The sequence below is a fragment of the Arthrobacter sp. ok909 genome, assembly GCF_900104405.1.
GTDB classification, from domain to species: Bacteria; Actinomycetota; Actinomycetes; order Actinomycetales; family Micrococcaceae; genus Arthrobacter; species Arthrobacter humicola.
Window position 1 is genome coordinate 1 of sequence record NZ_FNJS01000038.1, and the last position, 42,717, is coordinate 42,717.

Annotated in this window: 33 protein-coding genes and 2 pseudogenes; 7 read left to right on the top strand and 28 right to left on the bottom strand. The window is 63.3% G+C overall.

Going from position 1 to position 42,717, the window contains the following annotated elements; all coding sequences use genetic code 11:
• From BLR03_RS20795 to BLR03_RS20835, 9 genes are all read right to left on the bottom strand, one after another.
• Nucleotides 1-424, bottom strand: a 424-nt coding sequence (locus tag BLR03_RS20795) for an aldo/keto reductase (RefSeq protein WP_139184625.1), incomplete at its 3' end; no start/stop codon positions are given.
• A 76-nt stretch (nt 425-500) separates the two neighbouring features.
• Entirely contained in the window at nt 501-2,006 is a 1,506-nt protein-coding gene (locus BLR03_RS20800) for a glycoside hydrolase family 32 protein (RefSeq protein ID WP_091256209.1), read from the bottom strand.
• Between the two features lie 99 nt (nt 2,007-2,105).
• Entirely contained in the window at nt 2,106-3,026 is a 921-nt protein-coding gene (locus BLR03_RS20805) for a carbohydrate kinase family protein (protein ID WP_091256210.1), read from the bottom strand.
• A gap of 111 nt (nt 3,027-3,137) precedes the next feature.
• A complete protein-coding gene (locus BLR03_RS20810) occupies nt 3,138-4,088 on the bottom strand; it encodes an ATP-binding cassette domain-containing protein (protein ID WP_175460645.1) in 951 nt (316 codons plus the stop codon).
• Entirely contained in the window at nt 4,085-5,122 is a 1,038-nt protein-coding gene (locus BLR03_RS20815) for an ABC transporter ATP-binding protein (RefSeq protein WP_091256211.1), read from the bottom strand. Before BLR03_RS20815 ends, BLR03_RS20810 begins: the two co-directional genes overlap by 4 nt.
• 3 nt (nt 5,123-5,125) lie before the next feature.
• Entirely contained in the window at nt 5,126-6,064 is a 939-nt protein-coding gene (locus BLR03_RS20820) for an ABC transporter permease (protein WP_091256212.1), read from the bottom strand.
• A 13-nt stretch (nt 6,065-6,077) separates the two neighbouring features.
• A complete protein-coding gene (locus BLR03_RS20825) occupies nt 6,078-7,055 on the bottom strand; it encodes an ABC transporter permease (protein ID WP_091256213.1) in 978 nt (325 codons plus the stop codon).
• 139 nt (nt 7,056-7,194) lie between these two features.
• Nucleotides 7,195-8,871: an ABC transporter substrate-binding protein gene (locus tag BLR03_RS20830; RefSeq protein ID WP_091256214.1), complete on the bottom strand. Its 1,677-nt coding sequence runs from the start codon at nt 8,869-8,871 to the stop codon at nt 7,195-7,197.
• A 52-nt stretch (nt 8,872-8,923) separates the two neighbouring features.
• Nucleotides 8,924-9,964: a LacI family DNA-binding transcriptional regulator gene (locus tag BLR03_RS20835; RefSeq protein WP_091256215.1), complete on the bottom strand. Its 1,041-nt coding sequence runs from the start codon at nt 9,962-9,964 to the stop codon at nt 8,924-8,926.
• Between the two features lie 369 nt (nt 9,965-10,333).
• On the opposite strand from BLR03_RS20835, the gene BLR03_RS20840 reads away from it, so the two are divergent.
• Nucleotides 10,334-12,961, top strand: a complete 2,628-nt coding sequence (locus tag BLR03_RS20840) for a glycoside hydrolase family 32 protein (protein WP_254788624.1) — start codon at nt 10,334-10,336, stop codon at nt 12,959-12,961.
• A gap of 268 nt (nt 12,962-13,229) precedes the next feature.
• Here BLR03_RS20840 and BLR03_RS24575 read toward each other — a convergent pair whose 3' ends face one another.
• From BLR03_RS24575 to BLR03_RS20865, 5 genes are all read right to left on the bottom strand, one after another.
• Nucleotides 13,230-13,370 (bottom strand): hypothetical protein, encoded by a 141-nt coding sequence (locus BLR03_RS24575; protein WP_175460646.1) that lies wholly within the window; start codon nt 13,368-13,370, stop codon nt 13,230-13,232.
• Nucleotides 13,371-13,857: 487 nt separating this feature from the next.
• Entirely contained in the window at nt 13,858-14,808 is a 951-nt protein-coding gene (locus BLR03_RS20850) for a proline dehydrogenase family protein (protein WP_091256217.1), read from the bottom strand.
• Nucleotides 14,809-15,416: 608 nt separating this feature from the next.
• Entirely contained in the window at nt 15,417-15,665 is a 249-nt protein-coding gene (locus tag BLR03_RS20855; RefSeq protein WP_091256218.1) for a hypothetical protein, read from the bottom strand.
• 447 nt (nt 15,666-16,112) lie between these two features.
• On the bottom strand, nt 16,113-17,909 hold the full coding sequence (locus BLR03_RS20860; protein WP_091256219.1) for a molybdopterin-dependent oxidoreductase: 1,797 nt from the start codon (nt 17,907-17,909) through the stop codon (nt 16,113-16,115).
• 814 nt (nt 17,910-18,723) lie between these two features.
• On the bottom strand, nt 18,724-19,446 hold the full coding sequence (locus BLR03_RS20865) for an FAD-dependent oxidoreductase (RefSeq protein ID WP_091256220.1): 723 nt from the start codon (nt 19,444-19,446) through the stop codon (nt 18,724-18,726).
• Nucleotides 19,447-20,176: 730 nt separating this feature from the next.
• On the opposite strand from BLR03_RS20865, the gene sdhC reads away from it, so the two are divergent.
• Together sdhC and BLR03_RS20875 are read left to right on the top strand one after the other, a co-directional pair.
• Nucleotides 20,177-20,557, top strand: a complete 381-nt coding sequence (sdhC, locus tag BLR03_RS20870) for a succinate dehydrogenase, cytochrome b556 subunit (RefSeq protein WP_254788625.1) — start codon at nt 20,177-20,179, stop codon at nt 20,555-20,557.
• 52 nt (nt 20,558-20,609) lie between these two features.
• Complete coding sequence (locus tag BLR03_RS20875; RefSeq protein WP_091256222.1) at nt 20,610-21,392, top strand: succinate dehydrogenase iron-sulfur subunit; 783 nt, start codon at nt 20,610-20,612, stop codon at nt 21,390-21,392.
• Between the two features lie 51 nt (nt 21,393-21,443).
• On the opposite strand, the gene BLR03_RS20880 is transcribed toward BLR03_RS20875, so the two are convergent.
• The 4 genes from BLR03_RS20880 to BLR03_RS24580 form a co-directional block, all read right to left on the bottom strand.
• Nucleotides 21,444-21,680, bottom strand: a complete 237-nt coding sequence (locus tag BLR03_RS20880) for a hypothetical protein (RefSeq protein WP_091256223.1) — start codon at nt 21,678-21,680, stop codon at nt 21,444-21,446.
• Between the two features lie 15 nt (nt 21,681-21,695).
• Complete coding sequence (locus BLR03_RS20885; protein ID WP_091256224.1) at nt 21,696-21,950, bottom strand: DUF3040 domain-containing protein; 255 nt, start codon at nt 21,948-21,950, stop codon at nt 21,696-21,698.
• Nucleotides 21,951-22,170: 220 nt separating this feature from the next.
• Nucleotides 22,171-23,655, bottom strand: coding sequence for a glucose-6-phosphate dehydrogenase (gene zwf / locus BLR03_RS20890; RefSeq protein ID WP_091256225.1), 1,485 nt, complete (start codon nt 23,653-23,655; stop codon nt 22,171-22,173).
• Nucleotides 23,652-24,026: a hypothetical protein gene (locus BLR03_RS24580; protein WP_091256226.1), complete on the bottom strand. Its 375-nt coding sequence runs from the start codon at nt 24,024-24,026 to the stop codon at nt 23,652-23,654. The genes zwf and BLR03_RS24580 overlap by 4 nt, the downstream gene beginning before the upstream one ends.
• A 40-nt stretch (nt 24,027-24,066) precedes the next feature.
• Here BLR03_RS24580 and BLR03_RS20900 point away from each other — a divergent pair, with 40 nt between their 5' ends.
• Complete coding sequence (locus tag BLR03_RS20900; protein WP_217639822.1) at nt 24,067-24,549, top strand: DUF488 domain-containing protein; 483 nt, start codon at nt 24,067-24,069, stop codon at nt 24,547-24,549.
• 153 nt (nt 24,550-24,702) lie between these two features.
• Here BLR03_RS20900 and BLR03_RS20905 read toward each other — a convergent pair whose 3' ends face one another.
• The 4 genes from BLR03_RS20905 to BLR03_RS20920 all read right to left on the bottom strand — a co-directional run bounded on the left by BLR03_RS20905 (nt 24,703) and on the right by BLR03_RS20920 (nt 28,766).
• Nucleotides 24,703-25,968, bottom strand: coding sequence for a dihydrolipoamide acetyltransferase family protein (locus BLR03_RS20905; RefSeq protein WP_175460647.1), 1,266 nt, complete (start codon nt 25,966-25,968; stop codon nt 24,703-24,705).
• A gap of 12 nt (nt 25,969-25,980) precedes the next feature.
• Complete coding sequence (locus BLR03_RS20910) at nt 25,981-27,081, bottom strand: alpha-ketoacid dehydrogenase subunit beta (protein ID WP_368086991.1); 1,101 nt, start codon at nt 27,079-27,081, stop codon at nt 25,981-25,983.
• Nucleotides 27,078-28,190, bottom strand: a complete 1,113-nt coding sequence (gene pdhA / locus BLR03_RS20915; RefSeq protein WP_091256227.1) for a pyruvate dehydrogenase (acetyl-transferring) E1 component subunit alpha — start codon at nt 28,188-28,190, stop codon at nt 27,078-27,080. The genes BLR03_RS20910 and pdhA overlap by 4 nt, the downstream gene beginning before the upstream one ends.
• Before the next feature lie 90 nt (nt 28,191-28,280).
• Entirely contained in the window at nt 28,281-28,766 is a 486-nt protein-coding gene (locus BLR03_RS20920) for a CBS domain-containing protein (protein ID WP_175460648.1), read from the bottom strand.
• A 551-nt stretch (nt 28,767-29,317) separates the two neighbouring features.
• On the opposite strand from BLR03_RS20920, the gene BLR03_RS20925 reads away from it, so the two are divergent.
• Nucleotides 29,318-29,773 (top strand): carboxymuconolactone decarboxylase family protein, encoded by a 456-nt coding sequence (locus BLR03_RS20925; protein WP_217639823.1) that lies wholly within the window; start codon nt 29,318-29,320, stop codon nt 29,771-29,773.
• Nucleotides 29,774-30,042: 269 nt separating this feature from the next.
• Here BLR03_RS20925 and BLR03_RS20930 read toward each other — a convergent pair whose 3' ends face one another.
• The 3 genes and pseudogenes from BLR03_RS20930 to BLR03_RS20940 form a co-directional block, all read right to left on the bottom strand.
• Nucleotides 30,043-32,832 carry an aconitate hydratase gene (locus BLR03_RS20930; RefSeq protein ID WP_091256228.1) on the bottom strand — a complete coding sequence of 930 codons (2,790 nt, stop codon included), beginning with the start codon at nt 32,830-32,832 and terminating at the stop codon, nt 30,043-30,045.
• A 190-nt stretch (nt 32,833-33,022) separates the two neighbouring features.
• The gene (locus tag BLR03_RS20935; protein ID WP_217639824.1) at nt 33,023-34,525 is read right to left on the bottom strand and encodes an MFS transporter; all 1,503 of its coding nucleotides are present in this window, start codon (nt 34,523-34,525) and stop codon (nt 33,023-33,025) included.
• A gap of 383 nt (nt 34,526-34,908) precedes the next feature.
• Nucleotides 34,909-35,223, bottom strand: a pseudogene (locus BLR03_RS20940) (recombinase family protein); the annotation flags it as partial.
• 477 nt (nt 35,224-35,700) lie between these two features.
• On the opposite strand from BLR03_RS20940, the gene BLR03_RS20950 reads away from it, so the two are divergent.
• Both BLR03_RS20950 and BLR03_RS20955 read left to right on the top strand, forming a co-directional pair.
• Nucleotides 35,701-36,930 carry a bifunctional glycosyltransferase family 2/GtrA family protein gene (locus BLR03_RS20950; protein ID WP_254788626.1) on the top strand — a complete coding sequence of 410 codons (1,230 nt, stop codon included), beginning with the start codon at nt 35,701-35,703 and terminating at the stop codon, nt 36,928-36,930.
• A 27-nt stretch (nt 36,931-36,957) separates the two neighbouring features.
• Nucleotides 36,958-39,138, top strand: a complete 2,181-nt coding sequence (locus BLR03_RS20955; RefSeq protein WP_091256231.1) for a glycosyltransferase family 39 protein — start codon at nt 36,958-36,960, stop codon at nt 39,136-39,138.
• 957 nt (nt 39,139-40,095) lie between these two features.
• On the opposite strand, the gene BLR03_RS20960 is transcribed toward BLR03_RS20955, so the two are convergent.
• The 3 genes and pseudogenes from BLR03_RS20960 to BLR03_RS20970 form a co-directional block, all read right to left on the bottom strand.
• The gene (locus tag BLR03_RS20960; RefSeq protein WP_368086992.1) at nt 40,096-41,586 is read right to left on the bottom strand and encodes a GntT/GntP/DsdX family permease; all 1,491 of its coding nucleotides are present in this window, start codon (nt 41,584-41,586) and stop codon (nt 40,096-40,098) included.
• A 20-nt stretch (nt 41,587-41,606) separates the two neighbouring features.
• On the bottom strand, nt 41,607-42,143 hold the full coding sequence (locus BLR03_RS20965) for a gluconokinase (RefSeq protein WP_091256232.1): 537 nt from the start codon (nt 42,141-42,143) through the stop codon (nt 41,607-41,609).
• A gap of 235 nt (nt 42,144-42,378) precedes the next feature.
• Nucleotides 42,379-42,717, bottom strand: a pseudogene (locus BLR03_RS20970) (AAA family ATPase); the annotation flags it as partial.

A 42,717-nucleotide genomic window follows, 5' to 3' on the forward strand; every position in this document is an offset into this window, starting at 1 on the left:
CCCGGACGACGTCGGCGAAGGCCTGCATGGTTTCTTCCAGCGGTGTCTCGTAGTCGTAGCGGTGGGCCTGGTAGAGGTCCACGTAGTCGGTCTGCAGCCGCTTCAGCGAGCCGTTGATGGATTCCGTGATGTGCTTGCGGGACAGCCCGCGGTCATTCCGGCCCTCGCCGGTGGGGAAGTAGACCTTGGTGAAGATCTCGACGCTTTCGCGCCGCACACCGGCTAGAGCTTCACCGAGCGTGTGTTCTGCGCGGGTGCCGGCGTAGGCGTCGGCGGTGTCGAAGGTGGTAATGCCCAGATCCAGGGCCTGCCGGACGCAGGCCCTGGCCTCGTCCTGGTCGATTTGCTCACCGTGGGTGACCCAGTTCCCGTAGGCGAGTTCGCTGATGTACATGCCGGAGGAACCAAGTTTGCGGTATTCCATGCTGATGGTGCCTTCCATATCAAGATATTTATGGCCGTATTCCGGTGTGCGGCTGCGCCATGTGTGGGACGCCGGCCTATACCAGTGGCGTGATCGTCAGGCTCTCGAGTGTTGCGGAGCCGCCGTGAGCGTAGATGGAGACTCGGGTGCTTGTTTTGTCCGGGAAGATCAGGTCCGTAAGCACCAGTTCGCCGTGTTGGGCGAAGACCTCTACGGAGCAGTTGTCCACGTAGATCTTCAGGCTGTATCGGCCGTCCCGTGCGTAAATTGGCGCGGTGTCGACGGAGGCGAATCCATCATGGAAGCCGGTGTCGCCCGAGGCGGTCCGGTCGAGGATGAGTCGGCCCTGGGCGGGATTGATGCCGATTCGGGTTCCTTCCGTGCCGCTCCCTCGAACGATGAGGCCGAATTCTTCGGCCGTCCCGGGCGTGAACTCGGCTTCGATGAACTGAACCGTACCCGTGACGGCTGGGATCGGGCGTGTTTCCTCTGCTAAATGGACGGGGCCGTCCTGAACTGCCGGCCCCTGATCGCGGCATACGACTTCCTCCACGACGTTCTGGACTAGTCTGATGCTGCCGCCAACTGTGGCCAGGGAGAGCTCCCGGGGGAGAGACATGGGGCTCCGCCAGGGTGAAGTCGGGATCTGATTGGCGTAGTCCCAGTTGTTCATCCAGCCGATCATGATCCGCCTGCCGTCGGGGGCGTCGCTGAAGGAGACGGCGGCGTAATAGTCCCGTCCCCAGTCCAGCCAGTTGTACTCCTGGAGGAGGTCGGGGTCCTGCTCCCCGCAGGTGACGGTGGAGTCGCAGGTGAACTGGACGCCGTCGAAATCTCCCGTGAAGTACTGCCCTGCTGAACCGCCATTCGGACCGCCGGGGTTCAGGTTCACCGTGAGGACCCATTTCAGCTCCAGTGGATTGCCGTCCACCGGCAAAGCAAACAGGTCCGGGCACTCCCAGATGCCGCCGGTGGCGTTGGCGGGGCCGAAATCGCTGAGGTATTCCCAGGCTTTCAGGTCCTCGGACTTGTAGAGGACTACTTTGTAGTCGTGGGCTTCGACGGCCGCCATCACCCAATAGGAGCCGGCGCCGCCGTCATAACGGAAGACTTTTGGGTCACGGAAGTTGGCTGAGTTGCGGCTGAGCACGGGATTGCCCGCGTATTTTTTCCAGGTGAAACCGCCATCCAGACTGTAGGCCAGCGACTGCGCCTGGACGCCGAACAAGGGCGACGCTTCCTTGTAGGCGCTAGTGTAAATGGCCACCAGCGGGGGCGCCGTCTCGGTGCCGAACCCGCTGCTGTTTTGGCTGTCGAATACGATGCTGCCGGAGAAGATGTCCTCCTGCTCGTCGCAGGCAATCGCAACAGGCTGTTCGGTCCAGTCGGTGAGGTTCGCCGACGTGGCGTGGCCCCAAGACATGTTTCCCCAGGTGTTTCCGAAGGGGTTGTTTTGGTAGTAGAGGTGGTAGAGGCCCTGGTGATGGATCAGGCCGTTGGGATCATTGAGCCAGGTGTCTCGGGCCGTGTAGTGCAGGGCGGGCCGGAAAGCTTCCGGGTGTGTGGTGGTCACGGCCGTCATGGGAGGTGCACTCGTTTCAGGTTCGGAATGGGGAAAGGGAAGAGCCAGAATCTGACGGTGATCGTCAGATTGGCCGCAGTGTTGGTGACGGAAAGGGGGTCAGCCGACCAGGGCCTGCATTTCCGCCAAGGACGGCAGGTCCGCCCCTGGACGGCCCACCGTAATGGCGGCTGCCATGGATGCCATGCGGGCGATTTGTTCGAGAACGTGCGGAGCCAGGCCCTCGCCTCCTCTGGTCAGAAGCCCCAGGATGAGGGCCGCCATGTAGGCATCCCCTGCACCGATGGTGTCCGCGACAACGGTTTCCACGGAGGGGACAGTGATTTCCGTCTCCGCGGTGAGCAGGAAGGATCCTTCTGATCCGCGGGTGACCACGACCAGATCCGTGCCGAGTCCGTGTATGTGGCGGGCAGCCTCCTCCGGCGATTTGCGCGGATACAGCCATGCCGCGTCCTCGTCGCTGAGTTTCACGACGTCGGTGAGGGGAACGAGGTCTTCGAAGATGGTTCTGGCTTCGTGTTGGCTGCCGAGCAGTTCGGGCCGGATGTTCGGGTCATAGGTGACGGTGCTGATTCCTGCGCAGTGCTGCAGGAGGGATTTCACGCCTGAGGCTCCCGGTGCGAGGAAGCTGGCGATTGACCCGGCGTGCAGGAGCGTGGGCAGGTACGTCGGGGCAACCGATGGGAGCTCCCAGACGAGGTCGAAAGAATAGCTTGCGGACCCGTCGTCGGCCAGCGTTGCTGTGGCGGTCGATGTAAAGGTGGCGGACTGGCAGCCCGGAAGGATATGGACGCCTGCACCGCTGAGATGGCTGCTGACGGCAGCTCCCCGGCTATCGGTACCGATTGATGTCAGGAACCCGGTTGAAACATCCAGACGGGCAAGTCCGTAGGCCACATTGGCGGGTGAGCCCCCCGGGTGCTCGGTGACGCCGTTCCCCGTGTGGACCACATCGATAAGTGCTTCGCCGACAACGACCACCTCAGGTAGGGCGGACAGTGTGGCAGGAGGGTTCGTCATGGGGTTCTTTCTGGGTTTTCAGCAGCCTGCAAGGAAGCTGCGCGGGTCTGATACCGCGGGGGAAGCGGCCTCTCGGACGGCGGATTGGGCCGTCAGCCGGGGTGGGGGCCGTCAGCGCGCGGATTCCGGTACTTTCAGCGCCCAATGGGACGCGCTGAGGGTGATCCGTTCTCCGGCGCCGCGGGGAGCGTTCCGCCCTGCGGCGTCCCTCTTCGGTGGGCGGACGTTCTGGGTCCTGCGGGCGTCGGGTACGGCGGAGAGCAGCAACTGTGTGTACGGATGATGGGGGGCGGCCATCAGCTCGATGCTCTCGCCACCCTCGACCAGGTCCCCGGCGCACATCACCATGGTTGTGTCCGCGATGTAGCGTGCGGACGCGAGGTCGTGGGTGATATAGAGCATGGACACGCCCCGTTCATCGCGGAGTTTGCGCATCAGATTGAGAATCCCGATGCGGACCGAGACGTCGAGCATCGAGGTGGGTTCGTCGGCCAGTATGATTTCCGGTTCCACGGCCAGGGCCCTGGCGATGGCGACGCGCTGCCGCTGTCCGCCGGACAGCTGATGCGGGTATCGGTCCAGCATCTGTTCGCCCAGACCGACCGTTGCCATTAGTTCACGCAGTTTGAGTTTGAGGGCCTGCGGGCTGTCGTTTTCTCCGTGAAGCTGGAGGGGTCGGGTCAGGAAGTGTTCGATGCGGTGTGCCGGGTTGAGGGATCCGAAGGGGTCCTGGAAGACCATTTGGACCTTGCTGCGGTATTTCATCGACGCCCGGCGGCGTTCTGTGGCAAAGATGTCTTGTCCGTCCAGGATGAGCTGGCCGCCTGTGGGCTGCTCAAGGCGGGCGAGGATCCGGGCGATGGTGCTCTTTCCGCTGCCGGATTCCCCGACGAGTGCCACAATCTCGCCGCGGTTGATGTCGAAGGAGACGTCGTTGACTGCACGTACGGTCGAACGGAACGGGAAACTTCCCAGCTGATAGTCCTTGCTCAGGTTGCGTACCTGAACCAGGGGCTCGGTCGCCGTTCCTGGGCGGGATGAGGTGCTGTGTGCGGGGCTCATCGGCGTGACCTTTCGCGGGGGACGACATATCCGGGTACGAGCAGACAGGCTGCCTCGTGGTTTTCGGCTCCTGGAAGAAGCGGCGGTTCGATGGTGCGGCACGCCTCGGTGGCAAGCGGGCACCGGGGGTGAAAGCGGCACCCGGTGGGGGGATGGGCCATGTTCGGCGGGGCGTCCGGGATCCCTATCAACTCCACTCTCGGTCCGGTCAGCGGAGGGAACGCTCCCATCAGGGCGTTCGTGTAGGGGTGAAACGGATTGTCCAGCAATGTCTTGGAGGGAGCGACCTCGACCAGCTTTCCTGCATACATCACAGCCATGCGGTGGGAGAGCTCGACCATGAGCGAGATGTCGTGGGTGATGAACAGAATGGAAAAGCCCAGCCGCTGCTGAAGTTCTTTAATCTGGTGCATGATTTCCTGCTGAACCACCACGTCCAGGGCAGTGGTGGGTTCGTCCATGATGAGAAGAGAGGGTTTAAGCGCCAGCGCTATCGCGATCACCGCCCGCTGACGCATTCCGCCGGAAAGCTGGTGCGGGTAGGACTTGAGCCGGTCGGGGCTGATGTCGACAAGTTTCAGCAGCTCCGCGGCGCGTTCACGGGCGGCCTGCTTGGACATCTTTTCGTGCGTGGTGAAGACATCGACGATCTGATCCCCGATGGTCATGACGGGGTTCAGGGAGTTCATCGCGCTTTGGAAGACCATGGCGACGTCGCGCCAGCGAGTACGTCGCAGTTCTTCCTCACCCAGGTCCAGGAGATTCCTTCCTGCGAGTTCGATGGAACCGCCCGTGATTTTTGCCGGGGTCTGCAGGAGCCGCATGATCGCGTTTGCGATGGTCGACTTGCCGCAGCCTGATTCACCGGCAAGGCCGAACACTTCTCCGGCGCCGATGTCGAAGCTAACACCATCCACGGCGGTGACGTTCCCGCTTTCCGCTGTGTATTGGACCTGCAGGTTCTTCACGCTCAGCACAGGGCCGACCGCGGCACGGCCGATGTTTCCCCGGTCCTGTTCAGTCAGGGTTTCCATCTGTCAGCCTTTCTTTTCCACGCGCAGGCGAGGGTTGGTGATTTCATCAACGGCGTAGTTGATCATGGCCAGGGCAAATGCCACGACGGCGATGGCGACACCGGAGGGCAGCAGCACCCACCAGTCGCCGGTCATGAGCGCACCGTCGTTGTTGGCCCAATAGAGGTTGGTTCCCCAGCTGACGGACCCGGTGTCGCCGAGCCCCAGGAACTCCAGGCCCGCTTGGGCGCCGATGCCGTAGATGACGCAGCCCAGCAGGGTGCTCATCACGATGGAGGCCATGTTGGGCAGAATCTCCCGGAACATGATGCGCCATGCTTTCTCGCCGGTCACGACGGCCGAAGCGACGAAGTCCTTGCTGCGCAGCGACAGAGCTTGGGAGCGGAGCACCCGTGCGCTGCCTGCCCAGCCCGTGATGACCAGGACGATGACGACGGTGACGGGCCCCGGCGGCAGAAATGCGGCGAGAACTACCAGAAGCGGAAGCCCGGGGATGAGCAGGAACACGTTGGTCAGCAGCGAGAGTAGCTCGTCGATGGCTTTGCCGAAGTACGCGGAGGCGATGCCGACGAGGCAGCCGATGAAGGTCGCCGCTAGACCTACGGTGAATCCGACCGCCAGTGAGCTTCGCGATCCCCACAGGGTGAGGGCGAGCACGTCCTGGCCTTTGGAGGTGGTTCCGAGCAGGTGGTCCCCGGATGGTGCCAGGGATGCTTCGGGGCCGAAATCGGAGGGGTTACCCGGGGCCAGGAGGGGGGCCAGCAGGGCCAGGAGGGCAAATATGACCAAGATGGCCAGTCCGAAAAGGGCCTTCTTGTTCGTGAGGATGCCGTGGACGAATCCTCCATGAACGAGGCGTCCGGGGGCCGGAGGTTCAGGTATTTGAACCGTGGGGTTGCCGGCCGTGGTGATCGTGGTGGGTGTTGAGTCTGTGAGTGACATGGGGGACCTGTTTCTAGCTGACCCGGACCCGGGGGTCCAGCCGTACGTAAATGATGTCGACCAGGAAGTTAGCTGCCAGTACGGCGGCGGTGATGGTGAGGAAGATGCCTTGGGTCAGGGGGTAGTCCAGTGCCTGGACGGAGGTCAGGAGCTGGTAGCCGATGCCCGGGTACGCGAACACGGTTTCGGTGAGGAGAGCGCCGCCGACGACGAACCCAAGGGACATCCCGAACGATGTCACGGAGGGCAGCATGGCGTTGCGGGCCGCGTACTGGAACATAATCCGTGCGGGACGGAGTCCCTTGGCCCGGGCCATCGTGATGTAGTCCTCCGCGGTGGTGGCGATCATCGTGTTGCGCATCCCCAGCATCCAGCCGCCGATGGAGACCAGGACGATGGTCAGGGCCGGGAGGATGAGGTGAGTGGCTACGTCGCCGATGTATTCGAGGGAGAACGAGGGGCTGAGGCCTGTGGAGAAGGCATGGCCCAGCGGCAGCCAGCCCAGGGTTATCCCGAACAGATATAGAGCGGCCATGGCCAGCCAAAAGTAGGGAAATGATCCGACGAAAATCAGCAGCGGAGGAAAGACGGAATCCAGGAACTTTCCGCGCCGCCATGCTGCGAGAATGCCGAGGAAATTGCCCAGAATGACGGCAATGACCAGGGAGGTGGCGCCGAGTAGAAGGGTCCATCCGATCTGTGATGCGATCACCTCCGAAACGGGGGTGGGGAACCGGGAGAGCGAGATGCCCATGTCCCCACGGAAGATGTTGCCGATGTAGGCGAGGTACTGCTCCCATAGCGGCCGGTCGTCCAGGCCGAAGAGTCGTCGGAGCGCATCCACCTGGTCCGGGCGCATCTGAGCCTGTACTTGGGAGAACATTCTGCTGACAGGGTCCCCGGGCATCAGCCTCGGGAGGAAGAAATTCAAGGTAATGCAGGCCCAGAAGGCGATGACGTAGAACCCCAGACGGCGGAGGAGGAATACCATGATTCCGCTTCTTTCTTGATGATTGTTGCGCCGCCCGGGGATCGGTCCGGGTCCGGCAGGTGGTAACGGTGCAGGTGCCGTGTGTGCAGCGGCTTTGGTGGCTGTCCGGGGCCGGTTGCCCCGAACAGCCACCAGATGGCTACTGCGCCGGCTTGAGCGAGGTCAGAACCAGCACTGTGGTGGCGGAGCGGACCGAAAGAGTTGCATACGGGTTATCGCTGCTGGGCCAGCCCGTGAATCGCTGGTCGGTGTAGGCGCCCCACGCCGGGCCGGAAAACAGCGGGATCACCGGGGCCACGTCGTTGAAGCGTGCCTCCAGGGATTTGACGAGGGTCTTCTGCGCTCCCGGCTCTGCCGTTGCCCCCAGCTTCTCAAGCGTTGCGGTCGCATCCGCGTCGCCAAAGCGGTGGTAGTTCTCATTGGCCTTTTCGCCGACCGGCACAACAACCTTCTGTGACATTACGCCGCGGTAGAACTCGTACGGCGTCGCGCCGGCGTTGCTCCAGACGATGCCACTGTCGAAGGATCCATCAGTGTAGCCGGAGACGACCTGGGACCAGTCCGGGGAGCTAACCTCGACCTTCACGCCAAGTTTTTCCATGTTCTTCGAGATGATCTGGCCGACGGAAAGCCAGTCCGAAGATGCCGATCCGACAGAGAACTTGAACTGGAAAGGTTTCCCGTCCTTGAGGGTGCGAATACCGTCGGTCCCCTTTTTGTAGCCGGCGTCATCGAGCATCTGGTTGGCTTTGTCCACATTCAGCTTGGTCCAGTCGCATTTGTCGACGATGCTCTGGTCGCGCCAGCTGCTGTAGGCGTCGCTGAGGCCGGTGCAGTCGGCCGGATGCGTGTAGCCCGACATGCCCAAGCTATCGACCTGGTCGCGGTCCACGGCCATGCTGAGTGCTTTGCGGACGACCGGATCGTTAAAGGGAGCCTTCGTGGTGTTCAGCTGCCAGTTGATCGTGCCACCGGTGGTGGGGTACCAGAAGTGGCGGTGTGCCGGATCCTTGTCAATATAGGTTTTCTGAACGTTGGGGATGAACTGGTCGCTCCAGTCAACGTCGCCGTTCTGCAGGGCGAGGTTGGCCCCGGAGTTGCCGGCGAAGGCCAGCATCCTGATGCCGGTGAGCTGCTGCTTTTCCGGCTGCCAGTAGTTGGGGTTCTTATCCAGTTCGAATGACTGTGTCTGGAAATGGGAGACCTGTGTGTAGGGGCCAGTGCCCACCGGGTTGTCGTTAGTGGCCTTTGCCGGGTCCGCAATCTTCGACCAGACATGCTTAGGGGCGATGACTTGCTGGCCGACTTCGTAAAGTCCGGGGGAGTAGGCCTTGTTGAAATCGAAGCGCACGGTGTGGGCGTCTATAGCTGAGACTTTGGCCAGATAGTCGAATCCTCCCTGGATCTTCTTCTGGAGATCAAAGGTGTACACGACGTCGTCGGCGGTCAGTGGCTGTCCGTCCGACCACTTAACACCGTCGCGGAGCGTGAAGGTCACGCCCTTGCCGTTTTCGTCTGCTTTCCACGAAGCGCCGAGCCAAGGGACCGGTTCCCCCTTGACAGGGTTGACGATCAGCAGGGGTTCAAAAACCGACTGCTGCGTCATCGGCAGCGCGTTCGGGGAGAACGGGTTGAAGTTGCTGGTGAACGTTGCGGTGTCCTCCCGGGGGATTGTCAGGAGCCCGTTAGAGGCGCTCCCACCCTTGGCTGTGCTTCCGGAGGTGTTTCCGGCGCCGCAGCCGGTGAGAGCCAGGGCGCCAATCGCCAGCGTGGCCGCAACAACGGTCAGTGACCTTTTGGGGTGGATTTTGGGCATGAGGAAGCTCGTTTCGTCAGTGAAAGGGAGAGGGGGTTAGCGGGTGGGGACGTCAGAACGCCGGGACCGGCAGGCGCACAGATGCACGCTCCACCAGAGGGCATTCGACAATGCGTTGGAGCGGTTCCAGATCGCGGTTCGCTGCCAGTTTGGCCAGCAGCGCGACGCCGGTTGCCCCCATTTGCTGGAACGGCAGTGCGACTGTCGTCAGGCTGGGCCGCAAATAGTTGGCGATGATCTCCTGGTTGTCGAAGCCAACCACGGAGATATCGTCCCCAATACGGAGCCTTCGTTCTTTGATGGCGTCGTAGGCGCCCATGGCCATGCGGTCAGTGGCGCAGAAGATCGCGGTAGGTGGCCGGGTGCCATCCAGGAGGGCAGCTGCTGCGCGGTAGCCCTGGTCTGCCTCGCCGTCCTCGTTGATGACCAAGCTCTCATCCAGGCCGATGCCTGCCTGTTCAAGGGCTCGGACATAGCCGGCCCGGCGGCCGATGGCGGCCGGAATGACGGGATCAAGGTTGATGAGCCCTATCCGGTCGTGTCCGGCCCCGATGAGCCTCATCGTGGCAACATAGCCACCCTGAGCCTCATCCGGAATGACGGAATGCAGTTTTGCTGCCTCGTCAAAGCAGTGAACCAGAACCGTCGGCACCTCCTCCGCAACAGCGGGCAACCGCACACCTCTATGCCAGCTTGTTGCATAGATCAGACCCTCGACACGGTGCTCGAGCATGGTCTCGATGGCCCGCCGGTCGGCGTCACTGCTGCCGTCGGTGCTGGCGATAAGAAGTGTCTTACCCTCCCGCGCGGCCTGTTCCTCGGCGCCCCGGACAATGTTGGCGGCATAAGGCGCGATCACGATTTCCGTGATCAGCCCGTAGAGCTTGGTCTGCTTGGACGCCAGCGCACGGGCTCCCGCGTTCGGGCGGTAGCCCAGTTCGATCACGGCCTGATGGACGCGGTCACGGGTTTCTTCTGGAATTCCGTTTCCCGTTCCACCACTGAGGACAAAGGAAACAGTCGTCCGAGAGACTCCGACATGGTTCGCGACATCCTGCATCGTCACCTTGGCCTGCCGCGCGTTCGTCTCCATTGACCGTCCGATGTCTACTAGTAAGAGGGATGAATTGGATGAGAGTCTAGCCGCATCTACTGTTGCGCGTTACTAACGCGCGTTAGTGATGTGACATAGAACATATACCGCACTGATTCAGGCTGTCAAGGCGGGTGCGAGTGACCCACCCCTCGCCCAGGTTTCGGTATTTTCCGGGAATACCTGGGCGCCCATCAACGGGATGCGGGGATTCCGGCCAAACCGTTGACTTGTCTGGCGGACAGACCGTAGGTTTTCCCCTTGACAACGTTGTCTAAGCTTCGGTCTGGCGAAATCAAAGCCTTGCAGAACCAGCCGAGCAACAACCGGCATTACCTGCCTGTCACTGTCGACATGAAAGGCGAACACGTGCGCCGCACACATTCCCTTCCCGGGCTTCCACCGGGACCTAGCTCGAAAAAACGTCTCAACGCCCTGGTCCTCGCGGCCGTGATGGCCGCCGGTAGCGCGCTCCCACTATCCGGCGCGGCTCTGGCCGCGGACTCCTCCGGAACGTCCGCGAGCTCCTCCGGAACGGCCGGCTCTTCCTCGCCTTACACCGAGGCCTACAGGCCACAGTTCCACTTCAGCCCGGAAAAGAACTGGATGAACGACCCGAACGGATTGGTCTACTACCAGGGCGAATACCATATGTTCTTCCAGTACAACCCCTCCGGGGACACCTGGGGCAATATGTCCTGGGGCCACGCGGTTAGCACGGACCTGGTGCACTGGACGCAGCTCCCGGTGGCGATTCCCCAGGACGATAAAAACATGATCTTCTCGGGCAGCGCTGTCATCGATAAAGACAACACGACTGGCTTTGGTCAGCCGGGTAACCCTGCCATGGTGGCAATTTATACCGCGGCCGACAAGGCCACCGGTAAGCAGTCCCAGGCACTCGCCTACAGCACGGACAAAGGCCGGACCTTTACCAAATATTCCGGGAACCCCGTGCTGGACATCGGGTCAAACAATTTCAGGGACCCGAAAGTCTTCTGGTACGAGGCCAAACATGAGTGGCTGATGTCAGCCGTTTTGTCCGACCAGCACAAGGTGACGTTTTATAGTTCTCCAGACCTGAAAACTTGGACGCATCTCAGTGATTTCGGACCTGCAGGCGCCACGGGGGGTGCCTGGGAGTGTCCTGACCTGTTCCCTCTGCCGGATCCCGCCAATCCCGGCAAGCAGAAGTGGGTACTGACGGTCAACCTCAACCCGGGCGGGATTGCCGGAGGTTCGGGCGTCCAATATTTCACGGGAAGCTTCGACGGCACCAAGTTCGTCTCTGATGACAAACCCTACGTCCCCCCGGCCGGGACATCTTTGGGAAGCTTCGATGACGGAACATTTCAAGGCTGGCAAGCCACCGGGGCCGCCTTCGGTACTGCCCCCGCCACAGGAAGCCTGCCGGGCCAGTCCCCGGGTACAGGCTGGGTAGGAACCGGCTTCGCCAACAGCTTCAACGGCGGTGACGGCCCCACTGGCACACTGAGCTCGCAGACCTTGGCCATCAACAAGGCCCACCTGAACTTCCTCGTCGGCGGCGGCAACCACCCCTACGTCGCCGACACTGTCCCGTTCGGCACCCTGCCGGCCGGGACCGTGTTCGACGACTTCTCCGGGGCCACCTACGGGGCCGGCTGGACCGCCACCGGCTCCTTTGCCAGCTCCGGGCCCTCGACCGAGAGCCTGCCCAACCAGCTCGGGCCTAAGGCGCTGGACACCTATGCGCCCGACGGCGAGGCCGGTACCGGCATCATCACCTCCCCGGCCTTCACGGTCAACAGCCCGTATATCGACATGCAGGTCGCGGGCGGCAACCACCCCTGGGGCCAGTCGAACCCGACCGCGGTCAACCTGATCGTCGGCGGAAAGATCGTCGAGACCACCACGGGCTCCAACAGCCCGGACCTGAAGTGGACGAATTGGGACATGAGCAAGTACCAGGGCCAGCAGGCCCAGATCCAGGTCGTGGACCAGAACGACGGATCCGCCGGGTGGGGTCACCTCATGGTCGGGGATATCGTCTTCGCCGGCGCCCCCGCCAAGCCATGGGACACACAGACCTCGGTCAACCTCGTCGTCGACGGCAAAGTTGTGCGCTCCGCCACGGGCGCAGACAGCGAGAACCTGGATTGGGCCTCGTGGGACCTTAGCGACCTGATCGGCAAGCAGGCACAGATCCAGGTCGTTGACCACAACTCCGGCGGCTGGGGACACATCCTGGCCGACGCTTTCACCCTCTCAGACACGGCGACACAATCTGCGATCCAACGCGCGCACTGGGTCGATTACGGCAAGGACAATTACGCCGGTGTCACCTTCAATGACGCCCCTGGCGGCAAGCGGATCATGATCGGGTGGATGAACAACTGGGACTACGGCGGAGCCATTCCCACTTCACCGTGGCGCAGTGCAATGACGGTTCCCCGGGAGCTGTCCCTCCAAACCGTTGACGGAGCACCTCGTCTGGCGCAGACACCAATCCACCAGCTCAATGACCTCACCGCAGGTCCGGCCGTCCACAAGCAGAATATGTCCGTCCCGGCCGGAAGCACCATCGTGCCGGCTACAGGGAAGGCAGTGGACATCACAGCGTCCTTCGCTGCCGGTACTGCAAGCTCCTACGGACTGAAAGTCCGCACCGGGTCCGGCCAAGAAACACTCGTCGGCTATGACAACAAAGCCGGACAAGTCTACATCGACCGGACAAAATCCGGCTCTGTGGGATTCAGCTCCAGCTTCCCCGGAGTGCAGACCGCGCCGCTGACAACAACCGGGGGAGCGGTCAAACTACACATTCTGGTTGACTGGTCCTCGGTCGAAGTCTTTGCCGATGATGGAAAGATCGTTCTTACAGACCAGATCTTCCCTGACCCATCCAGCCAGGGCATTGAAGCATTCTCTAATGGAGGAGCCGCCGTTCTAACCTCCTTGGACGTCACGCAGATGAATTCAATCTGGCCCGCGGCAGCCCCTAGCAAAAACGGGTAATAACCGCGTCAAGCCCTTGAAACTGCGGCGCCCGCACCTTCACTGTTGCGGGCGCCGTTCCCGTCCCGGATACTCGAGCCTGTTCTCTTGTATCCCTTGTCCCTGAACGCCGATCATGACCACCCGCCTTCAGCCGTATCACCGGGTTCTAATCTGCAAATTCTGCAACTGGATCTCTTCAACTTGTCATAATATCCGCTATCGGTCTGCGGAAAACGACTTACAGACTCTGGTAGTGACAGGCTTGCCAGCCTTCCGTGGGTCAGCGTTAGGGCTGATCAACGAACTCGACAGGTTCCACGAGGGCGCCGGAGTGCCGCTGGATGGTCTGGGCCGCCCCGTCAGCGATCCGGTGGAGGGACGCGGCGATGCTCGACGGGAGACCCGACAAGGCGCTCTTCTGTCGCATGACAATGGTGTAGATCTCAGACCAGGTTGTCCATGCGACGCAGAACGGAATTGGGGCCAGCAGACACTCATTCTCTTCAGCAGTCATTCCGGCACGGGCACACAGGGACTCCAGGCCCACGGCAACACCAGCGTCGACTTCGTGCCGGCCACTACCGGCGAGCCTGATGGGCGGGGGACCGGCCAGGATCAGCAGCAGCAAGGGAGCGTGGACGCCGCCGTGCGCCTGCAGGCACAGCAGCTCGCGAGGAAGCTGCTCGACATTGAACGCGGCGCCTTTCTATTTTCCCAGCTCAGAGCACCCGTTCCTGCTTAAACACACACCCTCAGCGACCCGCCATGAAACCCCCGGCTAGGTCAGGGCGGGGAGTATCTGCTGATGAAGGGGGCCATGCGAGCAGGCTATGGGCGGTGCAGTATCTATCAAAGACGACTGTTTCCGGGTGGCGCTGGCGTCTCGATACGGGATTGATCCTCGCGCTGTCGGCTCAGGCCGAACGCAGATCGGCGAGTGCGGTGATGAACCGCCCGGGCTGTTCTGCGATTCGGTTAAGCACGTAGAGCCACCATTCCTCGCCGAAGATGACGTACTCGCGCGTTCGATACCCCTCTCCGTGCAGCCGATCGAGTAGCGTCGTGCCAAGCCCGAGCAGCATCTCAAACTCGACGTCGGGTGATTTCAGCCGGTCGCCGTGTGAAGCAACGAGCGCCTCTACAAGTTCACTGTCATGGGTCGCAAACGAGGCTGGTTGTCCCGCGGCAAGCAGTCGCGCGGCGAGGTTGAGATAGGAGTCGGTGAGCTCGATGCTGCCTCGTCGATAGGCGACTCCCTCCGGTTCGAGGAACGCCCCTTTCACGAGCCGGACTGTTCCAGGGTGTGCGAGCACCCGGTCGAGGTCGGCGGCAGTGCGGTGGAGGCGTGCCTGCAGTGTGATGCCCACGTGCGAATAGTCGGCAGCGAGGGCGTCGTAAAGATCGAGGACGAGGTCGGTTCTGCCGGATCCCTCTGCAGAAATCATCAGCGCGGTCCCGAACGGCGCGGTCGCTTCCGCCATCTGACGGGCATGCTCCAGGCCAAGGTCGTAGCTGATGACCGAGCCCACGTGGGAAAGATCGAATGAGACGGTGCTTGGCACTTCGCTTTCTCGAATAGCGGCCGCGAGGGCGATGAATCTGGCTGTCTCTTCCCGAGCGAGATCGGCGTCGCGTACGCTCTCGCCGGCGTACTCGATGCTCCCCAGATGGCCGCGGGCCATGCTCGCCCGGACGCTCGCGACAGCGTCGTCGATCGTGTCTCCGGCCGTGTATCGGCCGGCCACCCTCCTGGCGGCCCGCGCGAGGGCGGGGTCTGACATCACCCGTTCCTTTAGGGCCTCGTCTAGGGCCCACGCGCGCAGAGTGTCGGCAGCCATCTCGTATTCATCGGGTCGGGGAAGCATGTGGCGAATATACCGAGGTCGAGGCCAGCACGCCAAACCACCCGTTTGATGGGGAGCGTCCTTATGGGATGTGTCGTCCGGCCACGAGACTATGGCTGCTTCCGGGCAGTATCCGGAGGAGCTGACGGGGGAGGACCTAGCTCGCAGGTGCTGGGTTGACCGGTTGAGAACGTCTTCCTTACTGATCCGACCGCGTCTCGAGCGGTGGGGCCTCTCCCCGGGATTTTGATGACGGTGTCTAACCCGGATTTTGCATCGGGGTCTGATCGCCGGGCACGATTCTGGTTGGAGCCGTCAGCGACTGGTTGTCTGTGGTTGGGGCATGACGATATGGCCCAGGGGTCGTTTGGACGGCACCGGTTTCCACATTCGGTGGGTTCTTCTCTCTCCTCCGCGTTCGTGGCGGTCAGGGGCCGGCCTTCATGTTCAGGAAACTCCGGGAGCTGGATGGAGACATCGCGTGGCCAAATCCCCGGTACCGGCCAGGACGCTAGTGAGCAGGTCCTTTACCGGTGGCGCGTCGCCCCTGGCGGATGTGTTTGCCTACGAGCGAAATCATGGAACGGGGTTTGCCCAATCCTGTGTTCGTGGGGGTTTTGATCCGGTTCTCACACCGGGCCCGCCCCCGATGGCGGCCGCCCAGGGACGTTGCACGCCAGCCCGTGGAATTTGAGAGGAAAGCGGTGATCCGGTGCCCCGGCATGCAGGGGTTCGGCGCGCAGGCACAGGTTCGTCCCGGGCGGGTCTCCGGTGAGGAGGACGACGTTGGTGGTGTTGATGACACACGCGCCCTCGCGGTCGTTGCCGTGTTGGTTCAGGGCAGGATTCCGGTACAGCTTGTCGGTGATCCAGTCCACCGTGTGTGCCTTGACCGGCGGGACGGGACAGGAGACCGAGAACTCGACTCCGGCGTGGCGGAGGTGCCAGAGGAACTTCCGGTAGGCGCCACACTGTCGGTGCGCATCAGGTTCTTCTCCACGATCAGGGACCCGGACCGGTCGAAGAAGGGATCGGGCAGCTGATTTGCGGGCTGGAGCTGATCCCGGTCATGCTGTGAGCGACCCCACGGCGCGAGGATCGTGGTGAGGACGACTCCACGGCGTCGTTACCTCCGTACGGACGGGGGTGGAGGTTCTCCCGTCGCCACGTAGAGCCCGACAAGGCCCGCTGCTCAGAGCCCGCCCCAACACGACGTGGCGCCGTGCCGTACGCGGGCGGTGGTTGCGGCACCGCGTTTCTTACCTCGCCCGGTTCTCATGGCAGGTTCCGGGATTTCGTCGGTATGCCGGGTGTGGGGCGTGATGCTAGATGGATTGGCGGTAGCCGAAGAATTCGTGGTCGTTGTTGTATCCGCCTTCGCCGCCGCCGATGTGGGAGAAGTCTTTGACGAATTCGATGCCTTTGATCCATTTGACGAGTTTGAAGCCGAGCTGGACCTCGTTGCGCAGACGCAGCGGTGCGCCGTGTCCGTAGGTCAGCGGCGCGTTGTTCATGTCGTAGGCGAGCATGGTGAGGTGGTAGCTCATCTGTTCGATCGGCTGCGCGTCGTAGTAGATGCCGCCGTCGGATCCTTCGGCGAAGGAGTAGAAGATCACCCACTTCGCCTCGGCGTCCGGCTGCACCAGGTCGATGATGGTTTGCATGGAGACGCCGCCCCATTTGGCCACACCGGACCAGCCCTGGATGCAGAAGTGCTGGGTGATCTGCTCGTGGTGCGCCAGGTCGTGAAGCTGGGCCAGGTCGAGTTCCACTGGGTTCTTTACGAGGCCTGAGATACGGAGGCGGTAGTCGGCGAAGCCTGTGGCCAGGAGCGTTTTGTATTCAGTGGATTCGGGGTACTTGCCGTTGTGCCACATATAGGGGGAAATGTCATTCTCGGTGTACCGGCCCGGTTTTGAATCGAGGTGCTCGAACAGCCGTTGCGCCGGGCCGATGAGGGCAAACCCGATCCGCTGGACCGTCCGCGGATGCCGGTAGGTGAGCGGGGTGACGCCCACCCAGATCACGATCATTATGGCCAGGGATGCGGCGAAGATCCAGAACCCGTACCAGTCGCCGGAGTTGCGGTCTGCGTACATGTAGTTGAAGTTCCGCAAGGCCTCTGTCGCGACAACGAGGGAGACGTGCATCACGATGAACAGCAGGAACCAGACCAGGACCAGGAAATGCAACGACCGTGCGGCCTGGATGCTGAAGACCCTGCTGATCCACCGGAATTTTGTGGACAGGGCCGGGGACATGCCCAGCCCAGTAATGAACGCCAGCGGTGCGGCGATAAAGACCGTGATGAAGTAGGCCAAGACCTGGAGACTGTTGTAGGCGACCCAGCTGTCGTCGGTTGGCCAGTTCAGGGAGGCGTACTGGATGGACATCGAGAGGGCATTGGGGATGACCTCCCAATTGGTGGGCACCAGACGGAGCCACTGACCCGTGGTGAAGATGAGAATGTAAAAGATCAGGCCGTTGAGCAGCCAGAGCGTGTCCATACCCAGATGCCACCAGCGGGCCAGTCCGATCGAGTGCCGCCGGCCCGGCAGACCCACGCCGTCCGGGAGGGTGATGGAGTCCTGCTTTGCCGTATACAGCGGGTCCGCGGGCACCGGCGTCTGCATCCGGAACCACTCCTTGCCCGGGGTTGAATGCCGGGTCCAGTACAGCCTCGGATGATCGGCAACGATGGCTAACCCTGCGCGGATGATGGGGATCAGGAGCAGCATGTTGAAGAAATGCTGCCACCCGATCCACGCAGGGAACCCGGCCCGGGCTTCGGCTCCGGGCGGAACAACCCGGCCCGGATATTCCCTGATGAACTCCGCCACCGCAGGGACACCACGCAGTCCCTTGGCGAGGGCCATGGCAGTGATCAGCAGCACGAAGCCGATCGGCAGCAACCACAGCAGGTTGAACCATTTGGTGTTCCCTATGCGCACCCGCGGCGCCACCCCGTATTGCGCTGGGGCGGAGCCGGCCCAGGAGTCATCGACGACGGTGTTCGCTTCAGTTGAGAGTTCCCCCCGGAAGCTGGACGGAGTCCGCGGGCCCGTGGCGGAGACATTGGACTCGGAAGCGTCCGGGCGGTCCTGATGATCCTCACGTGCCACGATGTGCCTTCGGTCGCTGATTCCCGTGCAGTTTCCGGGAGGACTGTTGCCTGTTCCTCAGATTACGCCTTAACCACCGACAGGCGACGGAAGATCCGGGATGACGGGCGCACGCCACGCGCAGGGGTCGACGGGCTGCCAGCTAGACACGCAACGGCAGGAACATCTGGCCGTCCCCTCCAATCCCAAGGCGGGATGAGCCCGGTGGGCCTGTTGCCTCACAGCAACCCGGGGAGGAGTGATTCGTTGCCTCAGTTGAACACCTCCGGGAAGGCTGGCCGGTCATTCTTGGCCCGGTTGACGGGCCGACGGGCGCGGACCCTGGTCCCAGATCAGCGATCTCCGCAACGCAGCCGGCAATAGAGCCATGGCCCTGATGAGTTCCTCGCCCAGGCCCCGGCCGGTGGTCCCAGGCACATGCACCAGGAGGTTTCGGGTGCTTCTCTCGACCAACGTCGCGATCGCCGGCCGGCTCTGCGGTCCCGGGCTGGCTCTGCGGGTAGCCATTCGACGGGTCCGCCGAAAGGCACCCCACCGGCCCGGCGGGATTGGGGATCAAGACGTGAACTGGGCCGCCGACAGCGTCGAAGCACTGGATCATAGTGTGCATTTACTCAAGGAACGCGGCTTGGTGCACCTATGTACATTTCTTATACATTTCGCCGCGGAGTGGCATTCGTTGAGGGCGGGACCCTGATGATGGCCTCCGCGCCGAGATTGGGGTCCCAGCCCGTTGCAGCAGCACGTTCCGTTCTGGACGCGCGCCCGGCAGCTGATGGCGCCCCGCAGTGGAGGGGCCAGGACAGTTTGCATTTCAGTATCCGGTGAACTCCTCCGTGCGGATGTCGTCGTCGTCCACGCCCGCACCGTTGAGGAGGCTGCGCATCGCGCTGACCAGGCCGGCCGGCCCGCAAAGGTAGTAGACAGGGGTGCTGAGATCCCCGACGTATCTGGTGATCATGTCCTGGTCGATGAACCCGGTTTCTCCGTCCCAGGGCTGTTGCGAGTTTTCGGGTTCGGTCATGGTGGCAACGAAAGTGACGTTGGCACTGGACTCCTCCAGGTGTTTCAGCTCGTCCAGGAAGGCGGCGTCCTCGGGCCGCTTATTGGAGGAGAACACAACGATCGTGTGCCCTGTCCGGTCATGGACCGACTGCAGGACCATGCTGCGTACCGGCGTGATTCCGATCCCGCCGGTGAGGAAAACCGCGGGCCTGGCGACCTTATTGTGCAAGGTAAACGATCCATAGGGGGCATCCAGCTCCAGCTCGGTCCCGATGGGCATGTCCTTGAGAACCCGCTTGAACGCGGTGTCACGCATCCGCGTCGTGCACATCAGGTTGGGCTCATAGGGGGCGCTGGAAAGGGAGAATCCGCGGGTATTTCCCTCCTTATCGGTCTCCGGAGGGTCCATCAGCGTGTAATCAGCGAACTGCCCGGCCTTGTAGCTGAATCCAGCAGGCTTCTCGAACTCGAAGGACATGGTTTGTTCGGCTACTTCTATCTTCTTGACCAACTTCGTGATTGGAAGTGACACAGTGGAACCTCTTCTTATCGATTGCGTCCGATGAATGTGACGGCCCCGACGGCAGCTTGCTGCTCTGCCCCATCATGCTCCCATTCAACAGCGCGCTGCCGAAGCCCGCATCAGGAATGTCGAACTCGGCCTCTCTCGATATTATTCTGAGCAAAGATGTGTCGGAGAGGTCACGCACGCGCCCGTGCCTGAAGCCGTCCGTAACGTGGCTGGCCACGAGGCTTCTTCGTTCACCCCCGTCACCCGATTCACGCTAGCCGGACACGACGTCCCAAGTGACGCCATCATTTTGCAAGAGACCAAGACTGCAGGGGCCGACGGCGTCCCGCCGACAGCGTCGGTGCCGCCCCGGGCTGGAGTCAGTGTGCTCCCGCGAGGTCTGGGCTCGCATTGTGGCTGGCGGCCACACTGCGCAACGATGCCGCAGCGTCGTTCTGCGGTGGCGGCGTGGTCGCGCCTCGATCCGCGAGGGCTTTCGTCTTCGTCACGGCCTGCCGCTGGGCCTTTGTTAGCTCCACGAAAACGGGCATCGCTGGCAACCGCTGCCAACACCTTCAACCATCGCAGGGGGAAGGCTTTCAACTGAGGCAACGTACCCGGCTCCCCGGACCTTTTCCATGAGTCGACGCGGAGGGTTGACCTTTGCCTGCGCGGTCGTAGACTCACAGGTGAGGCCGCCGTCAGACCATGTATGTCCCTGGAAGGCGGCTCACGGAGCGAGGAGGGCCTGGTGTCAAAGACCGCATCTTGGACTCTTTACCGCGGGCAACAGGGACAGTGGGCGTGGGTTGCCCACCGTATTACCGGCGTTGCTATTTTCTTTTTTCTCCTCGTGCATGTTCTGGATACTTCCATGGTCCGGGTGTCGCCGGAGGCCTATAACGCCGTCATAGGCACCTACAAGAACCCGGTCATGGGCATAGGGGAGGCCGGCTTGGTCGCGGCCGTGGTCTTCCATGCGTTCGGCGGTATGCGGATTATCCTCATCGATTTCTGGAAGAAAGGCCCCAAGTATCATGTCCAAATGCTCTGGGGTGTCCTCGGTTTATGGGCCGTGGTGATGATCCCCTTCCTTTTCATCCACCTTTCCCATGTTTTTGGCGGCCACTAATGTCCGCCATCGTGGGAAACCGGAACAGCGCCAACAGGGAGTGTGAGAGTCCATGAGCAGCCCGCAGGCTACCGAACCCCCCTCAAAGATAGATCTGCCGCACTCTGTTGGAGGCGGCGAGATCCCCACCTTCGAAGTCACGTTGCGGATCCGCCGCTACAATCCGGAAGTCTCCGACGTGGCGCGCTGGGAAGACTACCCGCTGACCATGTATGGCACGGACCGGGTCCTGGATGCGCTGCACAAGATCAAATGGGAAATTGACGGCTCGCTGTCCTTCCGGCGTTCCTGCGCCCACGGGGTGTGCGGTTCTGATGCCATGCGGATCAACGGCCGCAACCGCCTGGCCTGCAAGGTTTTGCTCAAGGACCTGAACCTGGACAAGCCGGTGACCGTTGAGGCCATCAAGGGCCTGCCGGTGGAGAAGGACCTGATTGTGGACATGGAACCGTTCTTCCAGTCCTACCGTGAGATCATGCCGTACTTCATCGGTGCCGGCCACGAGCCGACGAAGGAGCGACTGCAGTCCCCCGAAGAGCGTGCACGTTTCGATGACACCACCAAGTGCATTTTGTGTGCCGCGTGTACGGGCGCGTGCCCGGTCTTCTGGACCGACGGACAATACTTCGGGCCGGCGGCAATCGTGAACGCCCACCGCTTCATCTTCGACTCCCGGGACGACGCCGGCGACCTGCGCCTTCAGATCCTCAACGACAAGGAAGGTGTCTGGCGGTGCCGCACCATCTTCAATTGCACGGAGGCTTGCCCGCGTGGCATAAAGGTCACGCAGGCCATCGCAGAGGTCAAACAGGCCATCCTGTCCCGCAGCGTATAACGCTCCGCGCCGGCGGGCACCGGGCGTGGCTCCGCCGGCCGGCGGACCGCGTCAGCGGGCCAGGAGCTGGCGCAGGACGTAGGGCGGGATGCCGCCGTGGAGGTAGTACGCTTCCTCGGCGGGCGTATCGATCCGTATGGCTGCGGTGAAGTACTGTTCACGGCCGTGGTCCTCGACCCGGACCGTGACCTCCCGTGGCAGCGGGGTGTGACCCTCGATGCCGGTGATCGAGTAGAGTTCTTCCCCGGTCAGGCCCAGGCTTTCGGCCGTGTCATCATCCCGCGCCATTCAGGAACCCAAAATTCAGCGCCCGGCGTACCCGAGGGCACCGCCGGACATCACCAGAAATCCCAGGACGCCGATACCCCCAAGCTGCGCGGCACTACCCAGAACCAATAGCCCAAAGCCAGCGAGTGCGAGAACAAGGCTGGCGGACCAGCGAAACCGCTGCAGAGGAGAGGTACCCGTGGCAAGTTCGCGGGCCAGGACCGGGTCGTCCGCCGCCAGATCCACTTCGAGTTCCCGGAGGCGCCTGCGCTCGTAGTCCGACAGCGGCATTGCAGACCCTTCCTTCCCGGCCTTGAGCCAACGAACAGGCAAGCCACCAACACGCCTGCTGGTTTAATTATCGACCTGCAGCCCGCAGGGTTCCATGCCTTCCGAGGCCCTGTCGGCTGCCGGCATCGACAAGGAAGCCACTTTCAGGTACAAGAAGTCCCCGCGACTAACTCGCCCACCCAGGACTCTCTGCGTGGGACTCATGACAGGGATCGTCCGTTTATGACTGCCAGGGCCGTCCGCCTCGGGGTTCCGGAAGGTGCCAGCGGGCCGGGGCGATGAGGCGGTCGGCGCCGGCCGGACCCCAGGATCCCTGCCGATAGGGTAGCGGCACGGGCGGGCGCGCCAGCAGTGGGGCGGAAAGTTCCCAAAGACGTTCTATTCCGCCGGCTTGGGTGAACAGTGTGTGGTCCCCGGTCATTGCATCGTGGAGAAGGCGTTCGTACCCCAGGAGCCCGTGGGCGGCCGTGAAGGAGTCCGCGTAGTGGAAGTTCAGCGATGCGTCGTCGAGTCTGATGTCCGCCCCGGGCGCCTTTGCGCGAAAGCTGATTGAGATGGATGCGGGGTCAGAGAGTTCGAAGATCAGTTCGTTGGGCGTTTCCTGACCTGAGGTGCAGTCGGCCGGACCGAAGAGGTGCTGCGGTGCTTTGATGAAGGTCAGGGTGATGGTGTGCCGGCTTTGCGCCATCGCTTTTCCGGTGCGCAGCTGAAAAGGAACACCCGCCCATCGGGGGTTGTCGATCTCCATGATGAGGGCGACGAAGGTCTCCACCGTGGAGTCCGCGGCCACGCCGGGTTCTGCGGTGTAACCGACGTACTGGCCCAGTATCGTCCGGTCCGGGTCCACGGGATTCAGCGCCTGGAAGACGCGTTCGGCCTGTTCGTGCAGGGATGCGGCGTCCAGCCGTGTCGGTGCTTCCATCGCGAGGAAACCGAGCAGGTGGAACAGATGGGTGACAACCATATCCCTGTAGGCCCCGGTTTGTTCGTAGAACTCGGCCCGGCCTTCGATGTTGAGCCGTTCCGGCACATCGATCTGGACATGGTCGATGTGGTCCGCATTCCAGACCGACTCAAACAGACCGTTGCCGAAGCGGAACGCGAGGATATTCTGGACTGCTTCCTTTCCCAGAAAGTGGTCGATCCGGTAGATCCGGTCTTCCTCGAACACCGCGCGCAATTCCCCGTTCAGGGCCTTGGCGGAGGCGAGATCGTGGCCGAAAGGTTTCTCGATGACTAGTTTTGCGCCGGCGCCCAAGCCGGTAGATCCGAGCATCTGAACAATCGCAACGAAGGCATCCGGCGGGACGGCCAGGTAGATCAGGCGCTGAACCTTCCCTCCCAGGTCCTGTTCGGCCCGGTTGACGGCGTCCAGAAGTGCCTGTGGTTCCGTGGGGGTAGCTGGGGCGAAGTCCAGATTGGCCGCGAACGGCTCCCAGTTCCCGGCACCGCTCCCGGCCCTTCCGTATTCGTCGATGGCGGCGCGAACATGGGCGCGGAAACCATCGGTGTCGGGCGCGTCATCCGGTAGGCCGGAGCCGATGATGCGGTAGCGGGCCGGCATCATGCCCGCGGCCGCCAGGTGGAACAGACCCGGGAGCAGTTTGCGTTGGGCGAGATCCCCCGTAGCGCCGAAGATGATCAGCAGCTGATCCTGCGGGGCCGGGGAGTGGGCAACACCGGGGCCCGTGCCCGTCGTCGTCATGCCATGACCTCCATAACTTCCAGCGGCAGCCCTCGGGCCTGCGCGGAGATTGTAGCCTCCGGGCGGGTCTCGTGGAACCGGTTGGCCGTGGAGGGGCGGCTTCCACCGCCCACGGGGGCGACTCCGGCGGCATGGGTGCCCGGCACGTCGTGAGGGTAGTCGCCGACCACGCCGGCACGGGAAGCGCTCTTGCCGCGGCAGGCATGCGCCCCTGGGCCCCGTTCCCCTGCGACCTCGGTAATCCGGATCGAGACGGTTCCGTCGCCATCCTCGCGGTGTAGGACGTAGCCCGGGGGCTCCGGTGCAACGTCGAGCACGTCGCCGGGGAAGAACGGCCGATACGCGTGAAGAACTCCGGAGAGAGTGTTCATGGGATGAGCGTACCTGTCCGGGCTGGGTACCCGATCGGCGATGTGCACACCGCGGAATATTTTCGAGCACGAGTTCGACGTTGCGGATGCGGGTTTCGGCAGCGCGCAGTTCAATGGGATCATGACGGGAACCTGCGTGTACACGATCGGGCATTCGAATCATCCACTCGATGAATTCGTCCGGATGCTCAAAGCGGATGACATCGAGCGGCTCATCGACGTGCGCACCGCTCCGGGTTCTCGCCACAACCCGCAGTTCGGGGAACACGAACTCGTCAAGAGCATGCCGGAGACAGGTATCGGCTATCAGCGACTCAAAGGGCTCGGCGGGCTGCGGCACACCCCGGTGACAGCTGCCACCATCAATGGGGCGTGGCGCAACAGGAGCTTCCGCAACTACGCCTACTACATGCAAACGGCCGAATTCGGCGCCGGTATCGACGAGTTAATTGCGCTGGCGGAGAAGCGGGGAACCGTAGCTGGCCTCGCGTCCGTCACAGACCCGGCCGGTGAGGTCCTCTGAAACCGCACGAGCCTTTAGCCTCGGACAATTCACGAATTCACATGCCGCCCTTTTTGGTGATGTTCGCCGTTGTCCAGGGGCGCTATGAAGCGAGGACGGTTCCTTCAGATCTGCGAAAGCCGAGCGACGGCTAGGATCGGGCGATTCCAGGGGTCAGATGACAATCCGCAGTGGATCCTCCAGCCTTTGCTTCAGGTCGCTGAGGAATGCCGCGGCGGTGGCCCCGTCGAGTACCCTGTGGTCGGAGGTCATGGTGATCTTGATGATGTTCCGGCTGCACAGCTCCCCGTCCCGGACGAACGGCTCCTTCGTGGCCGCCCCGACGGCGAGGATGGCGGCCTCGGGCGGGTTGATGACCGCTGTGAAGTTATCGATGCCGAACATTCCCAGGTTACTGATGGTAAAGGTACCGCCGGTGAATTCCTGCAGGGCCAGTGTCCCGGAGCGGGCCTTCTGCGCCAGGGATAGGGTTTCTGCGGAAATCTGGTCGAGGCTCTTGGCATCGGCGCCGGTGACTACGGGGACCATTAGGCCTTCGTCCACCGCCACCGCCACACCGATGTTGATCCGCCGGTGCACCAGGATCCTGTCTCCGGCCCACGACGAGTTGACCTGTGGGTGTGTCCTCAGTGTGACGGCGCATGCCCGCACCAGCAGGTCTGTGACGCTGACCTTTATGCCTTGGTCCGCGAACCGTTCATTGACCTCGCTCCGGAATTTGAACAGTGCGTCGACGCCAACCACGACGGTTAGGTAGAAGTGCGGTGCGGCCGCGCTTTCGGCGAGCCGGCGCGCTGCTACTTTGCGCCTATGGCTCAGCGGGACTTCTACAGAGTCAGGGGCGGACGGGGGCGGCGGGGCCGGCCGTGTGCCCTGGTCAGTCGGAAGTGCCTGCTCCTCAGGGTGTGTCTGTTCCGTTTTCGCCGCGGCTATTGCCGCTTCCACATCTGCGCGCACAATGCGGCCGCCCGGTCCGGTGCCTGTGATCGTTGCAGGATTCAGTCCGTGCCGGGCAGCCTCGCGCCGGGCGAGGGGGGAACTCAGTAGCCGCTGCGAGCCGATACGGGCCGGCGCCGGGACCGGTTTCGAAGTGGACGGGACGGAAGCCTCCTGCGCCGAGGAGTCGGTGCTGACCCGCGCAGGAACCGCAGGTCCCGTACGGCCGGTGCCGGTGCCGGTGCCGGTGCCGACGCCGATCACGGCGAGGGGCTGGCCGATCGCCACCGTGGTGCCCTCCGGGACCAGTAGCTTCTCCAGGATTCCGTCGTCGAAGCTTTCCAGGTCCATGGTGGCCTTATCGGTGTCGATCTCGCCGATCACGTCCCCTTGCCGGACCACGTCCCCTTCTTTTTTGAGCCAACGGCTGAGCACGCCCTCCTCCATCGTGTCGGAAAGCCTGGGCATGACTACTTCGGGCATGGAATCTTCCTATCAGGTGGAGGTGGCGGTCGCGGTGGCAATGGCGTCTGCTTCTGCCGGGCTGAAGCGTGTGGCGTCGAGGAGTTCGCGGATGACCCTGATCAGGTCATTCGCGGTCGGCAGCGCCGCGCGCTCCAGAGGTTTGGCGTAGGGCAGCGGAACTTCCGCCGCTGCCACCCGACGCACCGGCGCGTCCAGGTAGTCGAAGGCTCCCTCCATGAGGGTGGCGGAGATCTCCGCGCCGACGCCGTAGCTGAGCCAGTCGTCTTCGAGGACCACGGCCCGGCTGGTCTTCCGGACCGAAGCGCAGACCGTTTCGCGGTCCAGTGGCCGGAGGCTGCGCAGGTCTACTACCTCGATGGAGATGCCTTCGTCCCCCAGCTGGCGAGCCACTTCCAGCGCCACCGTTGTCGCCCGGGAGTAGGCAATCACCGTAAGATCGGACCCCTCCCGTGCCACGGCTGCTTTGCCGAGCTCGGCCACGCGGTCGTCGTCGGGAACGTCGCCCTTGGTGTTGTAGAGGGACAGGTTCTCGAGGAAAATCACCGGATCGTTGTCCCGGATTGACGCGAGCAGCAGCGCCTTGGCATCGGCAGGGGTGGAGGGAGCAACGACCTTTAGTCCGGGGACATGCGCGAACCAGACCTCAAGATTCTGTGAGTGCGTGGCGGCCAGTTGCTGGCCGCCGCCGCCGGGCATCCGGATCACCAGCGGAACCGGCGTCTGACCTCCGAACATGCCATAGATTTTGGCTGCGTGATTAATGATCTGGTCCATCGCAATCAGGCTGAAGTTCAGCGTCATGATTTCCACGACTGGACGCATCCCCAGCATGGCGGCGCCGATAGCCGCCCCCACGAAGCCTTCCTCGGCGATTGGCGTGTCCCGCACCCGGTCGGGGCCGAATTCCGTTAGCAGGCCGGCGGTGATCTTGTACGAGCCCTCGAATATCCCGATTTCTTCGCCCAGCAGGATAACGCTCTTATCGCGTGCCAGCTCGGCTCGGAGGGCGTCGTTGAGGGCTTGTCGGTAGGTGATGACTGGAATGGTGGCTCCTTCGCTGGGGATGAGGCTTCCCGTCTCGTGACCGGTGACCATGGGATTATCGGTCACGGGATCACCGCCGGGGGGTCGCCGGGCAGGGCGTGGGCTGCGTTCGCGACCGGACTCGCGTAGGCGTAGTCGAAAAGCTGATCCGGAGTAGGATCCGGGCTGGAGTCGGCAAAGGCCACAGCAGCGGTGACCTTTTCGTCCGCGTCGGCCTCGATGCTTTGAGCCTGTGCCTCGTCCAGCAGGCCCGCCGCCAGCAGTCGACGGCGCAGCATGGGGACAGGATCGGCGGCTTGTGCGGTTTCGACGTCGGCTGCGGAGCGGTACCGCGCCGGGTCCACCACCGAGTGCCCCCGTAACCGGTAGCTCATGACTTCCAGGAGTGCGGGCTCGCGCCCGAGCCGCGCCCGGTCCAGGGCACGCCGGGCGCCCTCGCGCACCGCCACCACATCGGTACCGTCAACGCGCTCACCGGGGATCCTGTATGAACAGCCGCGTTTGTATAGTTCAGGTTCCCCGGCGGCGGCCTCGACGGTGGTTCCCATGCCCAACCGGTTATTGACGACCACGTACACGATGGGCAGGTGCCAGACGGCGGCGAGGTTCAATGATTCGTGGAACGCTCCAATGTTGGTGGTGCCATCGCCCATCTGGCACATCACGACCTCGGCGTCCGGCCCCGGGCCCCCGCGGTAGGTTAGCGCCAGGGCGGCGCCGGTGGCGGGCGGAATCTGGCCCCCGACGATGCCATAGCCGCCCATCAGCCGGGCACCGGCGTCGAACATATGCATTGATCCGCCCCGGCCCCGGGACACCCCTGTTGACTTGCCGAAGAGCTCGGCCATCACCCGCCCAGGTTCCAGTCCGCGCATCAGCGCGTACCCGTGGTCGCGGTAATTGGTAAACAGGTAGTCGGAGGGTCGCAACGCTGCCATCAGCCCGACGACGGTGGCCTCCTCGCCCAGGTTCAGGTGGCAGTAGCCGCCGATCTTGGCACTTTTGTACATCCGGTCGGCACTGAGCTCGAATTTGCGGATCAGGACCATATCGGCGTAATAGCCCAGAAGGCGTTCGGGGGATTCGTCCTCGAGGGAATGCCCGGAGTCTTCCGTCGTCGGCGCCGCTGCCGGTTCGTGGCCCCGCACCGCTGCCGGTTTCCGTCGTTCTGCCATGTACTCTCCTTCAAGTGTTCTGGGCTGTGTTCGGGCCGGTGCGCTGCCTCAGCCGGCGCCTCCAGCTGCAGACGGGGAACGTGGCGGCATTCACGGCCCCGGAGGCTGCTCCTGCAGTGTGAATCCGGTGCTCTCCCCGCCGCACTTGGGACAGCTGTCCGGCGGTCGCTCACCACGGGCAGGTTCGCCGCATACGCCGCATACCCATTCGGTGGCGAGCAGCGCCACGAGGTCTCCGCGGCTGATGATGCCGGCCAGACGCCCGCCTGACAACACCGGCAGCCGGCCGATGTGCTGGCTGACCAGCAGCTGGCGGACATCGGCGATGGCAGTATCGGGACTGACACTGATCACAGCCGTGGTCATGATCTCTGCCGCCGTGGCCCCGGTCTTGGCCAGCAGATCGTATTCGCTGACCAGCCCGAGCAGATGGTCCTCCGGATCCACCACGGGAATGCCGCTGATTCGGTGCTTGCGTATCAGCTCGGCGATCGCGCCGACCCCCATTCCGGGCGGGACGGTCACGACGGGGCGGCTCATGATCTCCCCGGCAGTAGTGGCGATCCCTTCGTCCATAACTCCTACTTTCCGTGAATGGGAGGCCTTGGTACGGTCGCGCGCCGAAGTGTACGTGGAAACGAGCGACGCCAGAGCTCTCGCCGGCACGGCAGCAACCCGGTCGGATAGCTGGCGGCACTTGTTCGCTTTGGCACGATCCTGTCAAAAAGCTCCTGCTCGGGGTTCCGTTCCGGGTTGGCCGAAGCGTCGTTGTTCCCGAGCGTAGCCCATCGTTCGGTTAAGGGGCAGGGCCCAAAGGGCCGCTCAATTCCCGGGTCGCGCAGCGCGGAAAACACGTCGGCGTTCAGCCGCGCGATCATGTCCCGGGATGCCGACGGGGCACCGGGCGCGTTCACCGATTTGCGTGCAGTCACCAGAGCCTGCGGCATCGAGGTTAAACGGGGATTGCTGTCCGCGCAACGCAGGGCTAAACCCCGAAGGTGATGAACATCCGCTGTAGTCCAACACGTTCGGAATCGTCATCGGCACGTTCCGTGACTTAGTTCCTCGTGGCATGGCGCCTGCGCGGCTAGCATGAGACAGACCCGAACAGTTGAGAAGGAGACCTGATGTCACCGATGCAGCGGCTGCGAGTTCAGGAAATTGACCCGGCGGCTTACGGGACAGTGCTGGCGATGGAACGCTACGTCCATTCCGGTACCTTGGGAAAGAGCCTCATCAACCTGATCAAGATCCGTGCTTCCCAACTGAACGGCTGCGCCTTTTGTTTGGACATGCACACGCGTGAGGCCGCCGCCGAAGGCGAAAGCCCGCGGCGTGTTGCCGTGCTCTCCGCTTGGCGGGAGGCGCCCGGTTTGTATACGGAGAGGGAACGGGCCGCCGTCGCGCTCACAGAGGCTGTCACGCTCATTGCCCGGGCCGGTGTCCCTGACGATGTCTGGGATGCGGCGCGTGCGAGCTTCGACGAGCCGGAACTGGTCCAACTGTTGATGGCCATATCCACCATCAACGTCTGGAACCGGCTCGCAGTCGCTACGCATCAATCCCTTCCCGACGCCGAGTAGCGAGGATGGACCGAAAGCCGACCGGCTGCGGCTATGTCGCGGTCGGACAATGAGTTCAGGCTGCGCATTCAGGGTTTATGTTCACTTCTGTCGAGCGGTGAACTCCAATATCGTCCGCACTAGTTCGACGGTCACCATCAGGGAGCACACCGCCGCCCGGGGCGCTGACGGCCCGGATCTTCCGTTGGTCCCAATTCAGTCCCGCATAGAGGCGGATTGGCGGGGCCGGACCATGGCGCCAGTTCCGCGGGGCCGGCCCGCGGACCGCGTCATCGGGCCAGGAGATGGCGCAGGACGTAGGGCAGGATGCCGCCGTGGAGGTAGTACGCTTCCTCGGCGGGCGTATCGATCCGTATGGCTGCGGTGAAGTACTGTTCACGGCCGTGGTCCTCGACCCGGACCGTGACCTCCCGTGGCAGCGGGGTGTGACCCTCGATGCCGATGATCGAGTAGAGTTCTTCCCCGGTCAGGCCCAGGCTTTCGGCCGTGTCACCGTCCCGGAATTGCAGGGGGAGGACCCCCATCCCGATGAGGTTGGAGCGGTGGATCCGTTCAAAGGATCCCGCCAGGACGGCTTTGACGCCCAGCAGCAACGTGCCCTTGGCCGCCCAGTCCCGGGAGGACCCGGACCCGTAATCCGTCCCGGCGATAACAATCAGGGGTACGGCTTCGGCGGCATAGGAGGTGGCGGCGTCGAAAATGCTCCGTTGCCCGCCATCGGGGAAATGCCGGGTGAAGCCGCCCTCTACTCCGGGGACGAGCCGGTTGCGCAGCCGGACGTTGGCGAAGGTCCCGCGGATCATGACGTGGTGGTTGCCTCGGCGGGAGCCGTAGGAGTTGAAGTCGGCCGCGTCCACGCCGTGTTCGGTGAGGTAGCGGCCGGCGGGGGAGTCGTTCCGGATGGCGCCGGCCGGGGATATGTGGTCGGTGGTGACGGAGTCTCCCAGGAAGGCCAGTACCCTGGCCCCGGTGATGTCCCGGACAGGTGCTGGCCGGGCGGTCATTGCGTCAAAGTACGGTGGCCGTTGCACATACGTGGAGTGGTCATCCCAGGCAAACATGTCGCCCTCGGGCACGTCCATGCCCCGCCAGCGCCCGTCGCCGGAGTAGACGTCGGAGTAGCCCTGCGTGAACATTTTGCTTTCGACGTTTTGGTCCACGACGGCCTTGATTTCCGCCGCCGTCGGCCAGATATCGTGCAGATAGACAGGGTTGCCTTCCGGGTCCTCGCCGAGCGGTTCGTGGAGCAGATCGGTGTGCATGGTCCCTGTGAGGGCGTAGGCGATGACCAGGGGCGGGGAGGCGAGGAAGTTCATCTTCACTTCGGAGTGGATGCGGCCCTCGAAGTTCCGGTTGCCCGAGAGCACCGCGGCAACGGTCAGATTGTTGCCCGCGACGGCGGCGCTGACTTCAGGGATGAGGGGCCCGGAATTACCGATGCAGGTGGTGCACCCATAGCCGACCAGATCGAAGCCTAGTCTCTCCAGATACGGGGTGAGCCCTGATCTGTTGAAGTAATCGGTCACCACCCGGGATCCCGGAGCGAGGGAGGTTTTCACCCACGGTTTACTGCGCAACCCCCGTTCGACGGCTTTCTTGGCCAGCAGGCCGGCGCCAATCATGACGGTCGGGTTGGACGTATTGGTGCACGAGGCGATCGCCGCGATGACCACGTCACCGTGGTCGAGGCTGGCCGCGGTTCCGGCCAGTTCCAGACGGGCGGGTTCGGATGACCAGGTGAAGTCCGTGGCGTCCTGGTACTGGCGGGGCGGGGCGTCCCGGTGAACGCCGGGGCTGACGGCAATGGGGTCGCTCGCGGGGAAAGAGTGCTCCTCGGCGTCGTCGAGGCCGCCCTGCACGGCTTCCTCTTGCGCTTCCCCGGACAGCAGTCCGCGCACGGCACGGGGCACGGCGCCCAGCGGGATCCGGTCCTGTGGCCGCTTGGGTCCGGCGATGGAGGGGACGATCGTGGCCAGATCCAGCTCGATAATCTCGCTGTAGTCAGGGACATGGTCGGGACGGTGCCACAGGCCTTGTTCTTTGGCATAGGCTTCCACCAGTTTGATCTGGTGCTCGGAGCGTCCGGTGAGACGCAGGTAGTCCAGCGTTTCATCGTCGATCGGGAAGATGGCGCAGGTCGACCCGTATTCCGGGCTCATGTTGCCCAGCGTCGCCCGGGTTGCCAGTGGCACGCTGGCCACTCCGGGGCCGAAGAAGTCCACGAATTTTCCCACGACCCTGGTGCTGCGCAGAAGTTCGGCGACGGTGAGCACCAGATCCGTGGCGGTGGTTCCCTCGGGCAGTTCGCCGGTAAGTTTAAGCCCGACTACCTGCGGGATGAGCATGCTCATCGGCTGGCCGAGCATGGCCGCCTCGGCTTCAATACCGCCCACGCCCCAGCCGAGCACACCGAGTCCATTGACCATCGGGGTATGCGAGTCCGTCCCTACGAGCGTGTCCGGGTAGGCGACCGGCCCGCTGGCACCGTCCCGGGTGAAGACGACCCGGGCGAGGTATTCGAGGTTGACCTGGTGGCAGATGCCCGTGTCCGGGGGAACCACGAGGAAGTCATCGAACGCCCGTTGAGCCCAGCGCAGGAGTTGGTACCGTTCCTGGTTCCGCGTGAATTCCAGCTTCGCGTTGATTCCGAATGCCTCCGGGCTGGCGAAGGCGTCGGCGATGACCGAATGGTCGATGACCAGCTCCACGGGAATCAGCGGATTGATTTTTTTCGGGTCCCCGCCCAGGCCGGTCATGGCATCACGCATGGCCACCAGGTCCACCACGCACGGCACACCGGTGAAGTCCTGCATCAGCACCCGGGCGGGAGTGTATTGGATTTCCGGGTTGGACCCCGATCGGGGGTCCCAGCCGCCGAGCGATGTGATTTGTTCGGGCGTGACCAGCCGGCCGTCCTCATTGCGCAGCAGGTTCTCCAACAGGATCTTCAGGCTGTAGGGAAGGCGGTCCGAGCCCTTGACCCGGTCCAGCCGGTAGATCTCATACGTCCTGTGGTCCACGTTCAGTTGGTCGCGCGCACCAAAACTGTTTGCCGTCATCACTGTCGCCTCCGTTAGCTTGGGTCTGAAAATTCGCGCCCGTGGGTCGCGGGCGGTAAGGAGGGCCCGGGACGTCCTACCCGATGAGCTTGCCGGTCACGGAATCCTCCCCGTGGATGGGGACCAGAATCTGTGGATCAGTCCGTGGAGCCCACGATGGCGCTTCTCCCGGGGTGAGCGGACAAGCCGGCTAGGGCGATACCCGGTCCAATGGCCTGTTGCGCGTGTGTGTCGTAAATTGTGCAATGACGGCGGCCACCACGAGGAAGCCGGAGATGAGGGTCAGCGCGGCGAGAGTCGACATGTGCGGGAGGAACGGAGCAATCACCAGGACACCGATACCTCCACCGATATGCCCGACACCATCCACCAGAGCGAAACCGGTGGTCCGCGCACGGGTAGGGAAGCTTTCGGCGGTCATGGCGTAAGTGGGCGAGACCCACATATTGAAACCGGCGAAGATCAGGATAGCGCCGGCGAACGCAACCGCAATGACGGTACCAGCCAAAGCAACCAGAATGGCGCCCACCAGTGTTACTGCAGCGGCGATGGGAAGCCAGTGCCGGCGTTCCAGTTTTTCCACAAGAAACGACATGATGATCGCTTCGCCAAGGAAACCGAAAGTTCCGACCGCAGCAATGACGCCTGCCTCCGGCGGGGGATAGTGGAGTGCCGAGAGAACGCTCGTGAAGCCGGACGCATAGGAATAAACCGTGATGTAGCCGAAGAACCACATGCTGAACAGGAGAATGATGCGGCGCCGATAAAGCGGGCTGGAAAACAGGTCCCGGTAGGGCACCTTCGACGGCGGCGGTATCAGCGCCGCTGCGTCCTCAACGACAGGCTCGGTGAGCTTTCCATGGCCCTCTGCGCGGCGTTCCATGGCCTGGACCACCGTGTCGGCTTCGCGCATTCTGCCCTGGCCAACGAGCCAGCGCGGCGACTCGGGAAGTTCGAACCGCATCAGGATGGCGACCGCGGCGAGGAGCGCGCCGATTCCGTACATCCACCGCCAGCCGTTCTCAAATCCGGGGGAGGCCTGTGCGAACGGTAACCCGAGTGGCCAAGGGGTGGCCGGCGTCGTCAGGAACAGCCCCAGCCAGATACCGGCGATGGCGCCGAGTGCCGACATGACGAAGATGATCGTGGTGAACTTGGCTCGTGCACGCCGAGGTGCGACTTCGTTGATGTATGTGTTGACGATAGCCAGATCGGCACCGATGCCGATACCGGTGATGATCCGCGCCAGATTGAAGCTGACGAAGTCGGTCGCAAAGGCGTTATATAGCGAGCCGAGGCCGGTGATGAGCATGGTGATGAGCAGCATGTTCCGACGCCCAATCCTGTCAGCAATGGGACTGAGTACCAGGGTTCCAACGACGTAACCCAAAAGGTTAAGTACCACGGGGAAGGGCAGCGCACCCAGGGCCGTTTCCGGCGTGCATCGGGGATCCAGCGTGATGCACGTCTGGATGAACGAGACGTTGATGTCGAAGATGTCGTAAAAAGTGAACAGAAAGCCTAGGCCAATGATCCCGATGAAGGTATAGGACAGGGACCAAACCTCGAGCCGTTCCAGCCGCGCGACAATCATTTGTCCGGCGGGGGTGCTGACGTCTCTGGGGATTGACACTTTTACGCCTCTTTCTTTGGTTCCCGCGGGCTTGTCGCCGCCTCGCTCCAACCGGGCCACCAAGCCGCCTGTTTTTCCGATGCCTTTTCCCGTAATCCTCCCTTCGCCGTGGAATCAGGCTCTCCTCTGTTAGTTTGCGCTGAGGGATGCGCCGGCATGGGGTACGGCCCGTTCGGCGGTGGGGGACGGCACGTGCAGGTGCTCTTAAGGAAGGATCCGAGGAGGATTCGCGCTGCCGCAGTGGAAGCCCCGTCAGCTGTCCCTCCCAGGGGTCGCATCACGCCTCCATTGCGTCTGCAGGTTCTATTCTCAGGCTCCATAGAATGCCCGCCCGTGTCAAGGACACCGTAAAGCCGCGGTTTCGCGAACCACCTGCGACGGAAGGTTCGATTTCGCACGACGGCGCCGGCCTTGGAACTAACGTAAACGTGGTCGCTTTCGCTCTAGCCTTCACCATGGATCGCCGCTGGACACGGTGACCACGGCGTGCGTTGGACTATGCGGTACACCGTGCTCCGGGCGACCTTGAAGAGCTCGGCGATTTCGGCGGTGGTGTGTTGTCCTCCCTTATATAGGGAGACGAGGTGGGCTTCCTGGCTCTTGGAAAGTTTGGGCTGTTTGCCGCGGAGCCGGCCTTTGGCTTTGGCGACCTGCATGCCTTCGCGGGTGCGGGCGCGGATGAGGTCGGATTCGAATTCGGCGACCATGGCCAGGACGTTGAAGAGGAGCCTACCGACGGGGTCCGTGGGGTCGTGGATGTGTGACTCGCAGCGCTATTTGTCAAATGTCACCTTCGGCGCCCCAGCATCAGCGGATGCTATCTACGCGTGCGAAGCCCAACTCGGGCACAAACTCCCTGACCACCTTCGGCAACTCCCGGCTGAGACGAACGGCATCGAGGGTGAGTACGGACTTGGCCTGCTTTGGAGCACGCAGCGGCTCGCTCGCCCCGCGCGATTTCGGGACGGTTCCACTCTGGGACATGCACCCGCCCTTCTCGGTGACACCGGCGCCCGTCTCGGCGCGTCGGACCAGAGCGGCTGGACGGCCATGGTCGTCCGCCTCATTTATCGCAGGGCCTCGCCGAGCGCTGGCATACAGGGTCTCTTCGGGAAGGTCACAGCTTCGTTGCGTACGTTGAGATCATGTCCGGTACGATGGCGACCCACTCCGGGAGCCTGCCCGCCGAACCCCCGGGGGGACAAGAGCCAGCGGAGGTGCCCGCGGTCGGTCGTATGCCTGCCATCCGGCCCGAGCGGACTCCCGTCCCCACGTCCGACGGCACCGTGGTTCTCGATGTCGCGCTCCCGGTTTACAACGAAGAAGCGGCCCTGGAGCCGGCGGTCCGGCGTCTGCATTCCTACCTCAAGGACAGTTTTCCGCACCGGTTTGTCATTACCATTGCGGATAACGCGAGCACGGACTCGACTCTGGAGATTGCCCGCAGCCTTTGCGCTGAACTCAGTGACGTGCGGGTCGTGCATCTGGACCGGAAGGGACGCGGACGGGCGCTGCGGACGGTGTGGCTTGCGTCGGAGGCGGCAGTTGTGGCGTATATGGATGTTGATTTGTCCACTGACCTGGCTGCGCTCGGGCCGCTTATTGCACCGCTGCTGTCGGGGCATTCGGATTTGTCCGTCGGGACGAGGCTGAACCGGAACTCACGCGTGGTCCGGGGGGCCAAGCGCGAATTCATCTCCCGAAGTTATAACCTGGTTCTCCGGGGTTCCCTGGGCGCCCGGTTTTCAGATGCCCAGTGCGGCTTCAAAGCCATCCGTTCGGACATTGCGCGGGCCCTCCTGCCCTGGACCGCCGATGACGCCTGGTTTTTCGACACGGAGCTGCTGGTCATCGCTGAACGGGCGGGCCTGAGGGTGGCGGAAGTGCCGGTGGACTGGACTGATGACCCGGACTCGTCGGTTGATATTCTGCGGACTTCCATCGATGACCTGAAAGGGATCGTACGGATCGGGCGAGACATGATGACCGGACGCATTCCCGTCGCCGAGCTGCGCGACGCCCTGGGCCGCAATGCGACGGACAGAAGCAGCGGAGCCCTCCTGGGGCAAATGGTCCGCTTCGGTGTCATCGGGGCCTTCTCGACCCTTGCCTACCTTGCACTGTTTATTCTCATGCGTACGATTGCCGATGCTCAGGCAGCGAATTTCGTGGCGTTGCTGATCACTGCGGTCGCGAACACGGCGGCCAACCGGCGGTTGACGTTCGGAGTCGCCGGACGCACGGGCGCCGTGCGGCATCAGTTCCAGGGCCTTGTAGTCTTTGTTTTGGGCCTGGCGCTGACGTCCGGGGCGCTGTTCTGGCTTCATTCCGGACACGAACCCTCCAGAGGCGTCGAAGTGGCGGTCGTCGTCGGCGCCAACCTCCTGGCCACCTTGCTGAAGTTCATCTTGTTCCGGGTCTGGGTCTTCAAACACCCACGCCGCCACCCCGCCGGGGCCCACTGACGCGCCCATAATCAAGTGAAAGACACCATGAGCTCCGAATTTATCACCGAGACCCACCCCGCCCGCGATCAGGCCCCCGATGCTCGCCGGCAGGGCGCTTCCGCCGCACTGTGGAAGCGCCTGGCCTACGGCGAAGGGCAACAGCGCTGGGTTCGGCCCTCCGCCGCGGCACTGCTCCTGCTGACAGGGCTCATTTACCTATGGAATCTGACGAACTCCGGGTACGCCAATGCCTTCTACGCAGCGGCCGTCCAGTCCGGGACGAAGAACTGGACGGCGTTGCTGTTCGCATCCCTGGACCCAGCCAACGCCATCACCGTCGATAAACCGCCGGCAGCTTTCTGGATCCCGGCCCTGTTGGGCCGGATCTTCGGGTTCAGTTCCTTTACCATGCTCCTGCCCGAAGCCGTCATGGGAATCGCATCCGTCGGGCTGCTTTACCTCGCGGTGAAACGGGCAGCCGGACCGGCCGCAGGCCTTATCGCCGGAGCCGCGCTCGCTGCGACACCGGTAGCGGCCCTCATGTTCCGTTTCAACAACCCGGACGCCATGATGGTCTTCTGCCTCGTGACGGCAGCTTGGATGACGGTGACCGCCACGCAAAAGGGCAGTCCCGTCTGGCTTTTCTGGGCAGGAACCTTTGTCGGTATGGCCTTTCTGAGCAAGATGCTCCAAGGGTTCATGACCGTCCCGGCTTTCGGCCTCGCCTACCTGATAGCGGCCCCGGTTCCCCTGAAGAAGAGGTTTCAGCACCTGCTCGCCGCCGCAGGCGGTATCACGGTCGTCGCCGGAGCCTACGCGCTGGTGTTCCAGCTCTTCCCGGTCTCCTCCCGGCCATACATGGCCGGTTCCCAAACCAACTCCCTCTGGGAACTCGTCTTCGGCTACAACGGGCTCAGCCGCATCCTCGGTGGCAACGCCGGGGGCCCGGGCGTTGGTGTGGCGCCGGATCTCCCCGGCAATCCCGTGGGCCCCGCCGGCGGCTTCCCCGGTGCGGGCGGCTTCCCCGGCGCCGGTGGCGGATTTTCCTTCGGAGGCCCTCCGAGCGTCCTTCGCCTGTTCGGGGGGGAGTTCAGCGCCGAAGTGGCATGGCTGCTGCCCGCGGCGATCGTCCTTCTCGCCGCCGCACTGTGGTTCATGCGTCGGGCTCCGCGAACTGATATGGCCCGCGCGTCGCTGATCATGTGGGGCACCTGGCTGCTCACCATCGCCGGGGTTTTTTCCTTCATGAGCGGCATAATCCACCCCTACTACACGGTCCAACTTGCTCCTGCCGTGGCGGCAGTGATTGGTATCGCCGGGGTCCAGCTCTGGAGGCACCGGTCCCGGGCCGCCGTCCGGACCGTCCTGGTGTCGGCACTCCTGGTCACGGCGGTCTGGTCTTTCGTCCTGCTCTCCAGCAGCCCCGGGTGGCTCCCGTGGCTCCGCTGGACCGTGCTCGCCGTCGGCATACTCAGCGCGGCCCTGATCGCGGCCGGTCCGGCCCGGACCGGCCGGGCAGGTGTTGCGGCGGTGACATTGGCACTCCTTTCTGCAGGCCTTGGCACGGGCGCGTGGACTATCGCCACTGCGGCAACCGGCCATACCGGCGCTATACCTTCCTCAGGGCCGGCCTCCGCGACAAACAACCAAACCATGGGGCTGGCCGGCTTCAGCAGCCCGAACGGTGCTGGTGACCGCGGCGGGGCAGCACGCGGGCGTCCTGACTTCCGCGCCCCGGCGAACCTCCAGCCAGGAGCAGCGCCCGGAGGTTTCGCGGATGCCCCCAGCGACCCGGCGCTGAATGCGCTGCTGCAAAAGGAAACGACAACATGGTCCGCTGCCACCGTCGGGGCGAATAGTGCAGCCGCTCTTGAGCTTGGGTCCAATACGTCCGTGATGGCCATCGGCGGTTTCATGGGCTCTGATCCGTTCCCGACGCTGGACCAGTTCAAACAAATGGTGTCCGCAGGACAGATAGCCTATTTCATCCCCGGCAGTCCCTTCGGCGGCGGCCCGCGCGGCCCGGGAATGCCGGCCGGACCAGCTGGCGCCCAGTCGCAGGACAGCGGCCCCGGGGCCGGGGCCGGAGCCGGGAGCAACGGTGGCCCAGACGGCCGCACACCCCCGGGCGGGGGCGGCACGTCCTCGGCCATCACCCAATGGGTCCAAGCAACATTCCCGCACACAACGGTCGGAGGGAGCACCGTCTACCAGCTGCGCAAATAAAGTCAATCAGCCAACATGACTGCCATGGGCCGTGCGTTGGAAGCCCAACGTGCATTGACGTGGCGACCGCAACGACGTCCCGTAAGCCCCCACCCGATCAAGCTGGCGCTACACGGCAGACACTCAAAGCGCCCAAGCTGCGTCTGCCGAGCCCGCGGTCCCGCACGAGTTCAACTCGGCGCATCAAAAGCGATCGATACTGAGAAGCCCTCGGCGACTCCATCTGCCGCTGTCTTGGAAGCCTCCGCGCGAATCCAGGGACTCGAGCGCGGAGGCTCCCGGTTCTCCAAGCTGGGGGGGACTGGAGAACCTCTGCAATTCTACTGGCCCGCGTAACGTCGTTGCCGGCGGCCTGTTGGGAGGCGCGTTTTTCCGTCACCGCCGGGGAGGGCTGCCCCTGGTCCTCCCGGTCTGCCACCGGGAACGGTGTCGTCCAGGAGCTTGACCTTCACTGGGCAGTTCACCCCGGCGGTTTTTGTACCGTTGGGTGTGGATCCACACGCCGAGGGTGTGTTCCCGCTCAGAATCGCACCCCGGTACGCCGGGTCCAAGGTCCCCTCGGCCGCTTCGCGCCGGCGCCCGGACAGCCACCGCGCCACCGACCTTTCGCCCCGGTCACCGGAACGGTCCTCGGGGAGCCGGCCTTCGGCCTTGACCCAGGCGATGAGTTCTTAGTTCCGCGAGTATGGCGTCGAACCCGAGTCGCAGCGAGGACGGATTCACAAACTTTCCGGCGTACGCTTGTGCCGCTCGTTCGGCTTGTGCACCGGTGGAGGCAAGTTTGCGAAATGTCACGCCGGACAGTGGGCGCGTGGTGTGGTTGTTCCTCGCGTGGGCGACCGCCAGAACAGCCTGTGCCCGAGCCGGGTCTATCTGATCTAGATAGGCTGGCCGCTTGTTCAAGCAGCCAGCCTTTCGTCGCAAATATCTCAGCTTCGTTCGCAACGGTAGCGCTTGTTAGACAGCCAGCCAGAGCAGGGATATCAAGATCAGCCCCAGCACCGAGATGATGGTCTCCATCACCGACCAGGTCTTGATTGTCTGACCGACGGTCATGCCGAAATATTCTTTGACCAGCCAGAATCCAGCGTCGTTGACATGGGAGAAGAACAGCGATCCGGCGCCGATACTGAGCACCACCAGCGCCAGCTGCGCCGGAGACAGTCCCTGCGTCAACGGGGCGATAATGCCGGCGGCGGTTACGGTCGCGACCGTCGCCGACCCGGTGGCCAGACGGATCAGTACGGCGACCATCCAGCCCAGCAGCAGCGTCGACAGGCCCGACGCGATAGCGATCTTGGCGATCGCCGTTCCGGCGCCGCCATCGACGAGCTCCTGTTTGAAGCCGCCACCGGCGCCGACGATGAACACGATGCCGGCGATTGGCATGAGGCTCTGGCCGATCTTCTTACTCAGTGTGGAAGCGCCGAAACCGACAGTGGTGCCGAAGGTGATCATGGCCAGCAGGACGGCGATCAGAAGGGCGACGATTGGGTCACCGAGGAAGTCAAGCAGTGGCAGCCAGGGCGCATCCTTGGGCGCCCAAAGGTCCGCTGCCGCCTTGATCAGCATCAAAACCAGCGGTGTCAAGAGGGTGATGAGCGTCCACGTGAAGGTGGGGCTGCGAGTCGCGGTCGGATCCTGCGCCTTCTGCCCTGACTCTTTTGAACCGACGGCGCTAGCGTCAGATCCGTCCGTCGAAATACCGGCCACGGCCAAGCCGGTTCCCGCGGCCCCAATGGGGACCATCCTCGCGGCAGCTCGGCCGAACAGGGGACCGGCAACGATGACAGTGGGGATCGCAATCACCAGGCCGAAGGCGAGGGTGATTCCCACGTTGGCGTGCAGGATACCTATCGCGGCCAATGGTCCGGGGTGAGGTGGGACGAACCCGTGCAGCACTGACAGGCCCGCCAGCGCCGGGATGCCGAGCCGCATCGCCGGCTCCTTCGTGCGATACACAGCCAGCATGATGACGGGGATAAGCAGCACAAGCCCGATCTCGAAGAACATTGGGATGCCGATGATGCCGGCGATCAGGGCCATCTTCCAGGGCAGCGTCGCCGGTCGACCGCGCAGCAGAGTCTCGATGACCTCGTCGGCTCCGCCGGAATCGGCCAACAATTTGCCAAGCATGGCACCGAGCGCGATCAAGATACCGACGTAGCCGAGCACGCCGCCGGCTCCGAGCTCGTAGGAAGCAGTCACCTTATCGAGTGCGATCCCGGATCCGATACCGACGAACAGGGCTCCGATGGTCAACGCCAGGAAGGCGTTCATCTTCAACCACACGATGAGGAGCACCACGATCGCGATGCCGACCGCTGCAGCGATCAAGACCACAGTGTCATGGCTGGTCCACGGTTCATGGGCAGCGTCTGTCGGAGCAGCGGCGATCACGTTCAGCATCCGGTGCGTGGCGCTTGTCTCACTGGCCAGCATGTTCATGGTGCCTCTCCTTACTTTATTCAGGCGGTCGCGTTGAGCCGGTCCAGAATGCGTTGCGCGATCACGGCGGGCGACGGACCGACGTCGATACGGATGCTCGGTTCGTCTGGTTCCGGTTCTTCGAGGTCGGCGAATTGGCTGTCGAGCAAACTTGCCGGCATGTAGTGCCCTTGGCGGGCCGCCAGGCGTCCAGCGATCGTCTCGGGGTCGCCGGACAGGTAGACGAAGAGGATGCCGGAACCGCGTCGGTTGATCACGTCCCGGTAGGCGCGTTTCAAGGCCGAGCAGGTGATCACCCCGCTCTGTCCGGTGTCGAGTTCCTTTTCCGCCCAGGCGGCGACTTTTTGCAGCCAGGGGGCGCGGTCCGCATCCGTCAGCGGATGCCCTGCGGCCATCTTCTCAACGTTTGCCTTAGGGTGCAGTGCGTCGCCCTCCTCGAACGGCCAACCCAGACGACCCGACAGTAGGGCCGCCACAGTCGACTTGCCGCAACCGGATACGCCCATCACGACGAGCACGATCGGCTTGGCAGGTCTGGTCGGGCCAGCAGTCACCATGCGCTCATCGTGGCACTTTCGCCAGACGACAGCTAGTGGTTTGAGGACCAATGCTTGGAAAAGTCACGCTAAGCCGATCCCCAGTGGTAACGATGGTTGCCTCGGTTCGTTTCGCCCGTATGGCGAAACACAAATATTTGACTGCGGCCGAGGAGAAGTCCTAGGGCGATTCGAGGCGCAGGTCCCGGAACAGGCGGTGTTGGAACGGTTTGTCTTCCTGGACGACGCCGATCGCGTAGCCCGGAGGGGCACCGAAGGGCCGCGACACAGTGTGCTTCTCCGAGTATTCGGACATGTCCAGCGTGATCAGGGCGTCTTCCTCGCCGAACAGGAACTCCGCGAGAGCCTTGGCGAGCTCGGTCTTGCCGACGCCGGTGGGGCCGGCGAAGATGAACGAACCGCCCGGACGCTTGGGGTCCTTCAGGCCTGCACGGGTGCGCCGGATCGCCTGGGACAGGGCCCTGATGGCCTCGTCCTGGCCGACCACACGCTTGTGCAGCTCGTCTTCCATCTTCAGCAGGCGCGAGGACTCCTCCTCGGTCAGCTTGAAGACCGGGATGCCGGTGGAATTCGC

Bases quoted from the DNA above. Each gene is read 5' to 3' on its own strand.
- BLR03_RS20900 (WP_217639822.1), top strand. From the start codon at position 24,067: ATGTGCACACCGCGGAATATTTTCGAGCACGAGTTCGACGTTGCGGAT.
- BLR03_RS20810 (WP_175460645.1), bottom strand. From the start codon at position 4,088: ATGAGCCCCGCACACAGCACCTCATCCCGCCCAGGAACGGCGACCGAG.
- BLR03_RS20880 (WP_091256223.1), bottom strand. From the start codon at position 21,680: ATGGCGCGGGATGATGACACGGCCGAAAGCCTGGGCCTGACCGGGGAA.
- BLR03_RS20875 (WP_091256222.1), top strand. From the start codon at position 20,610: ATGAGCAGCCCGCAGGCTACCGAACCCCCCTCAAAGATAGATCTGCCG.
- BLR03_RS20950 (WP_254788626.1), top strand. From the start codon at position 35,701: ATGCCTGCCATCCGGCCCGAGCGGACTCCCGTCCCCACGTCCGACGGC.
- BLR03_RS20800 (WP_091256209.1), bottom strand. From the start codon at position 2,006: ATGACGGCCGTGACCACCACACACCCGGAAGCTTTCCGGCCCGCCCTG.
- BLR03_RS20905 (WP_175460647.1), bottom strand. From the start codon at position 25,968: ATGCCCGAAGTAGTCATGCCCAGGCTTTCCGACACGATGGAGGAGGGC.
- BLR03_RS20850 (WP_091256217.1), bottom strand. From the start codon at position 14,808: ATGCTTCCCCGACCCGATGAATACGAGATGGCTGCCGACACTCTGCGC.
- BLR03_RS20815 (WP_091256211.1), bottom strand. From the start codon at position 5,122: ATGGAAACCCTGACTGAACAGGACCGGGGAAACATCGGCCGTGCCGCG.
- BLR03_RS20885 (WP_091256224.1), bottom strand. From the start codon at position 21,950: ATGCCGCTGTCGGACTACGAGCGCAGGCGCCTCCGGGAACTCGAAGTG.
- BLR03_RS20965 (WP_091256232.1), bottom strand. From the start codon at position 42,143: ATGGTGACTGCTGGCCCGACCAGACCTGCCAAGCCGATCGTGCTCGTC.
- BLR03_RS20925 (WP_217639823.1), top strand. From the start codon at position 29,318: ATGTCACCGATGCAGCGGCTGCGAGTTCAGGAAATTGACCCGGCGGCT.
- BLR03_RS20805 (WP_091256210.1), bottom strand. From the start codon at position 3,026: ATGACGAACCCTCCTGCCACACTGTCCGCCCTACCTGAGGTGGTCGTT.
- BLR03_RS20830 (WP_091256214.1), bottom strand. From the start codon at position 8,871: ATGCCCAAAATCCACCCCAAAAGGTCACTGACCGTTGTTGCGGCCACG.
- zwf (WP_091256225.1), bottom strand. From the start codon at position 23,655: ATGACGACGACGGGCACGGGCCCCGGTGTTGCCCACTCCCCGGCCCCG.
- BLR03_RS20825 (WP_091256213.1), bottom strand. From the start codon at position 7,055: ATGGTATTCCTCCTCCGCCGTCTGGGGTTCTACGTCATCGCCTTCTGG.
- BLR03_RS20820 (WP_091256212.1), bottom strand. From the start codon at position 6,064: ATGTCACTCACAGACTCAACACCCACCACGATCACCACGGCCGGCAAC.
- BLR03_RS20920 (WP_175460648.1), bottom strand. From the start codon at position 28,766: ATGGACGAAGGGATCGCCACTACTGCCGGGGAGATCATGAGCCGCCCC.
- BLR03_RS20835 (WP_091256215.1), bottom strand. From the start codon at position 9,964: ATGGAGACGAACGCGCGGCAGGCCAAGGTGACGATGCAGGATGTCGCG.
- pdhA (WP_091256227.1), bottom strand. From the start codon at position 28,190: ATGGCAGAACGACGGAAACCGGCAGCGGTGCGGGGCCACGAACCGGCA.
- BLR03_RS20930 (WP_091256228.1), bottom strand. From the start codon at position 32,832: ATGACGGCAAACAGTTTTGGTGCGCGCGACCAACTGAACGTGGACCAC.
- BLR03_RS24575 (WP_175460646.1), bottom strand. From the start codon at position 13,370: ATGCGACAGAAGAGCGCCTTGTCGGGTCTCCCGTCGAGCATCGCCGCG.
- BLR03_RS24580 (WP_091256226.1), bottom strand. From the start codon at position 24,026: ATGAACACTCTCTCCGGAGTTCTTCACGCGTATCGGCCGTTCTTCCCC.
- BLR03_RS20960 (WP_368086992.1), bottom strand. From the start codon at position 41,586: ATGAACATGCTGGCCAGTGAGACAAGCGCCACGCACCGGATGCTGAAC.
- BLR03_RS20955 (WP_091256231.1), top strand. From the start codon at position 36,958: ATGAGCTCCGAATTTATCACCGAGACCCACCCCGCCCGCGATCAGGCC.